56 protein-coding genes (2 of these 56 cut by a window edge) are annotated in these 57671 nt (G+C 33.4%); 36 read left to right on the top strand and 20 right to left on the bottom strand.

Annotated elements, in window-relative coordinates:
• Nucleotides 1-669, top strand: partial view of a phosphoribosylamine--glycine ligase gene (gene purD, locus B0A66_RS05130; RefSeq protein WP_089048784.1) — the 3' portion only. It extends 606 nt beyond the left edge of the window; 669 of the gene's 1275 nt are visible here — the last part of the coding sequence; its start codon lies beyond the left edge, outside the window; the stop codon is at nt 667-669.
• Here purD and B0A66_RS05125 read toward each other — a convergent pair.
• Entirely contained in the window at nt 661-891 is a 231-nt protein-coding gene (locus tag B0A66_RS05125) for a DUF6341 family protein (protein WP_089048783.1), read from the bottom strand. The two genes, purD and B0A66_RS05125, sit on opposite strands and share 9 nt — an antisense overlap.
• Nucleotides 892-1029: 138 nt before the next feature.
• Between B0A66_RS05125 and B0A66_RS05120 the strand changes: the two genes are divergently transcribed.
• Nucleotides 1030-1959, top strand: coding sequence for a DUF6427 family protein (locus B0A66_RS05120; protein WP_089048782.1), 930 nt, complete (start codon nt 1030-1032; stop codon nt 1957-1959).
• On the opposite strand, the gene upp is transcribed toward B0A66_RS05120, so the two are convergent.
• A complete protein-coding gene (gene upp, locus B0A66_RS05115) occupies nt 1954-2607 on the bottom strand; it encodes a uracil phosphoribosyltransferase (protein ID WP_089048781.1) in 654 nt (217 codons plus the stop codon). The genes B0A66_RS05120 and upp overlap by 6 nt on opposite strands.
• 113 nt (nt 2608-2720) lie before the next feature.
• Here upp and B0A66_RS05110 point away from each other — a divergent pair, with 113 nt between their 5' ends.
• Nucleotides 2721-3326, top strand: coding sequence for a DUF4254 domain-containing protein (locus B0A66_RS05110; RefSeq protein WP_089048780.1), 606 nt, complete (start codon nt 2721-2723; stop codon nt 3324-3326).
• Between the two features lie 39 nt (nt 3327-3365).
• Nucleotides 3366-4373, top strand: a complete 1008-nt coding sequence (locus B0A66_RS05105; RefSeq protein ID WP_089048779.1) for a glycosyltransferase family 9 protein — start codon at nt 3366-3368, stop codon at nt 4371-4373.
• 85 nt (nt 4374-4458) lie between these two features.
• Here the strand turns inward: B0A66_RS05105 and B0A66_RS05100 are convergent, their stop codons facing one another.
• Nucleotides 4459-5511 carry a ferredoxin--NADP reductase gene (locus B0A66_RS05100; protein ID WP_089048778.1) on the bottom strand — a complete coding sequence of 351 codons (1053 nt, stop codon included), beginning with the start codon at nt 5509-5511 and terminating at the stop codon, nt 4459-4461.
• Nucleotides 5512-5636: 125 nt separating this feature from the next.
• Here B0A66_RS05100 and B0A66_RS05095 point away from each other — a divergent pair, with 125 nt between their 5' ends.
• From B0A66_RS05095 to B0A66_RS04940, 32 genes are all read left to right on the top strand, one after another.
• Nucleotides 5637-7094: a DUF5687 family protein gene (locus B0A66_RS05095; protein WP_089048777.1), complete on the top strand. Its 1458-nt coding sequence runs from the start codon at nt 5637-5639 to the stop codon at nt 7092-7094.
• Between the two features lie 56 nt (nt 7095-7150).
• Nucleotides 7151-7846 carry an ABC transporter ATP-binding protein gene (locus B0A66_RS05090; protein WP_089048776.1) on the top strand — a complete coding sequence of 232 codons (696 nt, stop codon included), beginning with the start codon at nt 7151-7153 and terminating at the stop codon, nt 7844-7846.
• An 89-nt stretch (nt 7847-7935) separates the two neighbouring features.
• Nucleotides 7936-10557 (top strand): type IX secretion system periplasmic lipoprotein PorW/SprE, encoded by a 2622-nt coding sequence (gene porW / locus B0A66_RS05085; RefSeq protein ID WP_089048775.1) that lies wholly within the window; start codon nt 7936-7938, stop codon nt 10555-10557.
• A gap of 4 nt (nt 10558-10561) precedes the next feature.
• The gene (locus B0A66_RS05080) at nt 10562-10981 is read left to right on the top strand and encodes a bactofilin family protein (protein WP_089048774.1); all 420 of its coding nucleotides are present in this window, start codon (nt 10562-10564) and stop codon (nt 10979-10981) included.
• Nucleotides 10947-11174: an AtpZ/AtpI family protein gene (locus B0A66_RS05075; protein WP_089048773.1), complete on the top strand. Its 228-nt coding sequence runs from the start codon at nt 10947-10949 to the stop codon at nt 11172-11174. The genes B0A66_RS05080 and B0A66_RS05075 overlap by 35 nt, the downstream gene beginning before the upstream one ends.
• 55 nt (nt 11175-11229) lie before the next feature.
• Nucleotides 11230-11622, top strand: coding sequence for a hypothetical protein (locus B0A66_RS05070; protein WP_089048772.1), 393 nt, complete (start codon nt 11230-11232; stop codon nt 11620-11622).
• 119 nt (nt 11623-11741) lie between these two features.
• A complete protein-coding gene (atpB, locus tag B0A66_RS05065; protein ID WP_089048771.1) occupies nt 11742-12920 on the top strand; it encodes a F0F1 ATP synthase subunit A in 1179 nt (392 codons plus the stop codon).
• A gap of 33 nt (nt 12921-12953) precedes the next feature.
• Nucleotides 12954-13151 carry an ATP synthase F0 subunit C gene (gene atpE, locus B0A66_RS05060; protein ID WP_008465835.1) on the top strand — a complete coding sequence of 66 codons (198 nt, stop codon included), beginning with the start codon at nt 12954-12956 and terminating at the stop codon, nt 13149-13151.
• 88 nt (nt 13152-13239) lie between these two features.
• Nucleotides 13240-13740 (top strand): F0F1 ATP synthase subunit B, encoded by a 501-nt coding sequence (locus tag B0A66_RS05055; protein ID WP_089048770.1) that lies wholly within the window; start codon nt 13240-13242, stop codon nt 13738-13740.
• A 4-nt stretch (nt 13741-13744) separates the two neighbouring features.
• Nucleotides 13745-14278, top strand: a complete 534-nt coding sequence (gene atpH / locus B0A66_RS05050) for an ATP synthase F1 subunit delta (RefSeq protein ID WP_089048769.1) — start codon at nt 13745-13747, stop codon at nt 14276-14278.
• A 38-nt stretch (nt 14279-14316) separates the two neighbouring features.
• Entirely contained in the window at nt 14317-15894 is a 1578-nt protein-coding gene (gene atpA / locus B0A66_RS05045; RefSeq protein ID WP_053472983.1) for a F0F1 ATP synthase subunit alpha, read from the top strand.
• A 90-nt stretch (nt 15895-15984) separates the two neighbouring features.
• On the top strand, nt 15985-16845 hold the full coding sequence (gene atpG, locus B0A66_RS05040; RefSeq protein WP_089048768.1) for an ATP synthase F1 subunit gamma: 861 nt from the start codon (nt 15985-15987) through the stop codon (nt 16843-16845).
• A gap of 492 nt (nt 16846-17337) precedes the next feature.
• Nucleotides 17338-17784, top strand: a complete 447-nt coding sequence (locus tag B0A66_RS05035) for a GNAT family N-acetyltransferase (protein ID WP_089048767.1) — start codon at nt 17338-17340, stop codon at nt 17782-17784.
• 94 nt (nt 17785-17878) lie between these two features.
• The gene (locus tag B0A66_RS05030) at nt 17879-19339 is read left to right on the top strand and encodes a lipopolysaccharide biosynthesis protein (RefSeq protein WP_089048766.1); all 1461 of its coding nucleotides are present in this window, start codon (nt 17879-17881) and stop codon (nt 19337-19339) included.
• 46 nt (nt 19340-19385) lie between these two features.
• Entirely contained in the window at nt 19386-19820 is a 435-nt protein-coding gene (gene dut / locus B0A66_RS05025; RefSeq protein WP_089048765.1) for a dUTP diphosphatase, read from the top strand.
• An 81-nt stretch (nt 19821-19901) separates the two neighbouring features.
• Nucleotides 19902-20918 carry a sugar phosphate nucleotidyltransferase gene (locus B0A66_RS05020; protein ID WP_089048764.1) on the top strand — a complete coding sequence of 339 codons (1017 nt, stop codon included), beginning with the start codon at nt 19902-19904 and terminating at the stop codon, nt 20916-20918.
• A 49-nt stretch (nt 20919-20967) separates the two neighbouring features.
• A complete protein-coding gene (locus B0A66_RS05015) occupies nt 20968-22317 on the top strand; it encodes a tetratricopeptide repeat protein (protein ID WP_089048763.1) in 1350 nt (449 codons plus the stop codon).
• A gap of 14 nt (nt 22318-22331) precedes the next feature.
• On the top strand, nt 22332-23108 hold the full coding sequence (locus B0A66_RS05010) for a DUF4292 domain-containing protein (protein WP_089048762.1): 777 nt from the start codon (nt 22332-22334) through the stop codon (nt 23106-23108).
• Between the two features lie 23 nt (nt 23109-23131).
• Complete coding sequence (locus B0A66_RS05005; protein WP_089048761.1) at nt 23132-24385, top strand: murein hydrolase activator EnvC family protein; 1254 nt, start codon at nt 23132-23134, stop codon at nt 24383-24385.
• Between the two features lie 111 nt (nt 24386-24496).
• The gene (rbfA, locus tag B0A66_RS05000; RefSeq protein WP_089048760.1) at nt 24497-24889 is read left to right on the top strand and encodes a 30S ribosome-binding factor RbfA; all 393 of its coding nucleotides are present in this window, start codon (nt 24497-24499) and stop codon (nt 24887-24889) included.
• Nucleotide 24890: 1 nt separating this feature from the next.
• Nucleotides 24891-26090 carry an ABC transporter permease gene (locus B0A66_RS04995; protein WP_089048759.1) on the top strand — a complete coding sequence of 400 codons (1200 nt, stop codon included), beginning with the start codon at nt 24891-24893 and terminating at the stop codon, nt 26088-26090.
• A gap of 172 nt (nt 26091-26262) precedes the next feature.
• Nucleotides 26263-27690 (top strand): MATE family efflux transporter, encoded by a 1428-nt coding sequence (locus B0A66_RS04990; RefSeq protein ID WP_089048758.1) that lies wholly within the window; start codon nt 26263-26265, stop codon nt 27688-27690.
• Nucleotides 27691-27932: 242 nt separating this feature from the next.
• Nucleotides 27933-28418, top strand: a complete 486-nt coding sequence (locus tag B0A66_RS04985) for a T9SS type A sorting domain-containing protein (protein WP_089048757.1) — start codon at nt 27933-27935, stop codon at nt 28416-28418.
• 7 nt (nt 28419-28425) lie between these two features.
• Complete coding sequence (locus B0A66_RS04980) at nt 28426-34449, top strand: RHS repeat domain-containing protein (protein WP_089048756.1); 6024 nt, start codon at nt 28426-28428, stop codon at nt 34447-34449.
• 4 nt (nt 34450-34453) lie between these two features.
• Nucleotides 34454-34858, top strand: a complete 405-nt coding sequence (locus B0A66_RS04975) for a hypothetical protein (RefSeq protein WP_089048755.1) — start codon at nt 34454-34456, stop codon at nt 34856-34858.
• A 7-nt stretch (nt 34859-34865) separates the two neighbouring features.
• Nucleotides 34866-35396 carry a hypothetical protein gene (locus B0A66_RS04970; RefSeq protein ID WP_123868208.1) on the top strand — a complete coding sequence of 177 codons (531 nt, stop codon included), beginning with the start codon at nt 34866-34868 and terminating at the stop codon, nt 35394-35396.
• 52 nt (nt 35397-35448) lie between these two features.
• Nucleotides 35449-35964 (top strand): hypothetical protein, encoded by a 516-nt coding sequence (locus B0A66_RS04965; protein WP_089048753.1) that lies wholly within the window; start codon nt 35449-35451, stop codon nt 35962-35964.
• Nucleotides 35965-36123: 159 nt separating this feature from the next.
• Nucleotides 36124-36666, top strand: coding sequence for a hypothetical protein (locus B0A66_RS04960; RefSeq protein WP_123868207.1), 543 nt, complete (start codon nt 36124-36126; stop codon nt 36664-36666).
• An 89-nt stretch (nt 36667-36755) separates the two neighbouring features.
• A complete protein-coding gene (locus tag B0A66_RS04955) occupies nt 36756-37304 on the top strand; it encodes a hypothetical protein (protein WP_244283388.1) in 549 nt (182 codons plus the stop codon).
• A 135-nt stretch (nt 37305-37439) separates the two neighbouring features.
• Nucleotides 37440-37985 carry a hypothetical protein gene (locus B0A66_RS04950; protein ID WP_123868206.1) on the top strand — a complete coding sequence of 182 codons (546 nt, stop codon included), beginning with the start codon at nt 37440-37442 and terminating at the stop codon, nt 37983-37985.
• Between the two features lie 70 nt (nt 37986-38055).
• Nucleotides 38056-38562, top strand: coding sequence for a hypothetical protein (locus B0A66_RS04945; RefSeq protein ID WP_123868205.1), 507 nt, complete (start codon nt 38056-38058; stop codon nt 38560-38562).
• Between the two features lie 39 nt (nt 38563-38601).
• Complete coding sequence (locus tag B0A66_RS04940; protein WP_089048749.1) at nt 38602-39021, top strand: DUF5958 family protein; 420 nt, start codon at nt 38602-38604, stop codon at nt 39019-39021.
• Nucleotides 39022-39266: 245 nt separating this feature from the next.
• Here B0A66_RS04940 and dusB read toward each other — a convergent pair whose 3' ends face one another.
• The 17 genes from dusB to B0A66_RS04855 form a co-directional block, all read right to left on the bottom strand.
• Nucleotides 39267-40259 carry a tRNA dihydrouridine synthase DusB gene (dusB, locus tag B0A66_RS04935; RefSeq protein WP_089048748.1) on the bottom strand — a complete coding sequence of 331 codons (993 nt, stop codon included), beginning with the start codon at nt 40257-40259 and terminating at the stop codon, nt 39267-39269.
• 182 nt (nt 40260-40441) lie between these two features.
• The gene (locus tag B0A66_RS04930) at nt 40442-41731 is read right to left on the bottom strand and encodes a phenylacetate--CoA ligase family protein (RefSeq protein WP_089048801.1); all 1290 of its coding nucleotides are present in this window, start codon (nt 41729-41731) and stop codon (nt 40442-40444) included.
• Nucleotides 41732-41733: 2 nt separating this feature from the next.
• Entirely contained in the window at nt 41734-43395 is a 1662-nt protein-coding gene (locus B0A66_RS04925; RefSeq protein WP_089048747.1) for a C45 family autoproteolytic acyltransferase/hydolase, read from the bottom strand.
• Between the two features lie 11 nt (nt 43396-43406).
• On the bottom strand, nt 43407-44924 hold the full coding sequence (locus B0A66_RS04920; protein WP_089048746.1) for a phytoene desaturase family protein: 1518 nt from the start codon (nt 44922-44924) through the stop codon (nt 43407-43409).
• 253 nt (nt 44925-45177) lie between these two features.
• Nucleotides 45178-48861, bottom strand: coding sequence for a 1-acyl-sn-glycerol-3-phosphate acyltransferase (locus B0A66_RS04915; protein WP_089048745.1), 3684 nt, complete (start codon nt 48859-48861; stop codon nt 45178-45180).
• 148 nt (nt 48862-49009) lie between these two features.
• Nucleotides 49010-50197: a DUF2062 domain-containing protein gene (locus tag B0A66_RS04910; protein WP_089048744.1), complete on the bottom strand. Its 1188-nt coding sequence runs from the start codon at nt 50195-50197 to the stop codon at nt 49010-49012.
• Nucleotides 50198-50212: 15 nt separating this feature from the next.
• Nucleotides 50213-50698 carry a hypothetical protein gene (locus B0A66_RS04905; protein ID WP_089048743.1) on the bottom strand — a complete coding sequence of 162 codons (486 nt, stop codon included), beginning with the start codon at nt 50696-50698 and terminating at the stop codon, nt 50213-50215.
• 2 nt (nt 50699-50700) lie between these two features.
• Nucleotides 50701-51072, bottom strand: a complete 372-nt coding sequence (locus B0A66_RS04900; RefSeq protein ID WP_089048742.1) for a hotdog family protein — start codon at nt 51070-51072, stop codon at nt 50701-50703.
• A 5-nt stretch (nt 51073-51077) separates the two neighbouring features.
• Nucleotides 51078-51755, bottom strand: coding sequence for an outer membrane beta-barrel protein (locus B0A66_RS04895; protein ID WP_089048741.1), 678 nt, complete (start codon nt 51753-51755; stop codon nt 51078-51080).
• On the bottom strand, nt 51755-52357 hold the full coding sequence (locus B0A66_RS04890) for a porin family protein (RefSeq protein WP_089048740.1): 603 nt from the start codon (nt 52355-52357) through the stop codon (nt 51755-51757). Before B0A66_RS04890 ends, B0A66_RS04895 begins: the two co-directional genes overlap by 1 nt.
• Nucleotides 52358-52394: 37 nt before the next feature.
• A complete protein-coding gene (locus B0A66_RS04885) occupies nt 52395-53030 on the bottom strand; it encodes a hypothetical protein (RefSeq protein ID WP_089048739.1) in 636 nt (211 codons plus the stop codon).
• Nucleotides 52996-53622 carry an outer membrane lipoprotein carrier protein LolA gene (locus tag B0A66_RS04880; RefSeq protein ID WP_089048738.1) on the bottom strand — a complete coding sequence of 209 codons (627 nt, stop codon included), beginning with the start codon at nt 53620-53622 and terminating at the stop codon, nt 52996-52998. The genes B0A66_RS04885 and B0A66_RS04880 overlap by 35 nt, the downstream gene beginning before the upstream one ends.
• A 108-nt stretch (nt 53623-53730) precedes the next feature.
• Nucleotides 53731-54516 (bottom strand): polysaccharide deacetylase family protein, encoded by a 786-nt coding sequence (locus B0A66_RS04875; protein ID WP_089048737.1) that lies wholly within the window; start codon nt 54514-54516, stop codon nt 53731-53733.
• Nucleotides 54513-55574, bottom strand: a complete 1062-nt coding sequence (locus B0A66_RS04870) for a beta-ketoacyl synthase N-terminal-like domain-containing protein (RefSeq protein ID WP_089048736.1) — start codon at nt 55572-55574, stop codon at nt 54513-54515. Before B0A66_RS04870 ends, B0A66_RS04875 begins: the two co-directional genes overlap by 4 nt.
• 75 nt (nt 55575-55649) lie before the next feature.
• Entirely contained in the window at nt 55650-56846 is a 1197-nt protein-coding gene (locus tag B0A66_RS04865) for a beta-ketoacyl-[acyl-carrier-protein] synthase family protein (RefSeq protein WP_089048735.1), read from the bottom strand.
• Nucleotides 56847-56978: 132 nt separating this feature from the next.
• Nucleotides 56979-57236, bottom strand: a complete 258-nt coding sequence (locus B0A66_RS04860; protein WP_089048734.1) for a phosphopantetheine-binding protein — start codon at nt 57234-57236, stop codon at nt 56979-56981.
• 2 nt (nt 57237-57238) lie between these two features.
• Nucleotides 57239-57671, bottom strand: the 3' portion of a protein-coding gene (locus B0A66_RS04855; protein WP_089048733.1) for a beta-ketoacyl-[acyl-carrier-protein] synthase family protein. Its footprint extends 182 nt past the window's final position; the window shows 433 of its 615 coding nt (coding positions 183-615); its start codon lies beyond the right edge, outside the window; its stop codon occupies nt 57239-57241.

Here is a 57671-nt window from a genome sequence, read left to right as displayed (position 1 = left end):
GTACTAACAGATGGAAAAAGCTATAAAATCCTTCCAACAGCAAAAGATTACAAACGTATTGGAGAAGGCGATACAGGTTTAAACACAGGTGGAATGGGAGCAGTTTCTCCAGTTCCTTATGTAGATGCTGTTTTAATGGAAAAAATTGAAACGCGTATAGTAAAACCAACAATCGAAGGTTTTCAGAAAGATGGAATCGAATATAAAGGATTTGTATTTATTGGTTTGATCAATGTAAAAAATGAGCCAATCGTTATTGAATACAACGTGAGAATGGGAGATCCTGAAACAGAAGTTGTGGTACCGAGATTAAAATCTGATTTGGTAGAATTGTTTTTATCAGTTGCCAATCAAAAATTAGATGAATTTACATTAGAGGTTGATCCAAGAAGTGCTACTACAATTATGGTGGTTTCGGGCGGATATCCTGAAGAATTTGAAAAAGGAAAAGTAATAACAGGATTAGAAAATATCACAGATTCGATTGTTTTTCATGCCGGAACAAAATTAGATAACGAAAATGTCGTTAGTAATGGAGGACGTGTATTGACAATAACATCGTATGGAGACGATTTTCAACAGGCCATAAAAAAATCTTACCAAAATATAGATAAACTAAATTTTGATAAGATGTATTTTAGAAAAGATATTGGCTTCGACTTACTTTAAGAAAGAGTGAGCTGTAGTATCTTGGTTTTCTGTTCCTGCTTCATCAAAAATGCGTAATTGTTTAATCCAATAAACGATTGCGCATGAACAGATGATCATAAAAATCCAGTTAATTGTATTTGCACCAAACCAGGTAATAAGTTCAAGGCGACGTAAAAAGTCAAGTGGAGCAAATAAAATGTTAACGAATAAGTATTGTATTCCTTCAAAAAAAGCTGTCATAATTTATAAAATTATATGTTATTATTGTTTGGTAACGCATTGAAGAGAAAATTCAATAAGTAGAATCTTTTTTCAACTTGTTGATTTTCCTTTTAAACAAGTATTATATTTACAATCACAAAAGTATAAAATATCCTTATGATAACAAGTGTTTTTAAAAAATCTACACCATTAAATTATTCACTGGTCGTAATTTTGATACTGGTTTTCTTTTTTCTGTCTCAAATTCAGGAACCAGCCTGGTTGGGTTCAAGCTTTTTTGTGTTTCAAAAAGTAAGTTTGTTATGTGTTACTTTTGCCTCTTTTTTTCTGGTAAACTTCATCGTAAAAAAGAACGGACTCAGTAAAGACAACGGTTACGCGATTTTCTTCTACTTGTTGTTTATTTTATTTTTCCCCACAATATTCAATAATCTCAATGTCATTTATGCCAACTTTTTTCTTTTGCTGGCGTTGCGAAGATTAATTTCGCTACAATCTTTAAAAAATTCAAAAGAAAAAATATTTGATGCTTCTTTTTGGATTTTAGTAGCTGCTTTATTTCAATTTTGGAGTGTATTGTTTATGATTTTGGTATTTATATCCATTATATTTCACGCTTCAAACGATTATAGAAACTGGGTTTTGCCATTTCTAGCATTTATAGCAGTGTCAATACTCTTTTTACTGGTGTCTCTGATTTTTCATATTGACATAATTCAATTTTTTAAGCAACGTGCCGTAGTAGATTTTAGAATCGATTATTTTAAAAATAATTACGAAAATGGAGCCCTTTCGATTTATGCTGCGGTTGTTTTATTCTTTGTGTTTTCGATGTTAACAACGCTTTCGAACAGACCACAAATTGTACATTCTTCATACAAAAAAGTAGTAGCCTGTTTTTTTATAGCGATTGCAGTATACCTTTTTTCACCAGACAAAAGCAACGATTTGTTACTGTTTAGTATTGTGCCTTTGTCGATAATGGCAGCCAGTCACATAGAATACGTTCATCAAAAACTAAATAATGAAATTGTATTCTACGCACTGATTTTGTGTAGTTTATTTACTTTTTTCTCGCAGCTATAATTTGCTACCATAAGCAAGATCACCGGCATCACCAAGTCCGGGAACAATGTAGTTTTTCTCGTTTAATTTCTCGTCAAGCGAAGCAACCCAAAGGTGACAATTGTCCGGAAGGTTTTCTTCCAGATAGGCAATTCCTTCAGGAGCAGCAATAACAACCACAATATGAATTTCATTTGGAGTAGCATTCTGAATTAGCTTTTCATGAACAGCTACAATAGATTGTCCTGTTGCCAACATCGGATCAAGAAGTAAAACCGTTTTATTATTGATATTGGAAAGTGCTTGATATTCAACTAAAATTTCGAAATAATCATCGTTATTTGGATGATGCCTGCATGCCGAAACAAAACTGTTTTCAGCATGATCAAAATAATTCAGGAAACCATTATGAAGCGGTAATCCGGCTCTTAGGATGGAACATAAAACCAAATCGTTCTCAATTTCGGTTGTTTTTTTAAAACCAAGCGGGGTTTGAATTTCGACATTTTTATATGACAATTCCTTGCTAAGTTCATACGCCATAATTTCACCAATTCGCTCAATATTTCTCCTAAACCGCATACTGTCGTTCTGAACATTGACGTTTCTGATTTGACCAAGAAAGTGATTAAGTACGCTATTATTTTCAGAGATATAATGAATTTTCATAATGAAATTTTAAAATTATTAATTGTAATTTTGTGAATAACGAAAAAACAAGTCATTTTTTCGTACCATAAAAGTATAAAAAGTATCTTTGTTACTCTAAAAAAATTAAATACATGTTTTCAAAATTAGCATATTCCGTATTTGAACAAAGTATCAAAGATTATCACCAGTTTGATAATGTTGATCAGCCTATAAATAATCCGCATCCTAAAGATAAATTCGAACACTTATTATATTTGAAAAATTGGATTGACACGGTACAGTGGCATTTTGAAGATATTATTCGTGATCCACAAATTGATCCTGTAGCGGCATTAACACTAAAAAGAAGAATCGATGCATCCAATCAGGAACGTACTGATATGGTAGAATACATCGACAGTTACTTTTTGCAAAAATACAATGATGTAAAAGTAAAAGATGATGCAAAAATTAATTCAGAAAGTCCAGCCTGGGCTTTTGACAGATTGTCTATTCTGGCATTAAAAATTTATCACATGCATGAAGAAGCTACTCGTGCAGAAGCTTCGCAAGAACACAGAGATAAATGTCAGGAAAAATTAAACATACTTTTAGAGCAAAGAACCGATTTATCAACAGCAATTGATGATTTGCTTACTGATATCGAAAATGGAGATAAATTCATGAAAGTGTACAAACAAATGAAAATGTACAATGACGACGAATTGAATCCTGTGTTGTATCAAAATAAAAAATAGTTGGCAAAATTTTCCAATACAATTAAGCATATAGCCGTCATGAGACTTTCCGCAATGGGAGATGTCGCCATGACGGTTCCTGTTTTACGTGCTTTTGTAAAACAGTATCCGGAGGTAAAAATCACCGTAATTTCACGTCCCTTTTTCAAACCATTTTTTGACGGAATTCCAAATCTTTCCTTTTTTGCTTTTGATGAAAAAGAACGTCACAAAGGTTTTTTTGGACTTGTGAGATTATTTCGTGACGTTCAAAAATTAAAAGTTGATGCCTTTGCAGACCTTCATAATGTTTTAAGATCGAAGGTAGTAAGTTTACTTTTCGCTTTAAGCGGAAAAAAAAGAGCTACTGTAGATAAAGGTCGTGAAGGTAAAAAAGAACTGACCCGCGAAGAAAATAAAATCTTCAGACAATTACCAACGATGTTCGAAAGACATGCGAAAGTGTTTGAAGAGCTTGGTTTTCCTTTGGATTTATCAAATCCGGTTTTTCCTGAAAAAGCAGTTTTGAGTGCCGATATTTTAGAAATAATAGGAAGCCAAAATCAGAGACTAATCGGAATTGCTCCTTTTGCACAATACAATTCTAAAGTTTATCCGCAGGATTTAATGCAGAAAGTTATTGCAAAACTAGCAGCGAACAAAGCATATAAAATAGTGCTTTTTGGAGGTGGAAAAAAAGAAATTGAAATTCTGAATTCTTTTGCTGAACCATTTGAAAATGTAATTAACATGGCTGGAAAAATAAAATTCCAACAAGAGTTACAATTGATTAGTAATCTTGATGTTATGCTTTCTATGGATTCCGGAAATGCACATATTGCGGCGATGTTAGGCGTAAAAGTAATAACCCTTTGGGGAGCCACGCATCCGTATGCAGGATTTTTACCTTTTAATCAAACATTGGAAAATGCTTTGGTTGCTGATCGAAATCAATACCCAAAATTGCCAACATCCGTATACGGAAATAAAATAGTTGAAGGTTATGAAGATGCAATGAGAAGCATTGCTCCGGAAACAATCGTCAATAGAATTAATTCGGAATTATAACAAGTAAATTGCTTTAGTTTGGGACAATAAAAAAAGAGTTTGCATTGCAAACTCTTTTTTTATAATAAACGCTATGTACTAAAAACTACACATCATCAAAATCTATATAAATAGATTCTGAAGTTGGGTGAGCCTGACAAGTTAAAATTAAACCGGCAGCAATTTCTTTATCAGTCAAAATAGAATTTTTTACCATTTCTGCACTTCCGGAAGTTACACGCGCTAAACAGCTGCTGCAAATTCCGCCTTGGCAAGAATAAGGAGCATCGATTCCTTGTTTTAAAGCCGCATCAAGGATAGTTTGTTTTTGAGACATTTCAAAAGAAACTTCATCGTCATCAACTAAAACAGTAATTTTTGTATGTCCTTCTAAAGAAGTTTTGATTTCATTTTCCTGAGATGAAGAAGTAAAAAGTTCAAACTTAATAGCTGATTCTTTTACATTTTTTTCTTTCAGAATTTCAGAAACCGTATTGATCATTTCTTCCGGTCCGCACAAATAGAATTTATCAAATGCTAATTCTTTGTGTTTATTGTTCAACACAAAATTTACCGCAGATTTGTCTATTCTGCCAAACAAAGCATTTTCAGCTTTAGCCTGACTGTATACATAATGTACAAATAAACGTCCAACATATTGTAATTGCAGGTCATGCAATTCCTGATGAAAAATGGTTTCGTCAGTTGTTTTGTTTCCGTAAACTAAAACAAAGGTACTTTTAGGCTCGCTTTTTAAAACAGATTTCAGGATAGAAAGTACAGGTGTAATTCCACTTCCGGCAACAAAAGCAGCGTAGTTTCTTTGTCTTTCAGCATCTGGTTCAAAGGTAAATTTTCCTTCCGGCTGACCTACTTCAAGAACATCACCGGCTTTTAATTTGGTATTGGCAAATTGAGAAAACAAACCATTTTTCACTGCTTTAACTGCAATTCGTAATTCATCACTTTCAGGAGAAGAACAAATAGAGTAAGCACGCCGAATCTCTTGATTGTCAAGGGTTAATTTTAAATTTATATATTGTCCAGCAATAAACTTATAATCTGATTTTAGTTCATTAGGAACATTAAAAAGCACAGAAACCGCATCAGCAGTTTCACGTTTTACCTCTTTAATTATTAATTTTAAGAATGAAGGCATGATTTAATATTTTATGCAAAAGTAGCAAAGAGCAAGTAATTGTGAGGCACTAAATAATTATTTTTAACTTTTTTTGTAACGTTTTCTTACATTTGATCTCTTACTGCTAAATCAAAACCATCATAATGATTAAAAAATTTATTTATCTTGAAAATAAAGCCTTTTTACGATCGGCTTCATTTGGCGCAAATTTGGTAATGAAGATTATAATAGGTTTGCTGATGCTCTATTTCTCGATGATTTTTATCGGTATGGGAATCGGCGTATTTTATATTCTCAAAAAGATGAATCTTGAGCCGTTAAGTATTATCAATAAATTTTTGATTTACTATCTACTATTTGATCTCATAGTTCGATTACTGCTTCAGGCAATTCCTGTGTTGAATATAAAGCCACTTTTGGTTCTGCCGTTTAAGAAAAATACAATCGTACATTATGCTTTAGGGAAGACATCGTTGAGTTTTTTTAATATTATACATGCACTCTTTTTCATTCCGTTTTCTATTGTTTTAGTGTCGGAAGGATACAATGTAACGGGTGTAATTTTTTGGCATTTGGCTATTTTTTCCTTGGTCTACATCAATAATTTTTTGAATATTATTTTGAGTAATATCGATAAATTCTTTATTTTTTTTATTGCTCTAATTGTAGGTTTAGGTGCAGCACAGTATTACAATTTATTTGATATCACCAGTTTTACAGCACCGGTTTTTCAAAATTTTTATGAGCTAAAAGGTTTGTTTTTAGTTCCTGTTTTGTTGCTCTTACTTTTGTATGGTTTTACTTTTAAATACTTTAGAAAGAATTTATTTCTAGACACCGGACTTTCTCAAAAGGCAGATGTTGCTACTACTGAAAATCTTAGCTGGCTGAATCAGTTTGGAAGTTTGGGAACTTTTCTAAAAAATGACATCAAATTAATTAAAAGAAACAAGAGGTCAAAAATGACTATCATAATGAGTGTTGTGTTTTTGTTTTACGGCTTTCTTTTTTTTGGTAATCCCTTTCATTTATATGTAAATATTCTTGCGGGAATATTTGTTTCAGGCGGATTTTTATTTGTCTTTGGACAATTCGTACCAAGCTGGGACAGTTCATATTATCAATTGATGATGACCCAAAATATACCGTATCGCGGTTACATTATGTCAAAATGGTGGCTCATTGTTATTGTTACATTTATCTCCACACTATTGGCTTCTTTCTATCTTTTTTTCGGATGGGAAACATATCTGATCATTGTTATTGGTGCGATCTACAATATAGGTGTAAACTCTCATTTAGTGCTTTTAGGTGGTGCCTTTACCAAAACACCAATTGATTTAAATTCAGCCGGAGGTGCTTTTGGCGACAAAAAAGCATTCAATATAAATGCGATGTTACTGGCAATACCAAAAGTTGCTTTACCTGTAGCATTGTATGCCGGAGGATTTTATTTAGGAGATAAAACACTGGCTTTGTCATTAGTTGGAGGAGCAGGAGTTTTGGGTTTTATTTTTAGAAACAAAGTTTTTTCCATCATTGAAAAAAAATACAAAAGCGAAAAATACAGTACGATAAGTGCTTATAAACAAAAGAATTAATTAGATAATTTTTGCTAATTGAATCTAGAATCACCAATCTAAAATCTACAATTACAATGATACAAGTACATCAGATTTCAAAAAAATACAACCAGACAACCGTTTTAAATATTGATTATTTAGAAATTCCAAAAGGACAAAGTTTTGGATTAGTAGGAAATAATGGAGCAGGAAAAACGACTTTTTTTAGTTTATTGCTCGATTTAATTCAACCCTCAACAGGGCATATTACAAGCAATGCAATTCAGATAAATACAAATGAAAACTGGAAATCGTTTACAGGTTCTTTTTTAGATGAAAGCTTCCTGATCGGATATTTAACTCCTGAGGAATATTTTTATTTTGTTGGAGATTTACGTCACCAAAACAAAGCAGACATTGATGTTTTTTTAATGCAGTACGCTGAGTTTTTTGATGGAGAAATCCTGAATAACAAAAAATACCTGCGTGATTTATCTAAAGGAAATCAGAAAAAAGTTGGAATTATAGCAACGCTTATTGGAAATCCGGAAGTTGTTATTCTCGATGAACCGTTTGCGAATTTGGATCCCACAACTGTTAACCGATTAAAAAAAATAATAAAAGAATTAGCAGAAAACCCAAACTGTACAGTTTTAGTTTCAAGCCATGATTTACAGCATACTGTCGAGGTTTGTGATAGGATCGTAGTCTTAAGTAGAGGTCAGATTGTGCGCGATATTCAAACCTCAGAAGAAACTTTGCAGGAGCTCGAATCGTTTTTTGCCTTATAATTTTATGTAGTATCAAAAAGAAGCGTATTTTTACAAGTCATTATACTAAAAATCCTTTTTAGAAGTTAAAAGGTTTAAACTCTTTTCTATTGAAAAAGAATACTCTAAAATATAGTTTTACCTTGGTGTTTCTGTTTTTTTTGATAGCTTGTTCTACCAAAAGGAATACTTTTCTAGCAAGAAACTCTCATGCATTAAGTACAAAATACAACATTTTGTATAATGGTGGTATTGGGTTAGATAAAGGATTACAATCCATTCACGCTGATAATCACGACAATTTCTGGGCATTGCTGCCGATAGAAAAAATTCAGATCGACGAGAATTTCAATGATGAAAAGAAAGCCAAAAATCCTGATTTTGAAAAAGCAGAAACAAAAGCGATAAAAGCAATTCAAAAACACTCCATGAATATTGGAGGAAGAGAGGTAAACTCCCAAATAGATGAAGCTTACTTAATGCTGGGAAAAGCAAGATATTACGATCAGCGTTTTATTCCGGCTCTCGAAGCATTCAATTATATTTTATATAAATATCCTAACAGCAGTAATATTTATACAGCAAAAATCTGGCGCGAAAAAACCAATATGCGCTTAGGAAATGATGCTATTGCGATAAAAAATATGAAACTGTTATTGAAAAATACAGATGTAAGCAAACAAACTTTCTCTGATGCCAATGCTTTGCTGGCAGAAGCTTTCTTAAATATTGAAGAAAGAGATAGTGCTGTCGCGAAACTAAAAGTAGCCGAAGAATTTTCGAGAATAAATGAAGAAAAAGCCCGATACCGTTTTATACTTGGACAAATGTATCAGGAAGCAGGGCAAAAAGACAGCGCAACATATTATTATGATGGCGTTATAGACATGAACAGACGTGCTGATAGAAAGTACATGATGCATGCGTATGCCAACAAAGCGCAAATGTATGATTACGAAAATGGCAATGACACGATATTTTTAAAGACCTATAATAAATTAATTAAAGATCGCGAGAACAGACCTTACTACGATGTTTTACTTTTTGAAATGGGAATTTTTTATGATAAAAAAGAACAACACGAAGAAGCATTAAAATTCTACAATAAATCACTGGCAAGAAAATCACAAGATTCGTATTTAGTTGCGTCGACGTATCGAAATATTGGAGACATGTTTTTTAAAGATAAGAAATATTCGATGGCGGCTAAGTACTATGATAGTACGCTGGTTAAATTAAATCCTAAAACAAGAGAGTACGCGTTTATTGAGAAAAACAGAAAAAATCTTGACGATGTTATCAAATACGAAGCCATTGCAACTCGCAATGATAGTATCATTATGGTAAAAGGTTTGCCCGAACCCGAAAGAAAAACTTATTTCGAAAAATATATAGCCGAGCTAAAAAAGATAGATGAGGCAAAACGCATTAAAGAAGAGAAAGAAAGAGAAAGGTTAGCCAACATAGAGCGAAATACAAATTCCGGTTCAGAGCCAACCGCTGTAAATCCAAACTCTTTAGGAAAACCATCCTCTGATCCTGATGGTATTGTTCCGCCAGGAGGTAAACCAGGAAATGCAGTAGGAAGCATATTCTATTTTTATAATCCAACAACGGTTGCTTACGGAAAACTACAATTCAAAAAAAATTGGGGCAACAGAACGATAGGAACCAATTGGAGATTAGGAGCATCAAAAGGTGGAAATAATTCCGCGTTAAATGATTCTATTAGCAGAATACAAGATTCATTAAGTGCTATAAAAGAAGAAGTTGTACTTGAACAATATACAACCGAGTTTTACGAAAAACAACTTCCAACTACTCAGGTTGCGATGGATAGTATTGGCAAAGAACGCAATTTTGCCTATTATCAATTAGGACTTATTTACAAAGAAAAATTCAAGGAGTATGATTTGGCAAGCGGTAAATTAGAACAGCTGTTACAAAATAATCCAGAAGAAAAATTTATTTTGCCGGCGATGTACAATTTGTATAAGATTTATCAAATTACAAATCCATCAAAAGCAGAGCAAATAAAGGCAAATATTACGAAGACATATCCAAATTCGCGATATGCTTATATTCTAAATAATACGAATAAAGAAGATTTGGAAGCCGCCGAAAAAGAATACCAAAGGTGGTATAAACTTTTTCAGGAAGAACAATATGACGTAGTGCTCGATAGTATCGACAGTGTAATAAACCAATATACAGGTGATGAAATTGTATCTAAATATGAGTTGCTAAAAGCCAATACTTTAGGAAAAGTAAATGGATTGGCAGCTTACAAAAAAGCGATGGAATCAGTTGCTGATAATTATCCAAATAGTGATGAAGGAAAAAATGCACGTGAAATTTTAGAGAAACAAATTCCGGCATTAGAGAAAATTGATTTCACAGCCGTTGATGTTAAAAATTGGAAAGTACTGTATAAACTGCCTCGTGAGGATACTAAAACGGCGCAATATATTGAAGACGCGATCAAGAGATTTTTATCATTAGAAAATTTCATGAGACTTAAAACTTCTATAGACAGGTATAATAAAACAGAAAACTTTGTAGTTATTCATGGTATGCAATCTGAGGCGTATGCTCATGATGTTGCCGGTGTTTTGAAAGATGACAAAAAATACAAGATAACACATCCGGCAATTATTATTTCGAGTGAAAACTATCAAGTTATTCAAATGAAGAAAAATATTGAGACTTATATAGCACCCAAAAACCCATAATATCATGTTTGACAAAGGAAAAAAAAACGGCACAGAACTTTTAGGAAAAACAAATAGAATCGAAGACGGCACATCAATTATTGGTGATATCGTTTCTAAAGCTGATTTTCGACTAGACGGTGAGTTAGTAGGAAATTTTACATCCCAAGGAAAATTGGTTATTGGAGTTACAGGAAAAGTAAAAGGCGAAATAATTTGTAATAACGCAGATATCGAAGGAGTATTTCAGGGAAAAATAAAAGTTTTAGAAATACTTAATATAAAAGCTACGGCACAAATTCACGGAGAAGTTGCTGTTGGTAAATTATCTATTGAACCTGGAGCCGATTTTACAGCTACTTGTACGATGTTAGCAAATGATAAAGAAGTAAAAGAAGTAATAGTAAAAAATGGAAAAGGAGCCAAAGCAGAATCAGAGGAATAAATGGATTGCTCTGATTAATATTCCTGTTCAGATGGGAGTAATTATTTTTCTGTTTTCTTATTTTGGGACATGGCTAGATGAAAATCATCCAAGTCCCAAAGTATATTATAATACCATTTTTGTAATGATTGGTGTTGGACTCGCTTTGTATAATGTAATTAGACAGGTTAGCGACATCAACAAAACAAAGTAAGCGATCTTAAAACAGCTTTAAATAAATGTTGCATCTTTGCATAAAATTATTTCAAATGTTTTTACAAAATTACAAACCCTTTTTACGATTATTCATTTTTGCTTTAGCAGCCTGTGTTATACATAAAGTAGCTTTTTTAGTTTCGAATATTAATGTTCAGAACTTTTATTACAGTATAGAATTTTTGTATTTAATTTTTTTCGGATTATCCGCATCATTATACCTTATATTATTAATAGTAAAAAAGAAGAATTTTGAAGTTGTGGGAATGGCTTTCTTATTTGGAACTTTTACACAAATGTTACTTGGATACCTCATTTTGAGACCAATTTTGGATATTAAATCTGAAGAAGTCATGATTGAAAAAATGAGTTTTTTTGTAACATTTATTTTGTTTTTGTTATTTCAGACGCTTTTAACTATCCGATTATTAAATGAAAAGCGTTAAATTATCGATTCTGTAAAACAACGTTTAAAAATAATTTTTCATATCCTTTTGAATATTAATAAAAAATGTACCTTTGCACCAAATTTTAGAAACGTAAAAAAATAAGATTTTTAACAGATATGGTCATTTCAAACAAACCTCTTAAATTTATTCTTGCCGCTTTAGTAGCTTCTCTACCAATAATGAGTTTTGCAAACTCAGAGAATGACACTACGCATGTACACAATGAGGCAGCTCATGAAGTACAAGTAGCGTCACATGATAAGCACGCAGAAGAAGAGCATGTAGCACAAGATCCAAAAGCAAAAGTGGACGCTTTTATTGATCATCACTTACAGGATTCTCATGATTTTATTTTCTTTTCAGATGATAAAGAAAATAAACACTATGGTTTTCCATTACCGGTTATATTAATCGATGGTGGTTTGAAGATTTTTTCTTCTTCAAAATTACACCATGGTGAAGCAGTTGCAGAAGTTGACGGAAACTTCTACAAATTAGTTCACGGTAAAATTTACAAAACAGATGATGCTGCCGGTATCATTTCTTTTGATGAGCACGGACATCCTAAAAACGAAAAACCATTAGATTTTTCTATTACAAAAAATGTAGTGTCAATGCTTTTTGTTGCAGTACTATTATTTATAATGTTTACTGGATTAGCAAAATCATATAAAAAAGGACCAATCCCAACAGGATTTGGACGCGTATTAGAGCCACTAATTATTTTTATCAGAGACGAAATCGCTGTTCCAAATATTGGAGAGAAAAAATATAGAAAATACATGGGTTACCTTTTAACTGTATTTTTCTTTGTGTGGTTGTTAAACTTATTAGGTATGACTCCACTAGGAATTAACGTAACAGGAAATATTGCAATAACAGTTTGTTTAGCAGCATTTACTTTTATCATTACTCAATTTAGTGCGAACAAAGATTATTGGGGACACATTTTCTGGATGCCGGGAGTTCCTGTTCCAATGAAAATTATTTTAGCTCCAATTGAGGTTTTAGGAACATTGACAAAACCATTTGCATTATTAATTCGTTTGTATGCAAACATTACTGCAGGTCACGTAGTAATTATGAGTTTGATCGCTATGATTTTCGTAGGTAAAAATTTAGCAGCAGATTTGCCAATCTCTATGGGATTGACATTGTTTATCTCTGTTATTGAAGTTTTAGTTGCGTTTTTACAGGCTTTCATTTTTACAATGTTATCATCATTATTTATTGGTATGGCAGTTCAGGATCACGATCATGCACACCACCATGAAGATGAAACAGCAATTATTTAATTTAGAAGTTTAATTTTATATATATAAATACTTATGGGAACAATTCCAACTTTAGTAGGTGCAGGTTTAGTAGTAATCGGTGCAGGTTTAGGTTTAGGTAAAATCGGTGGATCTGCTATGGACGCTATTGCTCGTCAACCAGAAGCTGCTGGTAAAATTCAAACTGCGATGATTATTATCGCGGCTTTATTAGAAGGTTTAGCATTTGCTGCTTTAATCTTAGGAAAATAATAAAGAAGAAAATAACAACATCTTTAACGGTTGGTTAAAGGTGTTGTTACCTTTTAAAAAGAAATTAAATATTTAATATAGTTATAAAATGGATAAGTTAATTAACGATTTTTCATTCGGTTTATTCTTTTGGCAAGCTTTCATCTTGTTGGTTTTAATTTTGCTTTTAGTAAAATTTGCCTGGAAACCAATTATGGAATCTATTACAGCAAGAGAAGAAGGTATTAAAGATGCATTGCTTTCTGCAGAAAATGCAAAAAAAGAAATGCAAAATTTACAAGCGGATAATCAAAGAATTTTGAATGAAGCTCGTGCAGAACGTGACGCGATGTTAAAAGAAGCTCGCGAAATGAAAGAGAAAATGATTGCTGATTCTAAAAACGAAGCACAAGAGCAAGGTCAAAAAATGATCGAGCAGGCAAAAGCGGCTATCGAAAGTGAAAAAAATGCAGCTATGGCTGAATTGAAATTACAAGTTTCAACTTTATCATTAAGCATTGCTGAAAAATTGTTGAAAGAAGAATTATCTAACAAAGAATCTCAAACTAAATTAGTGGAGAAAATGTTAGGTGACGTAAAGCTAAACTAATATTATGGCAAGTACAAGAGCAGCAATTCGTTATGCAAAAGCAATTCTGGACTTAGCAAACTCTAAAGGTGTTGCCGAAGCAGTTAATAACGATATGAAGTCAATTGCTACGGCAATTGAAACAAGTCAGGAATTGAGTACCTTTATTCAAAACCCAACAACAAAAGTTGAAGTTAAAGAAAGTGCTCTTTTAGAAGTTTTTGCAGATGTAAATGGCGTAACCAAAGGTTTGTTTCATTTATTGTTTGAGAATAAAAGATTTGAAATTCTGGAAGCTATCGCTTTAGAATATAAAAAATTATTTGATGAGAGCAATGGAGTTGAAGTAGCAAAAGTTACAACAGCAATTGCAATGGATGCAGCATTAGAAGCTAAAGTTTTAGCTAAAGTTGCTACATTATCAGATAAAAAAGTAACAATAGAAAATATCGTAGATCCATCAATTATTGGAGGATTTATTTTAAGAATAGGTGATCAACAATACAATGCATCTGTTTCAAACAGATTGCAGGTATTAAAAAGAGAGTTAAGTAATTAGTTTTATTACACATAAAAGTGTCTAAATTATAAATTAAGATGGCGGAAATCAAACCTGCTGAAATTTCAGCAATATTAAGAAAGCAAGTAGAAGGTTTTGAATCTGGTGCTACGCTAGAAGAAGTAGGAACAGTACTTCAAGTTGGAGACGGTATTGCTCGTATTTACGGGCTATCGAATGTACAATATGGTGAGTTAGTTGAATTTGATAACGGACTTGAAGCTATTGTATTGAACCTTGAAGAAGACAATGTTGGTGTGGTACTTTTAGGACCATCAACTGGAATCAAAGAAGGATCAACAGCAAAAAGAACTCAACGTATTGCTTCTCTTAAAGTAGGTGAGCAAATGGTAGGACGTGTAGTGAACACACTTGGTTTTCCAATTGATGGAAAAGGACCAATTGGTGGAGACTTATACGAAATGCCTTTAGAAAGAAAAGCACCTGGTGTTATCTTCCGTCAGCCAGTAACGGAGCCATTACAAACAGGAGTAAAAGCAGTAGATGCTATGATCCCGGTTGGTCGTGGACAACGTGAGCTTGTAATTGGTGACCGTCAAACAGGTAAATCAACTGTTTGTATCGATACAATCTTAAACCAAAAAGAATTTTACGATGCAGGAAAACCTGTATTCTGTATATATGTTGCAATTGGGCAAAAAGCTTCAACTGTAGCAGGTATTGCTAAAATGTTAGAAGAAAAAGGTGCAATGGCTTATACAGTTATTGTTGCAGCTAATGCTTCTGACCCAGCTCCAATGCAAGTTTACGCTCCTTTCGCAGGTGCTGCAATTGGAGAATATTTCAGAGATTCAGGTCGTCCGGCTCTTATTGTTTATGATGATTTATCTAAACAAGCAGTTGCTTACCGTGAGGTATCTCTTTTATTAAGAAGACCACCGGGACGTGAAGCATATCCTGGAGACGTTTTCTACTTACACTCTCGTTTATTAGAGCGTGCATGTAAAGTAATTGCTGATGATGGAATTGCTAAAAACATGAACGATTTACCAGATTCTATCAAGTCTATCGTAAAAGGCGGTGGTTCATTAACTGCTTTACCAATTATCGAAACTCAGGCTGGTGACGTATCTGCATATATCCCAACAAACGTAATCTCGATTACAGATGGTCAGATTTTCCTTGATGGAGATTTGTTCAACTCTGGAGTTCGTCCTGCAATTAACGTAGGTATCTCTGTATCTCGTGTTGGAGGTAATGCTCAGATTAAATCAATGAAAAAAGTTTCAGGAACTTTAAAATTAGATCAGGCTCAATTCCGTGAATTAGAAGCTTTCGCTAAATTTGGTTCTGACTTAGATTCAGTTACTTTAAACGTAATTGAAAAAGGTAAAAGAAACGTTGAAATCTTGAAACAAGGTTTAAATGATCCTTATACTGTAGAAAATCAAGTTGCTATTATTTACGCTGGTTCTAAAAACTTATTAAGAAACGTTCCTGTAAATAAAGTAAAAGAGTTTGAAGCAGATTTCTTAGCTTACTTAAACAGTAAACATAAAGATACGCTTAACGCTTTGAAAGCTGGTAAATTAGATGACAACATTACTGATGTTATCGAAAAAGCAGCAAAAGAAATTTCAGCAAAATATAACTAATTAGATAATTAGTAAATTAGATAATTAGAAAATGTTTTATCATATTTCTAATTATCTAATTTTCAAATTGTCACATTTTCTAATTAATAGATGGCAAATTTAAAGGAAATCCGTAATAGAATTACTTCCGTTTCATCGACGATGCAAATTACATCGGCTATGAAAATGGTTTCTGCAGCAAAGCTTAAGAAAGCACAAGATGCAATCACTGCAATGCGCCCTTATGCCGAAAAATTAACAGAGTTGTTGCAAAACCTTTCTGCTACACTTGATGGTGAAGTTGGAGGAAATTACACAACACAACGTGAAGTAAAGAAAGTATTACTTGTTGCTATAACTTCAAACAGAGGTTTATGTGGAGCATTTAATACCAATATTATTAAGGAAGTTAAAAATCGTTCTGCTTTTTATGCAGGAAAACAAGTTGATGTTTTTCCTATTGGTAAAAAAGGAAATGACGTACTATGTAAATCTTTTAAAGTTCATGGTCATCATAACGCAATTTTCGATCATTTAACTTTTGATAACGTTGCTGGAATTGCTGATAACTTAACGGAGAAATTTTTATCTGGAGAATACGACAGAATCGAATTAATCTACAATCAGTTTAAAAACGCAGCTACACAAATTGTTCAGACTGAGCAGTTTTTACCTTTAGCTCCAATTAAATCTGATATACCGGTTTCTGGTGGAGATTATATTTTCGAACCTTCAAAAGAAGAAATTGTGTTGACTTTGATTCCAAAATCATTAAAAACACAATTATACAAAGGTATTCGTGATTCATTTGCTTCAGAACACGGAGCACGTATGACAGCAATGCATAAAGCAACTGACAATGCAACTGAATTAAGAAATCAATTGAAATTAACTTACAATAAAGCACGTCAGGCTGCAATTACTAATGAAATCCTTGAGATCGTTGGTGGAGCAGAAGCTTTGAACGGGTAATTTATTTAAGATATACAAAAAAAGGACCAACATTGTTGGTCCTTTTTTTATGCTTTTATTTTTCAGTTTAAATCAAAAAAAGTTATAAAATGGTGATTCCCGATTTAGTCAAAAATCGGGAATCAATACCATTTTATAAATTTATAGAACAACCTTAAAAAGTTGCAATGCTTTGTCTTTCATGGGAACAAACTAGCTTTATTAGTCCCAATGCTCTGTTTTTGTAGGGTTACAGTACAGCAGAATCAATCCCTTGTGCTTTGTCTTTTGTGGGAACAAACAAGCTTTATCAGTCCCATTGCTTTCTTTTTTATAAGGGTTGTATACTAGCTTTTCTCAATCCCTGTTTTACAAATTTACGGAGATACTGTTAAAGAAATGTTACATAATTTTTGATATGAATTTATATATTTCACATGTGCAATGTATTGAAGGTTATAATTATAGACTGTAAAAAAAATTAAGTATTTTTGAATTCTATTATTTACTACAATGAAACTACAGCTAAAAGACCTTACCACAATCGAAGAAATGGTGGAACAAATTGATACAATGCGATTTCTGTATCCCAATCTTTCAGAAGAAAAGTACAGAAGTTATCTTTCTGAAATGGTTCCGCACAATTATAGTCAGATTGGTGTTTTTGAAAATGAAGTTTGTCTGGGGATAACCGGATGTTGGTCTGCTACCAAATTATGGACAGGTAAATATTTAGAGATTGATAATTTTGTGGTTAATCCCAATTTTCGCTCCAAAGGAATTGGAAAATTGCTAACAGATTATATAGAACAAAAAGCTATTGATCTGGGATGCAGCAGTATTGTACTAGATGCTTTTACAGCGAATTTTGCAGCACATCGTTTTTACTATAATCAAGGGTACGGGCCGAAGGGATTTCACTTCGTCAAAATTATTGATGAGAAAAAATTAACAATATAAAAATTAACCTAAGTTTTTTTATTGATTCAACAAAAGCAATAATTAACGAAAGAAATGGTTATTTTTGTTAAAGAAACTTTTTTACAAATTTATTTTGGGATTATATAAAAATCTATTCAAACAAACCGCTATTTACGGACTGGCAACTGTTTTACCACGAATGCTGAGTTTTTTACTGGTGCGTTTATATACCGGTATTTTACCAACTGCAGAATATGGAGAAGTTTCCATTGTTTTGTCGTGGATGGTTTTCTTTAATGTTGTGCTTTCATACGGAATGGAAACAGCCTTTTTTAGATTCTACAGTGCTGAGGAAGACAAAAAGAATGTAATTGCTACATCTACAATATCTATATTCTGGTCATCAATAATATTCCTGTTTGTAGCTTTAATTTTTAGAAACACACTGGCAAGTTTAGCCGAAGTTGATACGCAATATATTACCTATTCTATTTGGATTTTAGTTTTAGATGCTTTGGTATTAGTACCATTTTCTAAACTTAGAGCAAACCAGCGACCAATGGTATATGCCGCAATAAAAATTGGAAATGTCGTAATTAATTTGCTGCTTAATTTATTCTTTTTGATATACTTACCAAAACTTGCCGCTTCAAATGTAGATTCTATTTGGGATAGCTTGTATATCGAGAATTTTCAAATCGCCTACATTTTCATTGCAAATCTATTGGCAAGTTTAGCTACGTTTATTGTACTTTCTCCAAATTATCTGTTCTTAGGTAAAAAGTTCGATCCTGTACTTTGGAAAAAAATGATGAAATACGGTCTGCCAATTTTAGTTGCAGGACTTGCATTTGCAGTAAACGAGCATTTTGATAAAATTCTATTAGGTTATTTATTGCCTGAAAATCTTGCAAAGTCTGAGGTTGGTGCATATTCTGCCTGCTACAAACTGGGATTGTTTATGGTTTTATTTGCCACCGCATTTAGATTAGGTATAGAACCTTTTTTCTTTAGCCATGCTAAAAATGCAAATGCACCACAAACGTATGCAGTAATTACTAAATATTTCGTGATATTAGGATCGCTAATTTTGTTAGGTGTAATTGTTTTCGCCGATGTTTTAAAATTTCTTTTGCTCGATAACAAATCCTATTGGGAAGCAATGAAAGTAGTTCCGCTAATTATTTTGGCAAACTTCTTTTTAGGAATTTATAACAACTTATCGGTTTGGTATAAATTGACCGATAAAACAAAAATTGGAGCTTACATTTCAATTGTTGGAGCTATTGTAACATTGGTTTTAAACTATCTATTAATTCCAAAATACAGTTACTACGGTTCTGCCATTGCAACAATATCAGCTTATGGAAGCATGATGTTAATATCGTATGTTTTAGGAAACAAATATTATCCGATACCATACGATATGAACAAAATTGGAGCCTATTTAGGAATCTCAATTGTATTTTCTGCTGTTTCTTTTTATGGATTCAGAGAAAATTATTTTGTTGGAATTCCGTTATTATTAGTCTTTATGTATTTTGTGTACCATAATGAAAAACAAACAATCAAAGGAATTATGAATAAAAAGTAGTCTTGAGTTTTAATTCAGTTTTACTTTTTGATCTTTTAAAATAGAAATGAAAATACAAATAATCAATAAATCACAGCACGCTTTACCCAACTACGAAACAATTGCTTCGGCAGGAATGGATTTACGTGCCAATTTAACAGCATCAATTACGCTTAAACCTTTAGAAAGAACCATTGTAAAAACAGGTCTTTTTATTGAATTACCAATCGGGTATGAAGCACAGGTTAGACCAAGAAGTGGTTTAGCAGCTAAAAAAGGAGTAACAGTTTTAAATTCTCCGGGAACAGTAGACGCAGACTACAGAGGAGAAATAGGTGTAATTTTAGTAAACTTATCAAACGAAGAATTCGTAATTGAAAACGGAGAAAGAATTGCACAATTAATTATTGCAAAACACGAAAGAGCTGAGTGGATTGAAGTTGAAGAACTTTCAGAAACATCACGAGGCGAAGGCGGATTTGGCAGTACAGGAGTAAAATAAAAATTTAATAATTTAGAGATTTAAGGATTAAAAGATAACCTACCCTCTTTTTAATTCTTTAATCTTTCAATAGACAGAAACATGAAAATAATCGTTCCAATGGCAGGTCGAGGTTCTCGATTAAGACCACATACTTTAACCATTCCAAAACCATTAATTCCAGTTGCAGGAAAAACAATAGTACACCGTTTAGTAGAAGATATCGCTAAAATATTAAAACAACCTATTGAAGAGGTTGCTTTTATTTTAGGAGATCCTGCTTTTTTTGGTGATGATCTTGTAGCAAGTTTAGAAGAACTGGCACAAAGTCTGGGAGCTAAAGCAGCTATTTACCGTCAGGATTTACCATTAGGTACAGGTCACGCGATTATGTGTGCAAAAGAATCTTTGTCAGGACCAGCTGTAATTGCGTATGCAGATACATTAATCAGAGCTGATTTTGAATTAGATCCTACTGCTGATGCGGTAATTTGGGTAAAACAAGTAGAACACCCAGAAGCATTTGGTGTTGTAAAATTGAATTCGAATAATGAAATTATCGAATTGGTAGAAAAACCAAAAGAGTTTGTAAGCGATGAGGCTGTAATCGGAATTTATTACTTTAAAGAAGTTGGAGATTTAAAAAAGGAACTTCAGGGAGTTTTGGATAACAATATTCAAAACGGTGGAGAATACCAAATCAACGACGGAATCAAAGCAATGATGGCTAACGGAAAAATTTTTAAAACCGGAAGTGTTGATGAATGGATGGATTGCGGAAACAAAGATGTAACGGTTGAAACCAATTCAAGAATGCTTGGATTTTTGCATAACGACGGTGAACATTTAGTAGACTACAATGTTACATTAGAAAATGCAACGATTATTCCACCTTGTTATATTGGAGAAAATGTAGTGTTGAAAAACACAACAGTAGGACCAAATGTTTCTTTAGGAAAAGGATGTCATGTAACAGATAGTGTTATAAAAAACAGTTTAGTTCAGACTTATTCTCAAATAAAAAACGCTAACTTAGACAATGCAATGATTGGAAACCATGTTGTATACGACGGAAAGTTTACCAATATTAGTATTGGAGATTATTCTGTTTTAGAATAAGCTGTAATTATAAAATTGCTTTTTGTTTAAAAAATGAAATTATAAAAGGATGAAAAAAGGAGTTTTGCTATTTTTATTTATCACCATGCTGGGCAATGTAACTTTGGTTACAGCGCAAACGGCACCGGAAGATATTGCTATGGCAACAGATGAATATGAAGACTCTTTTTATGAATCATTAAAACAAAAAGGAATTGAAAATTATGACAAGGCTATAGTTGCACTGGAAAAATGCATTAAACTAAAACCCAATGATGCGGTCGCTTACTTTGAATTAGGTAAAAATTATTTAGCATCAAAGCAATATAGAAATGCACAGGATTCTTTTGAAAAAGCAACGCAATTAGATCCTAAAAACAAATGGTACTGGCTTGGCATTTATGATGTTAGTTATGAAACCAAAAATTATCCTTTGGCGATAGAAATCATTCAGAAAATTATTCCGTTTGATGAAGAGTACAAAGATGATTTGATATCATTATATATGATAACCAATCAGCAGGACAAAGCACTTCTGACAATTAATGAAATGAATGAAAAGTTTGGTAAATCGCAGGAACGCGAACATTACCGACAACAAATTGTATCGCAGGGAAAATATAAAAACAGTGAGATCACCAGTTTAATTGATAAGATCAAAAAAAATCCGAAAGAGGAATCGAATTACATCAGCTTGATTTTTTTATACTCTAAAGCTGACGATACAGAAAAGGCATTAGATGTAGCAAAGCAATTGGCAAAGGAAATTCCAAATTCAGAATGGGCGCACGTAAGTTTATTTAAGGTATATCTTGATGAGAATAAAGCTGATAAAGCCATTAAATCGATGCATATAATTTTAGCAAGTCCAAAAATGGATGCTAAAATAAAACATCGTACCCTAAATGAATTTTTAATTTATGTGAATAAAAATCCGCAGTATGCTCCGGAATTAGAAAAAGCAATTGGGTATTTTGATAACGATCAGAATGTAGCTGTTGCAAAGGAAATTGGGAAATTTTACCACAGTAAAAATCAGTTTGAAAATGCGATAAAGTATTATGAAAAAGATTTAAAATCAAATTCAGATACCGATCGCGAAACCAATTTGTTATTGCTTGAAGCTTACACTCAGTCCAATCAATTTCAGCCTTTGACAGAAAGAGCGATGGCAATGATTGAAGTTTATCCAAGTCAGCCACAGTTTTATTATTATGCAGGTTTGGGCAGCAATCAGTTAAAGCAATTTAAAAATGCTAAAACGGTTTTAGAAATGGGACTTGATTATGTGGTTGATGATATAGATTTGGAAGCCAAGTTTAACATACAATTAGGAGAAGCTTATAATGGTTTAGGGAATGCTGCGAAAAAAGAGGAATACTTTTTGAAGGCAAATGCGTTAGTGAAGAAAAAAAAGTAAAAGACTAAAATTAGATGAAAAAATATATAGCGATAGCGATTGTTTCAGTTTTTATGATTTCCTGTAAATCGAAAGCTGTTGCAGTACAAAATAATACAACAACTGTTGAAGCAAAGAAAGACAATAAAGTAATCGAAAAGCATTACGAGAATAAACTAAACTTTTCTACAGCTTACATAAAAGCAAGTGCAAAATACGCTGATGAAAAACAAAGCAACAATGTTACGGCTGAAATTAGAATCGAGAAAGACAAACAAATCCTGGTAAGTGTTCGTTTTCTTGGGATAACAATGGCGAAAGCTTTAATTACTCAAAATTCAGTAAGTTATTACGAAAAAATAAACAGTACGTATTACGAAGGCGATTTCACCAGTTTAAGTAAGTGGTTAGGAACAGAATTAAACTATGCAAAAGTTCAGAATTTGTTGTTGGGAGAAGCTTTAGATGATTTGCGTAATGGAAAATATACACAGACAATTGTAGATAATCTTTTTAGTTTAGAAGATACGACAGAAGCAAACTTAAAGAAAACATTCTTTTTGGATCCGGAGAAATATTTGGTACAAAAAGAACAAATTGCACAACCGTCTGAAAATAGATTGTTAGAAATAAAATATTCAAACAGTAAAGTTTTTGATCAGGGAATAATTCCAACAGCAATAGAAATCAATGCGATACAGCCGAATGGAAAGACAGATATTAATTTAAATTACAATACAATTTCATTCAACGAGGAACTTTCTTTTCCATATAGTATTCCAAGTGGGTATAAAAAAATTATAATTAATTAAATTTGTAAAAAGAAAACATACACATGCCTAAATTTCTCCTTAGCCTATTTTTTATCTGTGCCTCTACCTTTATGTGGGCGCAAGATTCGCAGCAAGAAAAATTGGAACAACGTAAAGCTCAGATTCAACAGGAAATTAGAGATAACGAAAAAATGTTGCAGTCTGTTAAGAAACAGGAAAAGTCTGCTGTAAACGTTTATATGATTCAGGCTAATAAAATCAAGCTGAAAGAAAAGCTAATTCATACTACAGAAAGACAGGATAAGCTTTTGAGCAATGACATGTATATTAACCAGGTTAAGGTAAATAAACTAAAAAAGGAATTGACGATCTTAAAAGATGATTATGCTAAAATGATTTTAAAATCATACAAAAGCCGTTCAGAGCAAAGTCGTGCCATGTTTATTTTATCTTCTGAGAGTTTTTTACAAGCCTATAAGAGAGCACAATATCTAAAACAATATACTACTTTTAGAAAAAATCAAGGTTTAGAAATTCAGTCTAAGTCGGCAGAATTACTTGATTTTAATAACAAACTGGATGGACAGCGAAAGGTTAAGAAAAAAATTATTGCTGAAAACGAAAAAGAGCGTGTAACCTTAGAAGTAGAAAAGAAAGAACAGCAAAAACTTGTAAACTCTCTTAAAAAAGACAAGAACAAAATTATTGCTGATACAAGAAGCAAACAGCAGGAATCAAAACGAATAGACAAACAAATTGATCGTTTAATTCGTGAAGCAATTGCAGAGGCTAATAGAAAAGCAGCTCTTGAAAAAGCAAAAGAAAACCCGGGATCAACAGCTTCTACTGCTCCAGTTTCTTCGTCTAAAATTGCTTTGACTCCGGAAGGTAAAATTCTGGCAGCAGACTTTAAAGCCAATCGTGGTAAATTGCCTTGGCCGGTTGAAAAAGGATTTATTTCATTAGAATATGGAGATCAGCCACACCCGCTATATCCGTCGTTGACTGTTCATAACTCAGGAGTTGAGATCACGACAGAATCAGGTGCCAATGCAAGAGCAGTTTTTGAAGGTGAGGTTTCAAGTATTATGGTTTTGTCTCCAATCAACAGAGCAGTTATGATTCAGCATGGGGATTATTTTACAGTATATCAAAACTTAAGTCAGGTATTTGTAAACAAAGGAGATAAAGTAAACATTAAACAAAGCATCGGAAAAGTAAGAACGAGCGGTGATACCGGAAAAACAGTAATTAAGTTTTTGATTCTTCAAAATACATCAAACAACAATCCGGAAGGATGGTTACAAAACAAATAAAACAAAGGGAGCGTAATAGCTCCCTTTTTTATGCTTCTATTTTTTAGTACTAATTGTAATTGTTCAATTGAAATTGTTACTATTGAAATTTAAAAATAGTATTTTTGCACCATGGAAACAAATAGACAGAAAAAAATAGGCGGTGTCATCCAAAAAGATTTGGTTGATATTTTGCAAGGTGAAGTGAGAAAAAACGGAATTAGTAATTTGGTAATTTCAGTATCCAAAGTTAGTGTGACTTCAGATTTATCTGTAGCAACAGTGTATTTAAGTATTTTTCCTCAGGACAAAGCACAAGAAACCTTAGACGGTATAAAATCAAACAGTACTTTGATTAAACATGATTTATCACAACGTGTGCGTTTGCAATTGCGTCGTGTACCTAACTTAGTGTTCTTTATCGATGACTCTTTAGATTATATCGAAAAAATTGATAATGCTTTATCAAACAGAGAGAACCCAATTGAAAACCGTGATCTTTTAGAAAAAAGAAGAAAATCATAAATTGAATTTCCCCCTTTACATAGCCAAACGTTATATTTTTAGCAAAAGTAAAAACAATGCTATCAATATTATTAATCGCATTGCCAGCATGGGAATCATCGTTGGTACAATGGCTTTGTTTGTGGTTTTATCCGTTTTTAGCGGTCTAAAAGTGTTTAGTCTTTCGTTTACAAACGAAATCGATCCGGACTTAAAAGTTACTGCTACTTTAGGAAAATCATTTTTGATTTCGCCTGAGCAGCAAAATCAAATAAAAAAGATTGAAGGTGTTGCTTCCTACACTAAAATTATTGAAGAACGTGTTTTGTTTTTGTTTAAAGACAAACAGCAGGTTACCAATTTAAAAGGAGTAGACAGCAATTATGTTGTTGTGAATGACATTCAGAAAAAACTGTTCAACGGGCAATGGCTTAAACCCGATACGTATCAGGTGGTTATGGGATACGGAATTGCCAGAGACTTTTCTATGGGAATTTTAGATTTCGAAAACCCATTGCAGATCTTCGCTCCTAAACCTGGAAAAGGTGCTTTTGAAAATCCTGAAGAAGCATTTAATAAAACCGATGTTTTACCTGTTGGAATCTATTCTATAAGTGAAGATTTAGATTCAAAATATGTATTTGCCGATTTAGCTTTAGCGCAGGAATTGTTATTGTATAAACCCAATCAAATTTCCGGAATTGAATTAAAGCTAAAACCAAACGCAAATGAAAGTGCAATCATAGCTAAACTTAACGCTATTTTTCAAAATAAAATTACAGTAAAAAACAGAGCACAATTAAATGAGTCTTTGTATAAAATGCTAAATACAGAGAATATAGCAGTATACTTAATTTTTACGCTGGTTATTATAGTAGCACTTTTTAATTTAGTTGGCGCGCTTATCATGATGATATTAGATAAAAAAGGAAATCTTAAAACACTTTTCAATCTTGGAACAGAAATTAGCAGTCTTCGTAAAATATTTTTGCTTCAGGGAACTTTACTAAGTTTTTTTGGAGGTTTGATCGGATTGGTGTTAGGTATCATACTCGTACTTTTACAGCAACAATATGAATTGATTATGATTACACCAACCTTGGCCTATCCTGTTGTTTTTACGGTAGAAAATGTGCTGATCGTAATGACCACAATTGTAATTCTTGGATTTGTAGCTTCATTAATTGCCAGCAGCAGAGTAAGTAAAAAATTACTGGATTAATTATTTCTTCCCAAAAAATATTACTTATATTTATCGTCATAAAATGCTACAGCTTATGATTGTTTCTGCCTAATCCTAATTTTATCATCTACATCAATTAGGATACTTCCGTTTTTTTATTAAAGTTCAGACTATCGAGACTGAACCAATTTATTATTTATCCTAACATATCATGACAGAAACAATTATAAAGAAAAGTTTATTTTCTAAAATTTTCACTACATTAAAATTAGCCATCAAAGGCGATGAATCCTTTGACTATACTTCCGGCAGCATCAAAAAAGCAGTTATTTTATTAGCCATTCCAATGGTTCTGGAAATGATGATGGAATCGGTTTTTGCTTTAGTTGATCTCTATTTTGTCGGGCATTTAGAACACAGTAGTTTTGCGATACAAACTGTTGGCTTAACGGAATCTGTGTTAACAATTATTTACTCCGTTGCTATTGGAATGAGTATGGCAGCAACCGCTGTTGTAGCACGACGAATAGGAGAAAAAGATCCGGTTGCAGCCGCAAAAGCCGGAATGCAGGCCATTATTATTGCTTTTGCAATAAATGCTATTATGAGCATTCTGGGTTTTATTTACGCCAAAGAAATTTTAATGTTAATGGGTGCTTCGGCAGACGCAGCAGAACATGGTTATCATTTTACGCAAATCATGATTGGCGGAAGTTTATGCATTATGTTATTATTTCTAATTAACGGAATATTTCGTGGAGCAGGAAATGCAGCCATTGCAATGAAAAGTTTATGGATTGCCAATATTTGTAATATTATCTTTTGTCCCATTTTTATAAACGGTTTGGGACCAATTCCGGCTATGGGATTAACAGGAGCAGCAATTGCCACAACTTTAGGAAGAAGTATTGGAGTATTGTATCAGCTGTATCATTTGTTTTTTGGCAAAGGAGCTTTAAGGATTATTGCATCGTATTTTATTCCTGATTTTACACAGATAAAAGCATTGGTAAAAATTGCAGCTCCAGGAGTTTTGCAATTTGTAATTGCGTCCTGCAGTTGGATTTTCCTTGCAAAACTAGTTGCCGATACAGGAGGCGATCATGGTTCTGCAGGATATCAGACCGCGCTTAGAATTATGATGTTTTTTATTCTTCCGGCTTGGGGACTTAGTAATGCTGCAGCTACTTTAGTAGGGCAAAATTTAGGGGCCAAACAAATTGACCGTGCTGAAAAATCGGTGTATACGACAGCAAAATACAATGTTATTTTCATGGCTGTGATTATGGTTATTACGCTGGGTTTTGGTCAATATATAATTTCATTTTTTACCAATGACGAACTTGTAAAAGTAATAGCTGTTGAAGCATTGCAAATTATGAGCATAGGATTTATTTTCTATGGAATCGGAATGGTGTTGATTAATACTTTTAACGGAGCAGGCGATACGTGGACACCAACGGGAATTAATTTCTTTGGTTTTTGGCTGTTTCAGATTCCGCTGGCGTATGTTTTAGCAATGCAATTGAATATGGGACCAAAAGGTGTTTTTATTGCCATTCCCGTAGCAGAAACCGCAATAACGCTGGCGAGTATTTATTTTTACAAAAGAGGTAAATGGAAGCGTATTCAGGTTTAAATTGCTGATTTCAGCTTTTAGATTTTGAAATGTGTTGACTTTTAACTTTTTTTAAGTAGATGTGATTTACTTGGCGTAAGATTTTGATAACCAGTACTTAGAGGCAGTATTAAGAGCGAAAAAAACAGAAAGCGAGATGTGAATCTCGCTTTTTTTGTAAAAATAAGGTTTTTAACATTTAGGCTTGTAGGAGCTTGTAAATTAAAACTTATTTTTGTGTTCGAACACACATATCTCATTTTATGAAGAAATATTTACTTGTTTTTTTACTCATCACGACGTTTACAAATGCTCAAAATAAGATTGCCTTACAGTACGATGTTGCAGGAAACCAAACCAGCAGAACTTTAATATGTATCAATTGTCCACCTGAAAACGAAGAGAATCCAAAGGATAGTGAAGAAGTTGAGGAAACTGAGGAACCTAAGAAAGAGGAAAAAATTGAAGAAAGCATTGTAGAGACCCCTTTTCAGGATGCAGCGATTTCATACTATCCTAACCCTTTAAAAGAAGAATTATTCATTGAATGGAGAGAAATGTCTGAAGGGAATTATGTAACGACAGTTACTGTTTATTCATTATCCGGTCAGTCGGTAAAAAAGCAACCGGTAGATAAAGAAGCAAACAGTCTCACACTTCCGTTTAGGGAATATCCCGCAGGGGTTTACATTGTTTTGATTTCATATAGAAATGGAGATGAGAGAACGATTAAAATTATGAAGCAGTAGATTACGCATGAAGAAACTTTACTTTACAACCACCTTATTACTTTTACATTTATTCATTACAGCACAAACAAGTCCAACAGGTTCTTCTACAGAGGTTGGTATTACCGAAGGTGCACTCACTGTTTCGTTATCCGGAGCAGCAACGTATGCTGTGCCCATTGCGGTTCCTCCAGGGATTAATGGCATAGTTCCCCAGATCAGTTTGGTTTATAACAGTCAAGGCGGTAATGGCAATGCCGGATATCGCTGGAATATTGCAGGAGTATCCAGCATCACCCGCATTGCCGCTACAAAATTTCATGACGGACAAAATGATCCTGTAGATTTTGACAGATTAGATCGTTTTGCACTTGACGGGCAGCGCTTAATCGTAAAATATGGAACAGGAGGTTCTTACGGAAGTATGGCAACTGTTTATGAAACAGAGAGTTTTTCAAAACTTAAAATTACCTCATTTGGAGTTCATCCGGCTGGCAAAAAATTTGGGCCTTCTCATTTTATTGTTGAATATCCCGACGGCTCAAAAGGATACTATGGTACTATAGGAGGTCCCGGTTCTATTATGGAGTGGGCCATCTTGTTTTGGGAAAATCCGCAAGGAGTCCGACTTAGTTATGAATATTCTTTGACGAACAGTACATTAGATATAACAGCAATAAAATACGGATCACTTGGCAGTACTGCACCACTCAATGAAATCAGGTTTAATTATGTACCAATAGGCAGAAAAGAAGAAGCGTATGTTGGCGGACGTAATATCACAAGAACCAAAATACTAAACAGTATTGCTATTTTAAGTTCCGGTGTTGGGTACAGAAATTATACTCTGCAGCATCAGGCAACAACTAATTCTTTAGGATACAAACAACTATTGTCTATTACAGAAAGCAACGGTGATCATTCTAAAAGTTACAATCCAACAGTCTTTGAATACTATGGCAGTAAGCAAAAAATAGCGCCCATTTCTTCGGTATCAACCCTTCCGATGGGAGAAATAAATGCTCTGAATTCAGCAACAATAGCCGGAGATTTTGACGGAGATGCCAAGATGGATTTTGTGCTCTATCCCCTAACAGGAAGTAACGCAAAGAAAGAATTTAGAGTTTTTAATAATTTAACTAAAACTTCAAGAGTGACTCCGGAGACGGTTTCCTGTGGTTTATTTCAGGAAATTTTCACTTCAAATTTTCTTAGCAGACAAGGCAAGATGTTTCCTTTTCAGGGAATAACAACTGTTCAGAATGCAGTAAATACGAAAGCTGTAAATTTTAATACCTACATTAAATCTCCACATGGATTTGGCGTGTATGCAACAAAGCAAGTTACATTTCCCGTTAGAAATTTTTATAGTGAAATTTTGAAAAAAAATCAGGATAGAGCTCAGGAAAAAAAATACTATAGCGGCGATTTTAACGGTGATGGCATAACCGATGTAATAGCGGTAGATAAGGAAATAGCACATTACAGTTCTGCTACAAAACTTACAAAATATTATTCTACTGGTAAAGTATACTTTATAGACTTACATTCGGGACAAAAAACAAATTTCTGGAACGAAACAGGTACGTTATCTGAATATGTTCGTAACGGCGGATTATTACCCAGTAAAGACAAAATCGAAACTTTTGATGCGAACGGTGACGGTAAAACTAATATTCTGCATTTTAAAAAAGGCAGCGTATCAGTCTATACTTTAGATGATGCTAACCAGCTACAGCTTTTATGGAAAACCACTGATACTGATATTAATGTAGACCAGCCCATATTACCGGGAGATTATAGTGGCGATGGTAAAATGGAATTTATTCTGCCAAAAGCCGCTGGCGTATATGCGACAGACTATTTTAAATTTACATCAAACGGATATGGATTCGAAAAAACGGTACAAAATTACGGTGGGCTTGTCAATTGGGGTAACACATCAGATAAGCAAGGTACTACTGGCTGTACGCTAATTCCTTTGGATATAAATGGTGACGGTAAAACAGATATTGTACAACTCAGATCATTTTATACTAACGCTTCGAAGGTAGGGCGAATTTTAATAAATGTTTTTGGAAATAATGGTGCAGCGTTCAACAGTGCTATCGAATATGATACAGGCGTTCAGACTACACTCAAAAGCTTTGCAATCCCTGTATTTTTATCACCTAAAACGAACAATCAGTATTTTGCTGTGGGAGCTATCAGCAACAATCAGTTGTACACTTTTGATTCTCAGTATGATTTTAATACCGAGATGCTCATCAAAAATATTACTACCGGAAATGGGGTTAAAGAAACCATCACGTATCATTCGCTACAGGAAGATCCTTACGAACCCGTTTATGTTCCAACGCCTGAGGTAGAAACCTATCCGAATATCGATATTACTGTTGCTCCAAACATTAAAATTGTGACTAAGATCGAAAAGGAAAGTGCTTCCGCCAAAAAGAGTCAACTGTTTTTTTACAGCGGTGCAGTTACCAATACTATTGGTTTAGGATTTTTGGGATTTCGAACAACATCCAGTACCAACTGGTTTGAAAAACACTCCGATATTATTTCTACTATCAAAAGAAATGATATAACCTTAAGAGGAGCCAATACGCAAAACTTCACCGTATTGGGTTTGCATGTTCTTTCGACCCCGATACCTAGCGATTTTATTACGAAATCGAACATATCTTACCATGCTGAACTTTTGCCTAATAAAGTATTTAGACTGCAAAACATAAGAACTTCAGAATTTAATGCACTGGATGACACCACCACCGAAACGGCTATAACGTCCTTTGATGCCAACAGTAATCCGCTGCGATCTGTTACTGTTTTACAAGAGTCCGGAACTACCGTGCAAACCACTGTTTCAGAAGTGAGTTACGAAGCTGCTGCTTCCTCACCTTATGTAGTAGGAAGACCTTCCGGTAAAAAGCAAAGCGTAACCATATCCGGAGACGTAATGACCTCAGAAGAAGAGTATGTATACCAAAATAATTTATTGACTCAAATCAGGAAAAAAGGGCACAATACAGAGCATATAACAGAAGACAATACCTATGATGCCTTTGGTAATATTACGCGAAAAACCATTACAGCTTCCGGGCTTCCGCCAAGAGTTACCCGTTATGAATATGATTTATCGGGACGTTTCTTAACAAGAAGTATTGACGTTGAAGGCTTATCAACATCGTTTGCATACGATGTGCATGGTATGTTACAGTCTGAAACCAGCCCTTACCTTTTAAACACCTCTTATGAGTATGATACGTGGTTTAAAAAAACAAAGACTACTGATTATTTGGGCAAAAAGAATCAATACGATTATGCCCGAAACGGACAGCACACGATTATTACCAGTACGGCAGACGATGGCAGTGTAAGCGAAGAAACCTTTGATGAATTAGGAAGAAAGATAAAAGCAGGAAGCAAAAACATCATGGGAAAATTTTCTTATGTTGATTATGCTTATGATATTCACGACCGAAATTATAAAGTAAGCGAACCTTATTTTGGCTCGGGTGCTACGCAGTGGAATGAAACCAAATACGATAGTTACGGCAGAGTAAGTCAGCATATCTCTTTTACAGGAAAAGTTACAGATATTACGTATTCAGGATTAACGACCACAGTAAATGATGGTACAAAATCGAAGTCTTCAACCAAAAACGCCATAGGCAATGTGGTTACGATGACAGATACTCCGGGAGGAACAATCAGTTACACGTATTTTGCCAATGGTAATTTGAAGGAATCAGAGTATGCAGGTGTAAAAACTACGATTTCGCAAGATGGCTGGGGCAGAAAAACCAAACTAACAGACTCGTCTGCGGGTACGTATACCTATGAGTATAACGCGTTTGGAGAAACTATAGCCGAAACAACGCCTCACGGTACGACAACTTATACCTTAGATCCGGTGGGTAAACTGGTACAAAAAACGATTTCCGGTAATAATACGAATTCTAAAACAACCTATACGTACGACACCAGATCTAAATTATTGCTAAGCAGTAAGTTTGAGGATTTAACCAACGGAAGCAATACCATTCTAAACAGCATTGCATATGATGTGGTAAAAAGAATAATAAAAACACAGGAAGTAACACCTTATGCTGTATTTACCAAAGAGATTAACTATGATAATTTCGGACGTGTGAATACCGAAACTTCTACCGCATTTTCCGGTGGAAATGCAAGTGTAAAAACCATAAAAAACACCTATAAAAACGGAGCGCTCTGGCAAATAAAAGATAATGCAACTAATATTATTTTATGGCAGACCAATGAGGTAAACCCAAGAGGACAGCTCACTCAAGCCCAAAGCGGAGGAACAACGGTAACGAATAACTACGATAGCTTTGGATTGGCCTCTGAGATTAAATACGATGTAGCGGCAACTTCGAAAAATATTGTAACACTGCAAACTGTTTTTGACAACAAAAGAGGCAACCTGCTGAGCCGTACCAATAGCTTGTTTAACAGTGCTGAAAATTTTCAGTACGATACACTGGATCGCTTAACAGAATTTACGAATGCTAAGGGTGAACGTGAAAAACAACACTACGACGATCAGGGCAGAATTACAGAAAACAGCTTGGGAAAATACAGCTACACTGTAAAAGCAAAACCCTATCAGAATGACTCCATTTTGGTTCGAACCGAAATGCTGGAGCATTACCTGAAAAGACCGCTGCAAAAAATAAGCTATAACACCTTTAAAAGACCTGTAGAAATACAGGAAGACAAAATAGACAAAATAAGCTTTGACTACAATGACGATCACAACCGTACCACTATGTTTTACGGTGGTTTGCAGGACGATAAAGAAGAACGAACCTACAGAAAATACTACTCGGCAGACGGTAGTATGGAAATTAAACACAATACCGTAACCAATACTTTTGAGTTTGTTACCTACATAGGCGGAGACGGGTACACAGCTCCCTTAGCTCTCAAAAGCGATGGCAGAAAAGAGACGTTTTTATATCTGCAACGCGATTATCAGGGTTCTATCGTCTCGATAACAGACAGTTGGGGAGTGCTTATAGAAAAACGATTGTTTGATGCCTGGGGTGCTATCGCCCAAGTGCAGGACGGAAACGGCAAAACACTCACTGGATTAACCGTTTTAGACAGAGGTTATACAGGTCACGAACACCTGCAAAGTGTCGCGCTTATCAACATGAACGGACGTATTTACGATCCTCAATTGCATAGGTTTATACAGCCAGATAATTTTGTGCAGGATCCGTTTAATACACAAAACTTTAACCGTTATGGTTATTGCTGGAACAATCCTTTGAAGTATACGGATGCTAGTGGGGAGTTTGTTTTTGTGTCTGTAGCTGCAGCTATAATTGTGGTTAGTGCCGCTGTAAACGTCTATCAAAACTGGGGAGATATAACCGGAAATACGGGAAAATTTTCTAATATAAATTGGGGTAAATTTATTGGATATACAGGCACCGGAGCTGCTGCAGGGGCGCTTACAGTTTATGGAGGTCCATATGGAGTAGTAATGGGTGCAGGATTTCAAAATTTTAGTAATTCATTAATTAATGGTAGTGATTTTACAACTACCTTAGAAAATACAGCATCAGGTGTTATAAATGGATATTTAACAATGGGTATAGGAAAGGGGATGGATTTAATTTTTCCAAATGGTATGTTCAATTTTAATAGCTCAATTTTGACGGGTGCAATAAATAATACATTTGGAGGTATGGTATCAGGCTTTTTAACAACATCAATTATAACACATGATTTAAATGAAGGCCTTAAAGTTGCTACTAATCCAGTTAATATTGTATCAGCGACGATTTTAGGAGGTTTAGACGGTGCAATGAAAGCACCTAATGCAATGAAGGCACCAGTTGAAGTTCTTCAAAAAAAACAGCCTATTTTAGAGTCATTACAATTAAAATCAGTTCCTATTAGAAGTTTACCTCAAAATGTAGTAATTCCTCCAACTGGCGTTTTTGTACCACAAAGAACAGTGATTCCCAAAAAATATAATTACAATTTTTCACAAAATAAATTTAAAGGTTAATATTATGGATAAAAAATATCACATTAGCATTGTAATTTTCGTCTTTAGTTTGGTAGTACTTTTACTAACGAATAAGATAAATAAGCGTAATGCAGAAAATTCTTTAGGAGATTATGATTTCGCAATTGGTAATGTTGAAGCTTATTTTAATAGAGGAACAATAGGTTATAATGCAGGAAAAAGTTCCATTTCTTATTCATATAAAGTAAACAATATTCGTTATATAAATAATTATGATATGCTACATTATAAACTACCTTACTCACCCAACGTTAATGATAAGTTTGTTGTTGCTTATAATAAAAACGATCCTCAAAAAAGTTTATTATTAGGGGATTACCCAATTAACAGTAATGAAGATTTTAAGGCTTTTGTGAAAGGAAGTAAAAACTTTAAGATCAAATTTTAAAATGTTTATGAAAGAACTTTTTAATCTGGGTGATCATACAAAAATGATTACATTAATTTTCGGAATTATTATATTGCTAATTAGTTTTTATTTAATAAAAAACTTTAAAACAATTGATATTCAACTTAAGTTTTTATTATCCATAATAATCCTAGGATTAATAGCAAGTATTTTGTCAAAGAAAGAACAAGATGAACAAGTTACAGTATTGAAGAATAATTTTTCCTTAACAACAGGAAATATAGAGACATACAACATTACAAATTTAAAAGGTAAGGGAGATATAGGGAATTCGATAAAATATATTTATTCAGTTGATGAACAATATTTTGTTAATTCTTATGGAGAAAATTATTATGTTAAAATTCCACAAGATAAACCTGATTTAAGCATATTATATTTAGTGATTTACGAAAAGACAAATCCTAAAAATAGCTTTATACTTTTAAATTATCCTATTACTTCAACGGAAGATTTCGAACGCTATAAAGAAATGTTTAAAGACAAAATTCCTGCCAACGCGATTAAACAAGATTGATAGGGTTACAAGTAGGTTATTCTTAATTTAAAGCATCTAATATATTTACATCATGGTAAAATTTTTAACCTCAATTTTTACAATTTTATGTTTTAGTTCATGTATCAGGTATAATGAATATGGACATTATAGAGTTGGTTTATCAAGGTTTACTATCATTCCAAACACAGACAATAGAGCTTATGCTATAATTGATACAAATGTCATTTATAGATTTGTTAAAGATGAAAGAATAAATATAAGTGGTTCTGGAAAACCAAGATATTATAAATTCTATTCAAATGGAAGAATTGCAGAATTTTATGATATTCCAGCAAATTTAAAAAGAGAGTATGTTTTAGAAGCTAAAAAAGGTCATATGGGGTATTACCAACTAAATCAAAGCAACATTATTGTTCAATTTTATAATAGTAATGCCAATGCATCTGAACTCTTAAGCCAAACATTAAATTTAAAGGGAGATACTTTAATTTTTAATTATAGAGGAGTAGAAAATTCATCTATAAAATCATTTTTTATAAAAGAGAGTGTTCCTAATCATGTTCTAATTACTAAACCAGATTGGTAGTTATATAATTTTTTTTGTTTGCATTTTATATTGATGTCCTCAATATGAAATTTTAAATACATTGACATCATGTTAAAATTTTTAAGGGGTTTAGTATTGTGCATGATAATTTCATGTAATTCAGTTATTCATAATAAAAAAGATTTAATAGATCCTAAAATGGTTGCTAGTCAAGTTATACCATTAAAATTAAATGGGTTCTATTATTGCGAGTTATCAAGACCAAATAATGAAAATGTCAATTCAAAAGGAATTATGACATTGCTTTTGTATAAAGATGGATACATCATAAATGACGGAATGTATTTTGGAAATTCTGCAAATTATTGCACATCAGTTAATAATAATGAAAATTCATTTTTAAATTCAATATCCAAATATAAATCGAGGCTCAAATTACTTGATGATGTTAAGTTTAGTTCTTGCAAGATTAAGAATGGAGATATCGATGGCAAAGGTCTGTTTACAATAAAAAATGATACAATTGTAGTACAATATTTCAAAGCAGAAATGAAGAACGAACAGAAAGATTCTTTCAATGATTATTTTTTATACGAATTAAGAGGAGTTATTATTAATAACGAGTCATTTCGTTTAACAAAATTAAAAGATTACAGAAGGAATAAAGAAGAACAAATAGATCAACTATACAAATTTGAAAGTGATGAAAATTTACCGAACAGAGAAAATCGATTTCTTTAATTCACCATATGATTCGTGATGCAGAATTCAAAACCAATCTTAAAATTGTAAAGATATACTGAATTTAAAACTTCAAATACATTTACATCATGGTAAGGAAAATTATTTTATACACAATTACAACAATGCTTTTAATAGGGTGCTGTTACAATGGAAAAGTTTCTGAATATGGTCTTCCAAGAAGAGATATTAAAAAATTGGAAAAACCAATATTATATGAAAAAATAGACACATTGGCATTATACAAATTAACGAGTAGCTTTCATATTAACTATCTCACAAATGAATACAGTTATTTTGAGAAAAATGATGATAATGTATATCCATCGACTAGTTATTTGAAATTTTATCCTAATGGGAAGTTAGGTCTTTTTATAATTCCTAAAAGTGACACTTTAAAATTAGAACGTTCTTTTTTTGATCCTCAAAGAGCTAAAATGGGCTACTATTATATTAAGGATAACGTTATTAAAACTCGTATATCTACTATAGGTGATTGTTCCTTGTATTTAAGTAATAAAAAAGGAGAAATAAAAGGAGATAAGATTATAATAAAAGATAAGAGAGGATATGGAAATATTTATATTAAAAAATATGTTCCTAAAATCGTTTTAGAAAATTGGAAGCCTGATTGGTAAAATTAAATATTTTGAATATAAGCTTTTATAAAATGAATGGGTCTTCGAAAATCAATCTTGGCATTGAAAAAGTTATTATCAATATAAACCATCAAATACATTTACATCATGGTAAAATTCATAAGCTTGTTTTTCTTGGTAATATTTATTTCTTGTAGTACTAAAACAAGAACTTTAGAGAACAAAATTACAGATGTTCCTCTTGACAATAAAGTTTTTAAAAATAAAATGTTCTTTGAATCAGAACTATTTAATCAAATTGATACAAATACTGTTTACAAAGAAGAGTTTGGTTATCAATCTAAAAAAAATAGCTTTGAAAAAATTAATAATTTAAAAGAATATCAAAATCGTTCCGTTCGAGGATATTATAGATTTTATTCAAATGGATGTGTTAATTATTTTTCGTTTCAAGATTTTGATGAAATAACATTTTCAAGTTTAGCCCCTAATTTTAATGGTCAAAGAGGTATCATTTACAGTGAAGAGAACGTGATAAAATTAGATCTATTTACGATCATTGGCTATAGTTTTAAAAGAGATTACGGAATTATAACAAGTATTTTAAAAGTAAAAGGAGATACTCTTTTTGAAAAGAAGTTAACAAATCCTTCTTATGTAAATGTGTATGTAAGAAGAAAGATTCCCAAAGAGTTTTTAATTTATAAGCCAGATTGGTAATTTTAAATATTTTTTCATTCACATTTTCTTATTAATGCTTTCAGTATAGAATTTCTAATACATTTACAAAATGGTAAAAAGGCTTATATGTGTATTAATTATTTTCTTATCTATGGAATCCTGTTTTAACTATTATTACATTAAGGAAGATGAAGATAAGGAACGAATTTTGAATCCGGGTTTATTTTCATTTAATCAAAAAATGTCATTAGAAAATTCTAAAATAATTGATACCACCTGTTTATATTTACAACTATTACCATATAATAGTTCAATATCAGAAAAAGAAAATCCAGGGATTATGATTTTTCATAATGATGGGACATATGAATCCAGATCAAAAAAATATTTTAATATTTCCTATAAGAAAAGCTCGGTATATTATGGAGGCAAATTTATTTTAGATGGAAATACCTTAAAGATACAGTCATTTTATCCATCGTCAGGAGGAAAAACAAACTATTTTGATAGAGTAATTTGTCAAGGTAAAATAAACAATGATACAGTAGTGATTAAAATATTTAATCATAATAGAGTCTTTTTAAAAAAGAGATATGAAGATGTTTTTGGTAAATGAAATCATATTATGATTCTTTAATTTTAGATATTTAGAAAAATGAATATAGAACAAGTAATCCTACTTAATAAATATGGACAGAATGTTGTAGATATTGAGGATTTGATACTATTATTTGATTCGCTTAACTTAGATGATCAGAAAGAGTATTTGAATAATTTGCTTTTCTTTATTTTACAATCCAGAGTTCAAGATGAAGATATTGAACCAGCGATTGAAAACAGTAAATTAAGAAGAACATTTACACCATGTGTGATAATTAAAAAAGGTGTCAAAACTCATAATCTGAAAAGGTTAATAGATCTTCCCGATAATGAACTCAAGAAATCTTTGATATTGCTCTTGAATTTATTTAAAATAGCTTATCGGAAAAGATTCGAAACAGAAAAAGGAGATAGATATAAATGGTGGTATTGGGATTTATCAAAAGAAGAAAATGTTGAAAAAATTCTCAAATAAGTAGTATAAATTTTTGATTTAAAAGATATCGAAAAGACAGACTTGGTGCTAATCAACCATTATTAAGAGCACTTTACGATAAGCATTAATACACAAAACCCGTTGCCTGAGAACAAACCGTTCTGGTGTAATCAAAAAACGATTTTCCTAGCCCAGACAGCAGCGGTATCCTTTTGCTTGCTTCTTTAGCAAGGAAAAGATACAAGCGTATGGCTGGAAAAAGCTCCTAAAAAAACTACTGATTTTTATACAAATTCGTACCCTTCGTAAACGCGCTCGATTTCCTGCATGATAGCAAAAAGACCTTCGGGATCATCGGTTGTTACGAGTTTTTGTTTGTATTCTTTGAAAGAGTGAATCCCTTTGAAGTAATTGGTGTAATGACGACGCATTTCTACAATTCCCAGACGTTCGCCTTTCCACTCCATAGACCACGTTAAGTGATTTCTGGCAGCCTCTACACGATCAATAACCGTTGGAGCAGGTAAGTGTTCTCCTGTTTTAAAATAATGCTTGATTTCATTGAAAATCCACGGATAACCAATTGCAGCACGACCAATCATGATACCGTCGATACCGTATTCATTTTTATATTTTAATGCTTTTTCAGGATTGTCGATATCGCCATTTCCAAAAATAGGCATTGTAATTCGGGGATTGTTTTTTACGCGCGCAATGTGGGACCAGTCAGAATGACCTTTGTACATTTGAGCGCGGGTTCTGGCATGAATGGTTAGCGCTGCAACACCAATGTCCTGAAGTCTTTCGGCCACTTCATCGATATTGATAGAATTATCATCCCAGCCCAAACGTGTTTTTACTGTTACAGGCAAATCGGTACTACGAATAACCGCTTTGGTTAAACGAACCATTAAATCAACATCTTTAAGAACACCGGCACCAGCACCTTTGCAGACTACTTTTTTTACCGGACATCCGTAATTAATGTCAACCAAATCAGGTTTTACAGCAGAAACAATTTTAGACGAAAGTGCCATTGCTTCTTCATCTCCGCCAAAAATCTGAATTCCAACAGGACGTTCGTAATCAAAAATATCAAGTTTCATTCGGCTTTTGATAGCATCACGAATTAATCCTTCAGACGAAATAAATTCAGAATACATTAAATCGGCTCCGTGTGTTTTGCATAATCTGCGAAACGGCGGATCGCTCACATCTTCCATAGGTGCGAGTAATAAAGGAAATTCAGGTAATTCTATGTTGCCAATCTTGACCATCTTCAATATTTTTTGCAAAATTACAACATTTAGTTCAATTTGTACCAAATTGAGGTTCAAAGGTTTTTTTGTAAAGGTTCTAAGGTTCAGAGTTACAAAGGTTCAAAGGTTTCTTTACAATCTGCTAAAAAACTTTGAACCTTTGTCCCTTTGTTGCTTTGTCCCTCACAAACCCTTTGCTCCTAACTCCTGTAATCAAAAAAACGAATTGGTTTTCTGTTCATTGGGTTAAAAACCAGAGGGTTTAAAGTTTCTTTTGAGGCAAATTCTATTCTTGGAGTTACTCTTAATTTGGCTCTGAAATGGTCTTTGATTTCCTGTAAAAATTCAGGGGTTTGATTTTTTACGGCAATTTTAATCACGATTTCATCGGTACCTAAATCGTTGGTAGAAATTTCGATAATGTGATTTTCGATATTATCAAAACCACTCAAAACATCATTCATTGCTGGTGGATAAAGTGTTGTGCCTTTGTATTTTATCATTTGTTTTTTGCGTCCAATAACCGGACCAACGCGCACGGAGTTTCTTCCGCAAGCACAAGGTTCAGTGTGTAATTGCACAATATCGCCTGTTTTAAAACGCAATAATGGCATGGCTTCGATACCTAGAGTTGTAAAAGTCAATTCGCCGGCTTCGCCATTTTTTACAGGATTATTATTTTCGTCAAGCACTTCGATAATAATTAATTCCGGATGATGATGACCTCCAACGCCATGTTCACATTCGGTAAAGGCAGTACTCATTTCGGTCGAAGCGTAAGTAGAGAATAATTTAATGTTCCACTTTTCGGTAATTTTTTCAGATAAAGTATTCATCGAAAGATCAACATTTCGGAGTGATTCCCCAATGCAAATAGCGCCTTTGATACTCGAATTGTTATAATCGATTCCGTGCATTTCTGCGTACTCAATAAGTTTTAGTAAAAAAGAAGGAACCGTAATTAAATACGACGGTTTGTATTTTAGAATAGAATCCCATTGCAATTCCGGTATTCCTGCACCAACGCGAATAACGCCAACTTTTAGTTTTCGCAGCCCTAAGAAATAAGCCAGACCTGCCATAAATTTTCTGTCGATTGTAGTCATTAATTGTACCACATCGCCTTCTGCAATTCCGGCGCAGGCAAACGAAATGGCTTCATTATACGCTAATCGGTCTAAGTCGGCATCGGTTAAGCCAAAAGTAACAGGATCACCCAAAGTACCGGAAGTAGAAGCGTAGTCGATGATCTGATGTTGCGGAACGCATAAAAAATCGTCGTTGTATTGTTGTAAATCTTCCTTGGTCGTAAGCGGTAAATGTTGTAAATCTTCAAGGGTTTTAATTTTTGAAATATCAATATTTTGTCCTGCAAAAAGTCTTTTGTAAAAAGGAGAATGCTGACTGATGTATTGTAAAAGTTCGGTAAGTTTTTGCTCTTGAAAATTTTTAATTTGTTCTAAAGAATCCTTTTCTATTGCTGGAATCATGTTCATTTTCTTTTGAGTTTTTTTAAATATTTTTCAATTGCTTCTTTGTCAGGAACAGTTGTAATTTCTTTTGTTAATGCTTTTTCAAAATTGTTTTGTGCCAATTGAAAGTATTTTTTTTGATAAAAATACAATCCGGCTTTGTAATAAACCACCCAATGATCGGGGTTTAGAGATTGGTAATTCTGAATAAATTCAAATGGAATTGCCGTTTTATTTTTCAAATATAAATCTATTTTGCGGTCTTCGATTTTAAATTTTTGATAGTTTTTGAATGTTGTTGTTTCTAAGAACGGATCTTTAGGAATATTCAGATTTTTTTGCGCCAGCGAGGTTTTAAGGTCGGATTTTCTTTCCTTAAAAATAGAATCGAGATTGTAGCAAACGAATTCACCCAATTGATACGGATTAGAAGAAACCCAAACCAGTTTTTGTTTCGGTTTAAAAATAACGCCGTGATGCGCCATTAATTGATTTAGTGCTTTTTCGTTGCCATAACCCAAACATTTGTTTTGCAAACCTTCTTTGTTTCTTAGAATCTCTGATGCAATTTTAGGATTGATTTTAGGATTTTCGCTAAAGAGTTCCTGCATTCTTTCGTAACGGTATTGAGAGTGGCTGTTGGTTATTTGTAGTTGGTTACGTTCGTCATTTTTGAGTGCATCACTCTGAAAATGATTTGAGCACAGTAATTGATTTGTATTAGGCACATCGTAAACACCCCATTTTTCAGGAGAAACCTCGATTAAAACCGCTTTGTTATCCTGCGCACTTCCCACCATTATGGATTCTGAAACAAAGACTTTTCTTTTTTTGGCGATTGCAAGAGCCTCGTCAATATTTTTGGCGTGTTGTAATATTTCACGCGTCAGTATAGAAATAGGCGTTTTGGCACTAAGTGGAATTTTTGATTTTGATGCGTTTATCGTTACCGTTAAACCTTCTTTGTTCATTCCGGAAACAGCACCAACCATACCGGGCCAGGTAACCATCATAAACGGATATCCTTCTTTTGGATCTATGAAAGCAACCATTTTATTTTCTGCGAAAGCATCATTTACATAAAAGTCAAAATTACGTCCGAGGATTAAATTCCCATCCTCTGATTTTTCTCCCCAAGCGGCAAAGGAAGAACAACCTACCAAAGCCAGATCCTGCAAGGCGTGACCAATATCGTGTGCTGCATGCAGGTATAAATTTCGCTGATATTTAGGGGCTAAATTGTCGAAATTATTAGAAGAATATTGCGAAATACCATAAATCTCTGCCTGATATTCGTTTGGAACATTTAGATACAATTTTCGATTGTACCATTTTAAAAAATTCCGAAGTAATCGTTGTTGAAATTTAGAAGGAACAATATCTTCGATTCTGGAGAAAAATATTTGCTGTTGTTTTTTTAAAAGTGAATCAGACAAAGCGCCGGTCGCAAGACCAATCTCAAGTGGATCGCCTTCGACATACAATTCCCAAAGACCTTGTTTGTTTTTTAGCAGCGTATTTTTGCCGGAGCTAAAACTGCTGTCGGATTGTTTGGTAACAATAGGCTTGGCGTCATTGTACTGTGAAATGTCGGGTAAATGGTTTTTTGATTTTGCGGTTCCGCAAGAAACCAGCATCAATATAAAACCGATAAAGAAAAGTGTTGTAATGCGATTCTTCATACCTCTTTTTTTTACTCAGATGCTTTATTGATTTTAGTTACCAGATATTCTTTACCCACAATTTCAGAACAGGTTACAACAGCGCCAATAGTAACACCTAAAACGCCATGCATGTTGATGCTTTGTCCGGTAAGATAAAGATTGTCGAGTTTGGTTTTTGACGGAATCAAAGTCTTCATTGGGTTGCTGGAATCTTTGACGTAGCCGTACATATTTCCGTTATGACCGCCTATGTAATCCCGATACGACAAAGGTGTCGAATTATGAATAGACTGAATACAGTTTTTTATTCCCGGAAATTTAACTTCAATTGCTTCTAAAAATTTAGCGACTTTACGTTCTTTAAACTCCTCGTAACTTTCGCCACGATCATTTTCTTCAACGGTGGTGTTAAACGTATCCATCCAAGGTGCGACATCATCATACTTCATGTAGGTAATGCAAGTCATTCCTTCTGCCCATTCTTCTTGTTTTTTGGAAGCATTCATAGAAGCCATAAAAGCTTTTGGCCATGAATTTTCGTCATAATCATGAGCGGTCCAGACTTCACTGCTTTTTTTGAAATGGTAATGATTGTGATTGATGTATTTGAAAGTTTCGGGCTTAAAAACAATGTACACGCTAAAGGCTGAAATAACACCTTCCAGACTTTGAATTCTGCTGAAAAATGATTTTCTGAAGTTTTCTTCACCAGCCAGTTTCAAAGTTGTTTTGGGATCGATATTTGAAATAAAATGCGAACCAAAAACAGTTGTTCCGTCTTTTGTTTCTACAGAAGTTACTTTGTTATTTTCGACATTAAAACGAGTAACGTCTTTGTATTTGTAAAACTCGCCGCCGTGTTTTTTGAGCTGTTTTAAAAGCTGTTTCGTAATCTGACTTCCGCCATTTATGCATCTCCAGGAGCTTTGAATATAGGAGTTTACAGAAAGGGCGTGAACATAAAAAGGTGACTTATCTGCAATTCCCGCATACAAAAAGTTGGTTCCCGCTAAAACGGCCTGAAGCTTTTCGTTTGATGTGCTTTCGTCGATTATTGTTTTAGCATTTAACTCTAAAATTGAGTTGTCGTATTTGCCTTCCCATTCTAAATTGTAGAGCGGAAACGAGGTGCAAATCGAGCGTATTTTTTCGCAATATTCCTGAAGATTTTCTTTTTCGTCCGGAAAAAATTGTTCTAATTGGTGTACAAAATTCTCATATCCCTGAGCATGCGGATATTCGTTAGGATCATCTTCAAAGGAAATAATATCAAAGCCATTTTCATCTAATTTTTTTAGATTTAAATGATCCATGATGCCAAGATATTTAAAGTATTTATACAAATTCTGACCTTCTGCCAATCCTCCAATGTAGTGGATTCCGGTGTCAAAAATGGTTTTATCACGTACAAAAGTTTGTAAATTTCCGCCGTATTGATTGTTTTTTTCAAGTACGCAAACACTGTAGCCTTCTTTAGCCAGGATAATTGCCGAGACTAATCCGCCAAGGCCGCTGCCTACAATAACTACGTCGTAATGCTCTTTCATTTGGAAATTTTACTTTTTTTATTGGTCAAATTTAACTTGTTATGCCAAACAAATTACTGTTAGGCGCTATCGTCTGGATACAAAATTATAGCGTTCAGAATTGAACACGAATTTCACCAATTTTCACCAATCTATTTAGGTAAATTTTGGTTTCTGTAATTGATTTCAAAAATTTGATTCGTATCAATTCGTGAAATTTATGTTGATTTTAAAATTATGTGTAAACTGTAGCTACTAAACGCTTTTTTATTGTTTATTTTTTCTTTAAAACGATTATAGCTTTTTCTTCAACAATGCATTCAAAACCAAAATTAATCAAAGTGTTTTTTAAATCCGGATTATTCAGCAAAATAATCGAAGAAGTAGTAGTAGAAACGATTTTCTCTAATGGTATATTGTGGTACTCGTCAGAAATTAAAACAACGTCGAATTGATTTTCCAGTGTCGTTTCAATATTTTCGAGGTACGTAATTTTTCGTTTTTTTAGAAAGTAATTGGTTTTGGCAATCGCTCGTTTTTCTTTATCATTATTAAAAGAGTACACTTTACGCTGCGGTTCCTGCAAAGTTAACAGCACATCCAGTTCTCCATGATCTTTGGATAAGTGCAAAATTTTGGCTTTCGCCGAAATATACTGGTTCAATCGATGATAGATTTCTAAATTCTGGTTTAAGTTAGCTTTGACCTCTTTTACGATTTCAATTTCTTTGTAATCAAAACTGTGCACCAGCATTTTTTTAAAGTATTCCGGGCCTTCTAACTCCTGACGAACTTTATGGAATTCAGCTTTGAAAAAAGTACTCAGCAGTTTTGTTCTCTCGGTATAATTTTCTCCAAAAGAACGATTGTCCGGCGTAATTCTTTCCAGAATAGAAACCGTTAAAAAACTATGATGAATCACAAAGTCGCCTTTTGGAATTGCCTCTGAAGCACCATGAATCAGAACAGGAACAATGTCTAAATTAAATTCTTCTGCCAGGTAAAAAGCACCTTTATGAAAACGCTTAATCTGATTGCTCTCTGATCGTGTTCCTTCCGGAAAAATCATAAGCGAATACCCTTCGTTTACTTTTTGTCGTAAATGCTCAACGCCGCCTTCAAGTCCTTCTGAAACGGGATAAAAACCTGCTTTTCGAACCGTACCGCCAAAAATAGGAGAGTTGTAAACCCAGTCATTTACCAAGAATATAATTTTCGGACTCAGCATTCCCATAGCCAGAATATCGATAAACGAAGAATGATTGGCAATAACGATGGCTGGTTTTTCGAAATTTTCATGATGTTTGTTAATCACTTTCAAACGCATAAAAGGGCCCGAATGCAAAACCGATTTCATAAATTTAGAGATGAAATAGCGGAATGCTTTCATTTTTGTTTTCTCTTTTATCGGGATAATCGGCATGATGATTATGCTGAAAAGCGACATTAAAATCCCGCCCATTCCGTAATAAAAAAACGAAATTATTCCGTGTAAAAATGTTCTCAGTACAAAAGGTGGATTGCCTTTTTTAGATCTGTTCGAGATGAATAATTTGAATAAAATCGGATAGAAAATAAACGTAATAATCAGGGCTGCAAAAACTCCAATCAGCGAAACAGATGAAATAGATCTTAAAGCAGGATGTTGTGCAAAAATCATAGCACCAATTCCTAAAATAGTCGTAATAACAGCCAGAATGATCGAGGTTCTGTAAATCGCAATTTCATTTTTCCCTGTTGTATATTCTTTCTGAAGTGCGCTGGTCATAAAAATGCTAAAATCGACTCCATGACCAAAAATAAGCGTACAAACGATCATACTAAATATATTCATCTGAATACCAAAAATGCCCATTATTCCTGCTGTTACAATTCCCGTAAGCGCAATCGGAATGCAACTAACGATTACCAATTCGATTCTTCTAAAAAAGAAAAACAAAATAAGAATTACGGCAATAAAGGAATAATTAACAAGCGAATTGAAATCGGTCTTTAGAGTGCTGAAAAAGGTTTCATTCATTTGCTGACGGTCAATGGCAATAACATTCTCTTTTGTTAAAGCTGCTTTTACAAAACCGTCACGTTGCTGAGGTGTTACTTTTACTAAAGTCGAAATCGTGTAAAACCCATTTTTTTCGGTTACAAATTCGTGTAATTGTAAAGCCTGAATTTTTAGATAATCGGCAGCAGTGATAGGTTTAAAATCAAAATTTAAATGCTCGTAAAAAGCAGTGTAAGTAGAAGGTTTAAATCCTAGTTTAGTCCCTTCGCTAATTAACTGCGATTGTAAAAGCTGTTTTTTATGAGCATCCCAAAACGAATTCCATTGTTCAATTTTTTGTTTCTGTGCTGCTTGCGAAAGCATAATGCCACCTACAGAACTAAAATTCAGTATTTTGTTTGTCTGCTTTTCTGCCGTTAAATCAGCAAAAAGTTTGGTGTTGTTTTGAAGTACTTCCTCCATACTATTTCCGTACGAAGCAACGTATATGGTTTTAGAAGTTAAACTCGTGCTTTCTTCCAGATCTTTTTCAGCAGCTTTAATTTCGTTTGGAATAAAGTTCAATTGTGAAAGATCATTATTGAAGCCTACATTGTTGTAAGTGAAAAAGCAAACAATCGTAATCAGAACACAAAAACCGATTAAGAATTTATTGTTATGAAACGAGAAATGTGCCAACTTGTCGATAGCATTTTTCTTGTGTTCAAAATTATTTTCTTTTGGTTTGTATAAATGAGGAACAATCAAAAGTGAAAAAATTGCCGAAGCCATTACAATAACAGCAGCAAAAATACCCAAATCGTTTAGCGCATCTGATTTTACAAAAAGCAAACATAAAAACGCAACCGCTGTTGTAGAGCTGCTCATTATAACGGGCATGGTAATGTCTTTGTACAATGTTTTTACGTCGCTGTTGTGCTTGTAATGGGTAAGAATGTGTAGCGAATAATCAATCGTGATTCCGAGTAAAATAGAACCAATTCCAAGGGAAATAGCAGAGATTTGCTCTTTTATAAAATATAAAAATGCGACAGCAAACAACGCCCCAAAAACGGTTGGAATAAAAATGATTACAGGAATTAATATTTTTCGATAAAACAGAATCAAAATCAACATAAGCGTAACCATTGCTATTGTTGTCGTTAAAATGATATCGCTTTTAATCTGGTTGGCATTGGCAACGGCTATCAAAGCAGAACCAAAATAACTGATAGACGTTTTGGTTTTAAATTTCTGATTTAGATTATCCTGAATCGATTGTAGTTTTGCTGCAAACAATGTATTTTTTTCGGTCTCGCTTGAAGGCAGATTAGAGGTAATAAAAAGCAATAGTTTCTTTTTGTCCTTGGTCATTACAAAACCATTGTCTAGCGTAAAATCGTCACCAACATTTAATTGCTGTAGTTTTTTCAGCGCTATAAACGAAATACCAAGCGGATCTTGAAGAATAAAATCTTTGGTAATAAATCCTGACGGCGATACAATCGATTTGTAATTGCCCTGAACCGTTGCTGCAATACTGTCTTTTTGAAGCTTATTCTCAATAGCAGCATAATCATCATGATCCAGAAACAGCGGTAAATTGTTGTAAACAAAATCGATGGTTTCCTGAATGTTTTCTTCGTCAACTTTTCCCTGAATTCCGTTTACATAAGGTTTGCAGGATTGCGCAACGCTGTCTGAAAATGCAGTTGCCATTTCTTTTAAATCTTCAGGCGTACCGTTTTTTTTCAGTTTAAAAATCACGGTAATTTTATCGGCAAAATTGAGCTGTTTTAGCACTTTTGCAGTAACATCAGATTTGTCGTTTGTTGGAATAAGTTTTGTAATATCTTCTTCAAACTTAATTTGAGAAGCAAAAAAGCCAAACACTAAAAGCATCAAAATCGCCAATACAACCGACAAAGATTTTCTGCGGTTTACAAATAAGTGAATAGCGTAAAAGTAGTGATGCATATTATTTTATTATTTTTCGCAATGACTCTAGTTATTAAGAGTAGGCGAAGAAATTCACGAATTAATTTGTGCTAATTAGTGAAATTTGTGTTGAATAAACAAGTCTAAATTTCTTTTTATCCCGATAACTATCGGTCGTGCCAAAACATTACATAACATTCGTTTTATTCTTAGTACTAAAAGCCGTTAAAAGTAAATAACTTAAAAGACCAATTAATAAAGCTGAAACAGTTGCTAAAGTAAGACTTCCGACTATATATTGTGTTGCATTTTTTTGAATATCATCTAGTGTAAGTGAGCTGTCTAAAACCAGTGGAGCATCAGCTGAAACAAAAAAGCTTCCCATCTTCAAAGAACCATAAATGATTAAAGGAATGAAAGGCGGAAAACTCACATTTGAAGCCAGATACGCAATGACTTTGTTGAGCCTGAATAAAGCAGCAAAAGTAAAAAGCAAGACGGTTTGAAAACCCCAAAAAGGAGAAATTCCAATGAAAACACCCAAAGCAATGGCTGCTGATTTTTTGAAATTAGAATCAGAACTTTCTAAGATATCTTCGAGAAAGAATTTTTTAAAACCTTTTTTTTTTGCTCTTCTGAAAAAATCCCTAGGTTTAATGTATAGTAATGCATTGATTACCAAAACAGTGTTTAAAATACTGATGCGGGTAAAATCCTTAAATGGACGAAAATGCGAAACTCGTTCTGCCGGATCATACAAGATCTGAATTGGAATGTTTTTTACTGTAATTCCTTTCCATGCAGATCGTACAATCACTTCAATTTCAAATTCGAATTTGTTGGTGTAAAATCGTTTAGGAATCAATTGCAAAGGATACAATCGAAAACCGGATTGTGTATCTTCCAGACGAATGCCGGTTTCAAACCAAAACCAGAAGTTCGAAAATTTATTCCCGAAACTACTCTTCTTTGGCACATTTTCCTGCGTCATGTTTCGGCTTCCGATTAGAAGCGAATTGGGATCGTTTTGAATTTCGGCTATAAAAGCGGGAATGTCAGATGCAAAATGCTGTCCATCAGAATCGATCGTAATGGCATATTCAAAGTCAAGTTCGATAGCTTTTCTAAATCCATTTCGCAATGCTCTGCCTTTTCCGATATTTTTTGGATGATGAATTTGTGTGTACTGCGAATATTGTTTTAATATTTCAGTTGTATCATCAGTTGAGCCATCATTTACGATAATAAGATTGGGAGTGAATTCTAAAATAGAATCCAATACTTTTTTCAAGGTTTTGTGATTGTTGTACGTGGGTACAATAACACAAAAACGTGCTGAATTTAATAGTTCTTGCTCTGGTAAAGAAAGGTTCATGGGGGGATTTTTTGCCTACTTTACAAATTGTTTCTCTTTATCGGAGAAACTTTTAGATTGCAAAACAAAGTTTTTTAGATATTCTTTTAAAGCAGCATTTTGTTCACCATAATGTGCGGTAATAAACTGTCTGTCTTCTTTAATATTTTTTTTGTATCCGGTAATTCCAGGTACATTTTCCTGAATACTCAATCGAATCATTCTGATTTCGATGTTGTTAGGTTCTTTTTTTACAGTCGATTCCAATAATTGTGCACCTTCCTTAAAACGTGCCATTTTATTTTTCAATTTGTCTTCGAATTTAGAATCCAATAAAATAGAAGCGGCTTTGTAGGCTACTAAAATGTTTTCGTCTACAGCAGATACACCCGCTAGTTTATCTAAAAATTCTTTGGCATTAGCCTCTGATTTAGAGACATCAGCATACATTTTTCTTATGGCAGACAATTCCGGCGCAGCAAGAAAATTAATCCAAACAAATATTGACAGTAGTAATTTCATAATTATATTTTTTTATACGCATTGCTCAATTTTAGCGCAACGGTATCGTTAAAATAAGTGGTGTTTTTCACCTTAATCAAATCATCTTCTGTGGTTGTTATGTCAAGTTCTAAACGCAATTCCGGTGAAACTTCAGGATTTATAAGTGCCATGAATTTTACATTCGCAAGCGTCTGAATCATCAAAGTGCTTTCTGTAATTTTTTCAGTTAGTTCTTTGATAATCTGAATCATGCAAACTCCCGGCATAATTGGGTTTCCTGGAAAATGACCTTTAAAAACCTCGTGATTCGCATTAACTAATATACGAATATTATATTTAGCATCTCCTGTTTTTTCCTCTGAGAGAATTGTATAAAAATTTTTTAACACCATAATGTTTATTTTTTACTGAAAGTGTATGCAATTCCAAATTGGTAAACTAAATTATTTCGGCCTGAACCGCTGTAATCATTTTGATTAATTAAAGCACCGACTACACCTTTTTTTACTCTAGTTTCAAATGCAATATTTTTATTTAAACTATACCCTAATCCTCCAACAATTCCCAAATCAACATCAGCATCTTTAGTATAACGCTTTTTATATTTTTCAGGACTAACCTTAATATTGTCAGTAATTAGAATATCTAAAAAAGGTCCCACCAATACATAAAATTTTTCATTAAAATGAAATTTGTTTATAGTAAGTGATGAGATATATTGTAAAGAAACATTTACATTTCCCATACGTTGCACTATAAAATCAGGATTAATCAGAGATGGATCACTTAAAGGGCGGTCTACAGGATAATTGTAATCGTCTGTTTCCATTACAACGTTTCCTTTTCCTCCCTGTCTTGAATAAGTTATCTCAGGTTGCAAAGTGTAAAACTTTGAAAATTTTATGGCTCCAAAAGCTCCAATATAAAAATCTGCCTTAGCATTTAATTCTGAATTTGTTAAGGTTGCTATATTTAATCCGGCATTAATTCCTGGTTTAAAAGTTACTTGTGCTTGTAGATTTGTTATTGCTAACAGGGCAATTATGATAACAATTGCAAAATTCTTTTTTTTCATTATTTTAATTTAAAAGTATAATTAATCCCAAGCTGAATTACTCTGTTCAAAATAATTTCATTAGAATCATAATTATAATCAAGACCTTCGTATCCGTAAATATCAACTAATCCTTGCTTAAATCGGGCTTCAAATGTAATCCCATTTGGCAATGAATACCCTAAACCCCCTGTAACACTCAAATCAGCTGCTGCGGTTTTATATTCGTAATTAGGAAAATTATCATCTATTCTGATATCCAAAGATGGTCCGGCCAAAATATGAAATCCTTTTCCGTTAAAATGATATTTAACAACAGCACCAACAGCCAGATAATTTATGTTGTAATCTACTCTTCTTGGTATATTAGATTGCGGAGCATAATCCCGAACTTCTGCACCTTGTCTACTATAAATTAATTCAGGTTGAAGCGTTAGTGTTTGATTAAATTTTATGGCAATAAATCCACCGGCATAGAAATCTGTTTTTTGTTTTCCGGATTCAAAATTTTCCAGATCTGAAATGTTTATACCACCTTTAAGTCCCGGACTCACCGTAACCTGTGCTTGTAATTTTGCAACACCAATAAAAAGGACTAATGCAAGTAAGCTTAATTTTTTCATCTTATGATTAGTTTAATTTTATGGTTAGTTTAAATTTCTATTCAGATTTGAAATAATTTAACTCAATCTTTAATTTAATGTTCTGATGGACGATCGTGATTTTCTCGGCAAAAATATTGTTTTCTGAACTAAATGTCAGTGTAAATTTTTCTTTTGTTGCCGATGAATGAACTACTTTTTGCAATTTTTGATTCTTTTTAGAAATAAAAAGATAATTGGCTCGATTACCGTCTGCTGCTTTGTAAATATTATCTGATTCGCTTTCAAATTGTTCCTGAATCAGATATTCTTTTTTTAAGAGCAATCGAAAATCATCCCGTAACGTATTGATCAGTATTTTTCGGTCTAACTCAGATACGATCGAATTGACTTTGAAGCTGTTATCAGAAATTTCAAAATCTAATAATTTGTTGCCAAATTCAGTTGTAAAAACAACACGGTGAACTGTGTCATTTATTTTTTTAGCAATAAAAATACCGCTCAGTTCGTTTCCGTAAACTGAAATATTGGTTTTATAAACATAATCGGTGTTGGAATCAGAGAAGTAAGGAACTTCGTAAGACGTTTTGTCTAATTTTTTTGGCGTATAATTCTTTGTGACAGAGCCACAAGAAATTAAAGCAATCGCCAAAAAGCAATTAATTAGTAAATACTGAATCGTCGATTTTTGCATTGATTACTTTATTTTTAAGAACAATTCGGGTATAATCTTCAGATGATTCTAATAATTTTACCTGAACCACAGTGGCTTCTTCTTTATCAAAAGTCAGTTCTATTTGTTTGATGTATTTTTTAAGAGCAGCATCTTTAGGAATGAATTTGGCAATGTTTTGTCCTTTTGATTTAAAGTACGAAATGGCAAATTCTTTATCATCAAACATATTTCCGCTTACGCTTCCGATGATTAATTTGTTAATACGCCCAAATATTTTGCTGTTTCCAATATCAACTGCACTTTTCTTTCCTTCATCATTAATTAAGATTTTTCCATTCTTAAAAACAATGCTGTAGTTGTATGGTTTTTTGTATTGCCATTGCAGTAAAGCAGGTTCTTTAAAAATCATCTTACCGGAGGTTTCAATGTCTTTAGCTAAAAAATCTAAATGTTTGTATTGAATAAAATCAGTACTTAAAGTTTTGATTTTTTTCGCCGTTACATTTACCTCTTGTTTAAAATTGCTAATTTCAGCATCAGTCATTTTTTGCTCCTGCGCGAATAAATTCCCTGAAATAAATAGGATTAGTAATGCTATGTTAGTTTTCATATTTTTTTAAAATTGTGCTTGAAAATATTTGAAACAGATTTTGGTTTAATTGAATTAGGATTTAAAAAAATCCGTTTTTATCCGTGGTTTCGCTTTAGCGAATCCGCTTTATCCGCGTAAAATATCATAAGCTTTAATATTCAAAAGTTCTTCAGTCGAAACAACAGTATAATTATTTTCTTGTAAAAATTGCAAAAACTGTTCCAGTACCAAAACTGAGTGTGATGCTGTATCATGCAAAAGTACAATTCCACCGGGAGAAACACGTTTTATAATTCGGTTGAAAATTAAATTTTGATTTTTCGTACCACCATCCAAAGACCGAATATTCCAGCCAATCACTTTATGACCTGTTTTCTTCAAGGCTCTTCTGATCGAAGGTGTCGTAACACCATAAGGCGGACGGAAAAAATTTATTTTTTTTGATGTATATTTTTCTAACAGTAAATCTGTTTTCTCAATTTCTTCTCTAATTTTTTTAGCATTATAAAAATCAAAAAACGTAGAATGACTGTACGAATGATTACCTACTAAATGTCCTTCGGTAATAATTTGTTTTAGGATTTCGGGATGCGTTTCTATATTTTTTCCGATGCAAAAAAAAGTTGCTTTTACATTGTATTTTTTTAGTAACGCTAAAACGTCTAAAGTAAAAATGCCAGGTCCGTCGTCAAAAGTTAAGGCAATTTTTTTCTCTGTTTCTAAAGGATTATTGCAGAAAGCTTTTACATGATAGTTAGAAGAAATTAGTGCAGAACCAACAGCATTAATGCCTAACCAGATTAAAACAATTACTGCAAACCATACCCAGTGTATTGCGATATTCAGCTTCAGAAGAAGCAACAAAAGCAATAAAAGGATAAAGAATAACGAAATGTTTTTATGCGTTATCATTTTGAGATCAAAGTAAAACTATGATTTTTTCCGTTTAGTTGATTGTATAATAAAATCGTTTTGTAAGCGGGTTTTTCAATTGAATTTGCTTTTACAATTTCCGGAATTTCCTGCGTTTTAATGATTTTGGCTGCCATCCATAAAGCAAAAGCAGAAGCAGTATCGTACTCACCACTCAAATGCTTGTAATACAATTGTGGAGTTGCTGCAAAAGCTTTTTCGGAAATAGTTTTATAGTAAATATCAGAATCTGCGTTTCCGTTAAAGCCTAAAACCAAAGCGTCAATGTCTGAAACTTGTAAATTATTAGTACTTAGAAACGCTGCAATTTCATCTTCGATTTCTGATATATCGAGTGTGTTTTTAATGGCAACATCCAGAACTTCGGCATACGTAGTTTCTTTTTTGTCCTTTTCTAAAACAAAAAAAGCACCACCTTCACCATAAATTGCTCCCGATGAGGTTGAGTTTAATATATCCGCTGGAAGATTGCTTTCGTCTTTTACGCGTCCGGCTAATTTAAAAAGCGAGATTGTATAATCACCCGTTTCGTCGATTCCACCCACTAAAATAGAATTGGCGTCATTTTCTTCTATTTGCATCTTAGCATCTAAAAGTGCCGACTCAAATGAAACAGCTCCGTTTACATACGTAAAGTTATAACCTTTGCATTGTAAGTTTAAAGCAATTTGAGCACCAACAGTATTGTGTGTCGATTGAATAAATGATGTTGGAGTCAAAAACTCTTCGTTATTATCAAGAATATTTTTCAGGAATTTTTCAGAGTCTTCAATGCAACCTAAACCGGTTCCGGTGATAATAGCATCTACATTTTCAACTTTTGCATCGCGTAATGCTAAAGCCGAAGCTACGATTCCGTTTTTTACACCTTTTGCCATTCTTCTGCTGGCAGCAGGAGAAATATAATCTTTATAAACCGGCGGTATAATGGTAAGCACGGTTTTGTTATTGTCGTAAATTGCTTCTTCTAAAAAAACGGTATCAAATGTTTTTTGAGTCGAAATACAGCCTACTCCATTTATATATGTTTTGTTCATAAGAAGATGATATGGATTGATTTAAGGAATATAACAGCGTCATTTTTCGTTTAGAATTTAGGCGCTTTCATTTTATTATTTTGAAAATATAAGGGTAGAACAATTTCCTCCAAAACCAAAGGAATTAGACAAAACGTGTTCGATGTTTTTATTTTTTAAAGCGGTTTGTGGCTGCAGTTCAAATTCTTCCATTTGATTTTCGAAATTCAGATTTGGATAAACCACATTATTTTGAATTGCCAATACACTGTAAACAGCTTCAATCGCTGCTGCTGCTGCCAAAGTGTGTCCTGTAAATGGTTTAGTCGAGCTGAAATCAGGTACTTTTTCATCCTGATAAATTCGTAATAAAGCCCTTCCTTCTGATAAATCGTTGTTTGGAGTTGCCGTTCCGTGTACATTGATGTAATCAATTTGAGAAGGCTTTAAACCCGAAACTTCGAAGGCTTTTTTCATAGCCAGATAAGCACCATCACCGTTTTCTGAAGAAGCCGTTTGATGAAAAGCATCATTGGCATTTCCATAACCGGAAACGCGAGCGAGTACTTTTTTATTTTGTTTTTCGACAATTTCATCCGATTCTAAAACCAGATAGGCAGCTGCTTCACCAAGGTTTAGTCCTTTTCGTTCATTGTCAAAAGGTTTGTTGAAATCATCAGAAAGAATCATCAACGTTTTGAATCCGTTAATCGTAAACTTTGCCAAACCATCAGCTCCACCTACAATGACGCGATCCAGTTTTCCGGTTTTAATTAAACGAGCACCCAGCATAATAGAGTTTGCCGCGGAAGAGCAAGCTGTACTTATTGTGGTAACCATTCCTTTTAGACTAAGTTGATCTGCAATTTTTTCAGCAACATCGCCACCATCATGGCAGGCAATATATTTTACCAATTCAGGATGTTTAAAATAGTCGTAGTAATGCTTTTCAGTCATATCCATTCCGCCTACGCTGGTAGCCGAGATAAGTCCCGTTCTAAATTCGTTTATAGAAGTTATTCCGGCATTTTCAACAGCTTGTTTCGCCGCAATAGTCCCAATCATCGCCGTTCTGGAAAAGTTATTATCATCGTTAAGATTCAATTCGGCAACCAATTCTTCATTGGTTTTATCGATTTCACCTACCTTAATAACATCCGCATGAATGGTCGAAATATTTTTGATGCGGGAAATGCCAATTTTATTTTCGATTAACGAAATATAATTTTCTTCGACTGAATTTCCAATCGAAGAGATAATACCCATTCCCGTAATTGCAACACCTTTTGCCATTTTAGATTTTAGATTTTAGGATTTTAGATTTTAAAAGTATTCTTGATATTCGCAAAATTGTGAAAATCATTTTAAATCAGATTTTGAATATTTCTGTCTGAAATCTAAAATCTGAAGTCTAAAATCTAAAATTTATTTAGTTCTGTTAGCGCTAATGTATGCCGCCATAGATTCGATAGATTGAAAAATAGTTTTTCCTTCTTTTGGATCTACTAATTTGATTCCGTAATCCTTATCTAAAATTACAATTAATTCAAGTGCATCAATGGAGTCTAAACCTAAACCGTCTCCAAACAAAGGATCATTATCAGCAATGTCTTCGATAGTGATATCTTCAAGGTTTAAAGTTGTAATGATTTTATTTTTTAATTCTTGTTTTAATGCTTCCATGATTATTTATTATATAATGTATTGATATTTTCGTTTTTGTATTTTGTGTTTTCTTCTTTACTGATTGTGCAAAGAAACGCTTTATAACTGTCATTAAAAAATTCTACCCAACCACAAAGAACCACATCTGCTTTATTTGTGTTTAACAGAATGTTCGAATAGTTAGACAAAAATTCAGTATTGAAAGCATCAAATATAAAGAAAGTATTTTCACTTTTCAGCTGATGACGAATACTTATTTCACCCAAACATATATTTGGTAAGGTGTAAACGAAAACAGCGGGACTCGGAAAGTAGTTGTCTTTGTCAGAAATAGACTCCTGATATTTTACATCGGTATCCAGACTGGATGACTTATTGGCTAAAACCAAAGCGATATTATTTTCCTGATCTGCCGAAACCAAAGGACTTAAAAGCAACTCTGATCCGAGAAAA

Origin of the sequence: Flavobacterium hercynium (assembly GCF_002217285.1) — a bacterium.
Lineage (GTDB): Bacteria > Bacteroidota > Bacteroidia > Flavobacteriales > Flavobacteriaceae > Flavobacterium > Flavobacterium hercynium.
This window is presented reverse-complemented; position numbering and strand designations above follow the sequence as displayed.

Excerpts from the sequence above, each read along its gene's own strand:
- B0A66_RS05125 (WP_089048783.1), bottom strand. The coding sequence starts at position 891 with ATGACAGCTTTTTTTGAAGGAATACAATACTTATTCGTTAACATTTTA.
- B0A66_RS05120 (WP_089048782.1), top strand. The coding sequence starts at position 1,030 with ATGATAACAAGTGTTTTTAAAAAATCTACACCATTAAATTATTCACTG.
- upp (WP_089048781.1), bottom strand. The coding sequence starts at position 2,607 with ATGAAAATTCATTATATCTCTGAAAATAATAGCGTACTTAATCACTTT.
- B0A66_RS05110 (WP_089048780.1), top strand. The coding sequence starts at position 2,721 with ATGTTTTCAAAATTAGCATATTCCGTATTTGAACAAAGTATCAAAGAT.
- B0A66_RS05105 (WP_089048779.1), top strand. The coding sequence starts at position 3,366 with ATGAGACTTTCCGCAATGGGAGATGTCGCCATGACGGTTCCTGTTTTA.
- B0A66_RS05100 (WP_089048778.1), bottom strand. The coding sequence starts at position 5,511 with ATGCCTTCATTCTTAAAATTAATAATTAAAGAGGTAAAACGTGAAACT.
- B0A66_RS05095 (WP_089048777.1), top strand. The coding sequence starts at position 5,637 with ATGATTAAAAAATTTATTTATCTTGAAAATAAAGCCTTTTTACGATCG.
- B0A66_RS05090 (WP_089048776.1), top strand. The coding sequence starts at position 7,151 with ATGATACAAGTACATCAGATTTCAAAAAAATACAACCAGACAACCGTT.
- B0A66_RS05080 (WP_089048774.1), top strand. The coding sequence starts at position 10,562 with ATGTTTGACAAAGGAAAAAAAAACGGCACAGAACTTTTAGGAAAAACA.
- B0A66_RS05075 (WP_089048773.1), top strand. The coding sequence starts at position 10,947 with ATGGAAAAGGAGCCAAAGCAGAATCAGAGGAATAAATGGATTGCTCTG.
- B0A66_RS05070 (WP_089048772.1), top strand. The coding sequence starts at position 11,230 with ATGTTTTTACAAAATTACAAACCCTTTTTACGATTATTCATTTTTGCT.
- atpB (WP_089048771.1), top strand. The coding sequence starts at position 11,742 with ATGGTCATTTCAAACAAACCTCTTAAATTTATTCTTGCCGCTTTAGTA.
- atpE (WP_008465835.1), top strand. The coding sequence starts at position 12,954 with ATGGGAACAATTCCAACTTTAGTAGGTGCAGGTTTAGTAGTAATCGGT.
- B0A66_RS05055 (WP_089048770.1), top strand. The coding sequence starts at position 13,240 with ATGGATAAGTTAATTAACGATTTTTCATTCGGTTTATTCTTTTGGCAA.
- atpH (WP_089048769.1), top strand. The coding sequence starts at position 13,745 with ATGGCAAGTACAAGAGCAGCAATTCGTTATGCAAAAGCAATTCTGGAC.
- atpA (WP_053472983.1), top strand. The coding sequence starts at position 14,317 with ATGGCGGAAATCAAACCTGCTGAAATTTCAGCAATATTAAGAAAGCAA.
- atpG (WP_089048768.1), top strand. The coding sequence starts at position 15,985 with ATGGCAAATTTAAAGGAAATCCGTAATAGAATTACTTCCGTTTCATCG.
- B0A66_RS05035 (WP_089048767.1), top strand. The coding sequence starts at position 17,338 with ATGAAACTACAGCTAAAAGACCTTACCACAATCGAAGAAATGGTGGAA.
- dut (WP_089048765.1), top strand. The coding sequence starts at position 19,386 with ATGAAAATACAAATAATCAATAAATCACAGCACGCTTTACCCAACTAC.
- B0A66_RS05020 (WP_089048764.1), top strand. The coding sequence starts at position 19,902 with ATGAAAATAATCGTTCCAATGGCAGGTCGAGGTTCTCGATTAAGACCA.
- B0A66_RS05015 (WP_089048763.1), top strand. The coding sequence starts at position 20,968 with ATGAAAAAAGGAGTTTTGCTATTTTTATTTATCACCATGCTGGGCAAT.
- B0A66_RS05010 (WP_089048762.1), top strand. The coding sequence starts at position 22,332 with ATGAAAAAATATATAGCGATAGCGATTGTTTCAGTTTTTATGATTTCC.
- B0A66_RS05005 (WP_089048761.1), top strand. The coding sequence starts at position 23,132 with ATGCCTAAATTTCTCCTTAGCCTATTTTTTATCTGTGCCTCTACCTTT.
- rbfA (WP_089048760.1), top strand. The coding sequence starts at position 24,497 with ATGGAAACAAATAGACAGAAAAAAATAGGCGGTGTCATCCAAAAAGAT.
- B0A66_RS04990 (WP_089048758.1), top strand. The coding sequence starts at position 26,263 with ATGACAGAAACAATTATAAAGAAAAGTTTATTTTCTAAAATTTTCACT.
- B0A66_RS04985 (WP_089048757.1), top strand. The coding sequence starts at position 27,933 with ATGAAGAAATATTTACTTGTTTTTTTACTCATCACGACGTTTACAAAT.
- B0A66_RS04980 (WP_089048756.1), top strand. The coding sequence starts at position 28,426 with ATGAAGAAACTTTACTTTACAACCACCTTATTACTTTTACATTTATTC.
- B0A66_RS04975 (WP_089048755.1), top strand. The coding sequence starts at position 34,454 with ATGGATAAAAAATATCACATTAGCATTGTAATTTTCGTCTTTAGTTTG.
- B0A66_RS04970 (WP_123868208.1), top strand. The coding sequence starts at position 34,866 with ATGAAAGAACTTTTTAATCTGGGTGATCATACAAAAATGATTACATTA.
- B0A66_RS04965 (WP_089048753.1), top strand. The coding sequence starts at position 35,449 with ATGGTAAAATTTTTAACCTCAATTTTTACAATTTTATGTTTTAGTTCA.
- B0A66_RS04960 (WP_123868207.1), top strand. The coding sequence starts at position 36,124 with ATGGTTGCTAGTCAAGTTATACCATTAAAATTAAATGGGTTCTATTAT.
- B0A66_RS04955 (WP_244283388.1), top strand. The coding sequence starts at position 36,756 with ATGGTAAGGAAAATTATTTTATACACAATTACAACAATGCTTTTAATA.
- B0A66_RS04945 (WP_123868205.1), top strand. The coding sequence starts at position 38,056 with ATGGTAAAAAGGCTTATATGTGTATTAATTATTTTCTTATCTATGGAA.
- B0A66_RS04940 (WP_089048749.1), top strand. The coding sequence starts at position 38,602 with ATGAATATAGAACAAGTAATCCTACTTAATAAATATGGACAGAATGTT.
- dusB (WP_089048748.1), bottom strand. The coding sequence starts at position 40,259 with ATGGTCAAGATTGGCAACATAGAATTACCTGAATTTCCTTTATTACTC.
- B0A66_RS04930 (WP_089048801.1), bottom strand. The coding sequence starts at position 41,731 with ATGATTCCAGCAATAGAAAAGGATTCTTTAGAACAAATTAAAAATTTT.
- B0A66_RS04925 (WP_089048747.1), bottom strand. The coding sequence starts at position 43,395 with ATGAAGAATCGCATTACAACACTTTTCTTTATCGGTTTTATATTGATG.
- B0A66_RS04920 (WP_089048746.1), bottom strand. The coding sequence starts at position 44,924 with ATGAAAGAGCATTACGACGTAGTTATTGTAGGCAGCGGCCTTGGCGGA.
- B0A66_RS04915 (WP_089048745.1), bottom strand. The coding sequence starts at position 48,861 with ATGCATCACTACTTTTACGCTATTCACTTATTTGTAAACCGCAGAAAA.
- B0A66_RS04910 (WP_089048744.1), bottom strand. The coding sequence starts at position 50,197 with ATGAACCTTTCTTTACCAGAGCAAGAACTATTAAATTCAGCACGTTTT.
- B0A66_RS04905 (WP_089048743.1), bottom strand. The coding sequence starts at position 50,698 with ATGAAATTACTACTGTCAATATTTGTTTGGATTAATTTTCTTGCTGCG.
- B0A66_RS04900 (WP_089048742.1), bottom strand. The coding sequence starts at position 51,072 with ATGGTGTTAAAAAATTTTTATACAATTCTCTCAGAGGAAAAAACAGGA.
- B0A66_RS04895 (WP_089048741.1), bottom strand. The coding sequence starts at position 51,755 with ATGAAAAAAAAGAATTTTGCAATTGTTATCATAATTGCCCTGTTAGCA.
- B0A66_RS04890 (WP_089048740.1), bottom strand. The coding sequence starts at position 52,357 with ATGAAAAAATTAAGCTTACTTGCATTAGTCCTTTTTATTGGTGTTGCA.
- B0A66_RS04885 (WP_089048739.1), bottom strand. The coding sequence starts at position 53,030 with ATGCAAAAATCGACGATTCAGTATTTACTAATTAATTGCTTTTTGGCG.
- B0A66_RS04880 (WP_089048738.1), bottom strand. The coding sequence starts at position 53,622 with ATGAAAACTAACATAGCATTACTAATCCTATTTATTTCAGGGAATTTA.
- B0A66_RS04875 (WP_089048737.1), bottom strand. The coding sequence starts at position 54,516 with ATGATAACGCATAAAAACATTTCGTTATTCTTTATCCTTTTATTGCTT.
- B0A66_RS04870 (WP_089048736.1), bottom strand. The coding sequence starts at position 55,574 with ATGAACAAAACATATATAAATGGAGTAGGCTGTATTTCGACTCAAAAA.
- B0A66_RS04865 (WP_089048735.1), bottom strand. The coding sequence starts at position 56,846 with ATGGCAAAAGGTGTTGCAATTACGGGAATGGGTATTATCTCTTCGATT.
- B0A66_RS04860 (WP_089048734.1), bottom strand. The coding sequence starts at position 57,236 with ATGGAAGCATTAAAACAAGAATTAAAAAATAAAATCATTACAACTTTA.